Consider the following 57,671-nt stretch of genomic DNA (forward strand, 5'->3'; position numbering starts at 1 on the left):
TGGACCCGCTCCACCGCCGCCTCACCCGACGGCATCTCCGCAGCCCCCAGACGTTTACGAAGATCGGCCAATTTACCCGCAGTGGTATGGATATCGGGTGCATCTGCCGACCCGGGTGCAGTGGAATCCTGGACGCTGGTCATGGGGCAACACTTTAACTGCGAGTGTGATCTGCGCCCCGACCGAGGGTGGTTCACGAGCCGACGTCGGTTCGTGCCGAACCCATATGCTGGTGGTCATGTGGACCAATCTGGATCGCCCACCGCTCGACGTCCGCGCACTCCGTCGAGCCTTGGTGGACGGACCGCAGGCCTCGTGGTCTCGGGTGGACGTGGTGACCGAGACCGGTTCGACCAATGCCGACCTCGTCGCTGCAGCGGCAGATCGGGCGGACCGGACGGCCTTGATCGCCGAACATCAGGGGAGTGGGCGGGGCAGGCATTCGCGTCCGTTCTCCGGTGCTCCGCGATCGCAGATATTGCTGTCGATGCTGCTGAAGTTCCCGGGGATCGACCCGGCGGTGCTGGGTTGGCTGCCGCTGATGACCGGCGTGGCTCTGGTCGATGCGCTGCGTACCGTGGCCGAGGTCGATGCGCGGTTGAAGTGGCCGAACGATGTCCTGATCGGCGGTAGGAAGGTCTCGGGCATTCTGGCCGAAGTAGCCGCCCACGGACCGAGTCCGACGGTGGTCATCGGCCTGGGAGTGAACGTCTCGATGACCGAGGCCGAGCTCCCGGTGCCCACGGCGACGTCGCTCGCGCTCGAACAGGCCGCGGTGCTCGATCGAGACACCCTGGTGCGTGCGATTCTGCGCGGGGTGGCCGCCGAGGTGGATTCGTGGCGGGATGCGCACTGGGATACCGAGGCGCTGGCGCACCGATACAGAGATCGGTGCGGCACCATCGGACAGCGAGTGCGTGTCGACCTGCCCGGCGGCGAGCACGAAGTGGGAACCGCTGTCGATGTGGACGAACACGGCCGGATCGTGATCGAGGTCGAACGTGCAGGCTCCGCATCGCCCTCGGTGCTGGCGGTTGCGGCCGGCGACGTCACTCATCTCCGACCTGTCTCGTGAGACCATCTTCACCCGGGCAGATCCGGCGCGAATAGTCAGGAGTGCACGTGGGTTACCCGCAGGATGCGTTGGCCGACGAGGAAGAGCTACTGCTTCACCGTCACCCGCACTGGAAGATGTTGATTCTGCCGTCGATCACGTTCGTGCTCGCTACGGGTCTCGCCGGCGTCGCCCTCGGTGTCGCAGGTGCCCGACTCGAATCCACGGCCGCCGATGTGGCCACGATCGCCGCGCTGGTGGTGTGGGCAGCGATCGTCGGGTGGCGATGCCTGGTTCCGCTCGTGAGCTGGAAGTGCACTCACTTCATCGTCACCGATCGTCGGGTCCTCGTTCGGCAGGGTGTGCTCACGCATTCCGGAATCGACATCCCCATGAGCCGCATCAGCAACGTGCAATTTCGACACGGGCTGCTGGACAGGATGCTCGGTACCGGCACCCTGATCATCGCGTCGGCGTCGGACGACCCACTCGAGTTCGACGACATTCCGCAGGTGCAACGCGTCCATTCGTTGCTCTACCAGCAAGTATTCGACTCCATGGACTTTCGTCGCGAGTCCGTTCACGATCGGGACCGAGCATTCGAGCCGGTGGCCGACGATGCACCGGCCGAGTCCACGCCCGGTTGGCGCGCGGGGAAACGCAGGTAACACAGGCTGTTCTCACATTCGAACCGTAGGGTTGCCGACGTGACCGATGTTCTGCTTGCCGAAGACGACGAAGCTATCGCCGCACCCCTCTCCCGTGCCCTCGGGCGCGAGGGCTACACCGTGACCGTCGAACAGACCGGGCCGGCCACGCTACAGCGTGCTCTCGACGGCAAATTCGACTTGCTGATCCTGGACCTGGGGCTGCCCGGAATGGACGGCCTCGAAGTGTGCCGTCAGGTCCGCGCCAACCGGTCCGAGGTGGCCGTGTTGATGCTCACCGCGCGCACGGACGAGGTCGACTTCGTCGTCGGCCTCGACGCCGGTGCCGACGACTATGTGGGCAAGCCGTTCCGGCTCGCCGAGCTGATGGCTCGGGTTCGAGCGCTCCTGCGTCGACGCGGTGCCGGCGAGGACGTTCCGATCGAGGTCGGTGCCATTCGCCTCGAACCGGCCGCCCGACGGGTGCTCGTCGGAGGTACCGAGATCTCGCTGGCCAACAAGGAATACGAGTTGCTCAAGGTGCTGCTCGATCACGCCGGTCAGGTGGTCTCGCGGGAGGTGATCCTGCGCGAGGTGTGGGGCGACGCGGAGTTGCGCGGATCCAAGACACTCGACATGCACATGTCCTGGTTGCGCCGCAAGATCGGCGACGAAGGACCGGTGGCGGAGCGTCGCATCGCGACCGTTCGCGGTGTCGGATTCCGCATCAACAGCGACTAGTCGTCGATGCGGCGTCGAATCCTGGTCTCCATCCTCGCTGTCGTCATCATGACGGCCCTGCTGCTCGGGCTGCCACTGATGTACACGGCCTGGCTGTGGGTCGAGGACTTCACTCGAAACGATCTGCAGGCACGCCTCGACCGAATGGCCGCGGAGATCATCTCGCAGGAGGGGTCGGCCGGACTGATCGAGGGTCAACTCGACATCGGTTCGCTGCGTCTGGCGATTCCGCAGGGTGGCCGCCTCGTCGTCATCTATCCGACGCCGGAGGACGCCGCGTCCCGCGCCGACATCGGGCAGGCATCCGTCCCCCGGCCACTCGTCGAATCGTTGTCGATGGGGACCTCGGGATCACTGCGGCTCGAAGTACCGTCCGACGACATGCGTTCACTGCAGCGGCAGGCGCTCGGAGCGGTGACTCTGGTGGTCCTGGCGTCCGCGCTGGCAGGAACCGTGGTGGCCGTGCTGACGGCCAAGCGACTGGCCGATCCGTTGCAGGACGTCGCGCGGCGGGCCGCCCGACTGGCCGAGGGCGACTTTCGGCCGGATCCGCGTCGGCACGGCATTGCCGAGCTGGACCGGGTGTCGGAGGTTCTCGACTCGGCCACCGTCGAGATCGCGGGCAGGCTGCAGCGCGAACACACGTTGGTTGCCGACGTCTCGCATCAACTTCGTAGCCGCCTGACCGCCGTTAGGCTGCGATTGGACGAGATCTCCACCCATCCGGACCCCGCGGTGGTCGACGAGGCGAACGAGGCGATGGATCAGGTCGATCGATTGACCCTGGCCATCGACGAACTCGTCCGCTCCTCCCGCAGCGACGGCGCCGCCGATGCGCACGAGGTATCGGTCATCGAGGAACTGACCGGCACGGTGGTCGAATGGCAGCGAAATTTCGACGATGCAGGTCGGAGTCTGGTGCTCAAGGGCGACGCCGACCTCCAGGCGTCGGTGACCGGCTCGCGTCTGCGCGAGGCCGTGTCGGTATTGGTCGACAACTCTCTGGTGCACGGCGACGGTGCCTGCACGGTTGCAGTGCGCGCCGTGTCCGCCGCCGAGGGGACCGACCGGCGGCGAGAGAAACTGGTCTGTGTCGAGGTGTCCGACGAGGGTCCAGGGGTGAGCAACGAACTGGCGCCCCACATCTTCGACCGCGGATTCTCCGGAGCCGGTTCGACCGGAGTCGGTCTCGCGCTGGCCCGGGCCCTGATCGAGGCCGACGGCGGACGGTTGGAACTACAGCGCAGACGGCCGGCACTGTTCTCGGTGTTCCTGCCCGCTCGGCGCGAATCGTCGCCCGCGCTCTCGCGGCGCGAACCACGCTGACCGAATTGGGGGTCAGTCGAGCGCGTTCGATGCGTCGGTCGGATCCCCGTTGCGCTCGGCGTCCACTTCCAGGATGGTGCGCGCGTTGTCCTCGGGAAAAGCGAAGCGACGCAGCGCCCAGAAGCGGAACGCCATCTGGAGCAGGTTGCCGATGATGTAGTTCAGCACGAAGTCGATGACGACCACCATCGTCAGCGACTCGTTGGTGTCGCGGATGTCGAAGATGTTGTTCGCGATCCACAGCGGACCGGCGGCGATGAGCACTCCGATGCCGCTGATGGCGAAGAAGAGAAGCGCTTCGTGGTGGCGTTCGCGCCCGCCGCGGTGCTTGAAGGCCCACTCACGGTTGAGGAAATAGCTGAGCAGGGTGGCGAGCACGCCCGAGATGATCTTCGCGATCACCGGCTTCTGCTCGAGCACCGTCAGGCTCAGCGAGTAGAAGATGACGAGGTCGAACACCATCGTCGTACCGCCCACGATGGCGAACTTGATCAACTCGCTGTGCCGGATCGCAAGGTCCCTGATGGGCTTGGGTAAGCGCTGAAGCACGCTGTCGATCGTCGGCACAACGGTGAAGTCTACGAAACGAACGCCCGATCCGGCGAACCGACGCTCTGTTCATCAGCGTTTCCACAGTCTTGACGACAGTGTTTCCACGGTCTTCGCGACAACGACGACCGCCGTGCGACTGCCGGTTCGGCCCGAACCGGCAGGACATGACACCATGGTGAGCCGTGACAGGTACCGAACCGCGCCCCACCGCTGCGCGCCCGTCGTCGACCGGAATGCCCGTCGTGACGATGATCGGCGGAGGTCAGCTGGCCCGCATGACCCATCAGTCGGCCATCGAACTCGGCCAAACGCTGCGCGTGCTCGCCGCGGGCGCAGACGAGCCGGCTGCTCAGGTGAGCCCCGACGTCGTGTTCGGGCTGCACGACGACCTCGATGCGCTGCGCACGGCCGCGACCGGATCCAACGCCCTGACCTTCGACCACGAGCACGTGCCGACCGAGCACCTCGAGACCCTGGTCGCCGAGGGCGTCAACGTCCAGCCGCCACCGAGCGCGCTGATCTTCGCGCAGGACAAACTGCGCATGCGTCGCAAGCTCGAAGAGCTGGGCGCACCCGGACCGGCGTACGCGGAGGTGTCGTGGGCGCAGGACGCCATTGCGTTCGGTGACGAACACGGGTGGCCGGTTGTCCTCAAGGCGGTCCGCGGCGGCTACGACGGCCGCGGTGTCTGGATGCCCGCCGACGCCGAGGAAGCCGAAGAGATCGTCACTGCCCAGCTCGACCTCGGTGTGCCGCTCATGGTCGAGGAGAAGGTCGCCATGCGCCGCGAGTTGTCGGCGATGGTCGCGCGATCGCCGTTCGGTCAGGGTGCTGCGTGGCCCGTCGTACAGACCGTGCAACGACACGGACAATGCGCGGTGGTTCTGGCCCCGGCTCCCGACCTCGACGAGGACGTCGCCACTTACGCCGGTCGGCTGGCGCTCGATATCGCGGGCGCCCTCGGCGTGGTCGGAGACCTCGCGGTCGAGCTGTTCGAGACCACCTCGGGCAAGCTTCTGGTGAACGAGCTGGCCATGCGGCCGCACAACTCCGGTCACTGGACCATGGACGGCTGCCGCACCTCGCAGTTCGAGCAGCATCTGCGTGCAGTGCTGGACTACCCGCTGGGTGACACCGATCCACTGGCACCGTTGACGGTGATGGCGAACATCCTGGGTGCACCCGAAGCGCCGGAGATGACGATGGACGAACGCCTGCATCACCTGTTCGCCCGCATGCCCGACGCCAAGGTGCACCTGTACGGCAAGACCGAGCGGAAAGACCGAAAGATCGGCCACGTGAACATTCTGGGCGCGAGGTCCGGATCGCTCGGCGACCCGGCCTACGTGGCGGCCGTACGTGAACGAGCCGAACGCGCAGCGCACTGGATGTCGCACGCCGAATGGACCGACGGATGGGACCCGCACCATGACTGACGAATCCGGTACCGCCGTCGTAGGCCTGATCATGGGCAGCGATTCCGACTGGCCGATCATGGAGGCCGCAGCAGAAGCGCTGGCGGAGTTCGGTATTCGTTTCGAGGTCGGCGTCGTCTCCGCGCATCGCACCCCTCAGCGGATGCTCGACTACGCCCGCGAGGCCGCCGGTCGCGGAATCAAAGTGATCATCGCCGGTGCCGGGGGAGCGGCGCACCTGCCCGGCATGGTGGCGTCGGCGACGCCATTGCCGGTCATCGGGGTGCCGGTACCGCTGAAGTACCTCGACGGTATGGATTCGCTGCTCTCGATAGTGCAGATGCCCGCCGGCGTTCCCGTGGCCACGGTGTCCATCGGCGGTGCCCGCAACGCGGGGCTGCTCGCTGTACGGATTCTGGGTGCGTCCGATCCTGTTCTGCAGCAGCGGATGTCGGCCTTCCAGGCCTCTCTCGAGGCCATGGTGCTGGACAAGGACGCGGCACTGCGAACCACGCTGCTGGGATGAGTGCCGCGGCGTCGCGGCGCGAGCAGATTCGACGAGCCGGCCGCAGCAAGTGGCAGTCGGTGTCGGTGACCCGGCTGGCACTGCGCTACGCGCAGCTGTGGGGCGGAACGGCGCGTTTCGACGACGAGTTCTCGATCTTCGTGTGTTCCGGCCTGCGCGGCGGATTCGGCCGCGGCGGAACCACATTCGGTGGGGCCTACCTGACGGCGAACAACACCGCCCGTCGGGTGCTGCGGCACGAGGCGATTCACGCCGACCAGTGGGCGAGGTTCGGGCTGACCTTTCCGTTCCGCTACCTCGTCGAGGAAGCGCGTCACCGCGGCAGCGCCAATCGGTTCGAGATCGAAGCGGGACTCGCGGACGGCGGCTACCGCCCGACCGGATGAGGCGACAAGTCAGTCGAGGGTCGTCGTGACCTTTTCGGTGTCGATGCGTCGTTCCTTCTTGCTCTCGTCGGAGTTGGCCACCTGTACCAACGATGCTCCGGCCGCGAGCACCGAGAGCAGTCCGTCGATCAACTCGTCGGCGGTGGTCCAGGATGCACTGGACAACACTCGATCCGCGGCCGAGAGAGAACGGGCCTCGGCGCGTTCTCTCGCTGCGGCGAGGACGTCGTCCACCGAGCGGCCGTCCAATGCCGCGGCCCCGGATCCGGTTGCCCTGAATTGGTCACCGTGTACGCGAACCGAGGTGGCGTAGTCGGTCATCCCGAGGGGCAGATCGGGGACTGCCTTGCCGAAGGCATCGAGCGAGAGCGCCAGAACTTCGTCGACGTCGGGCGCGTCCTCGAGGCGGTCGCCGTGCACCAGCGCGAGATCCGCGGAGTCGTCTGCACCGAGCACCACCTCGCCGCCGGTCCACCAGATTCCCAGAAGTACGGCAGCGGTCTGCCAGTGCGCCGGCAACAGCACGCACACGCGCGCGCCCTGATCGAGTGCGAACTCGTCACGGAGCAGGTTGGCAGTCTTGGCCGCCCAATTCGCCAGTGTCACGGCGGACACCTCGACCCGCTCGCCGGTGGCATCGTCGTAGTACGTGATGCGGGGACCGGCCGGGTCTGCCGCCAGGATCGGCTCGAGCAGGGTTTGAGTCAGGTTCGAAGCCACACCACGACCCTAGTCGACGCCGACCCGCCCCGATTTACGCGCTGCGTTCGTACTGTCAGTTCACGCACATGGGGCCGGTGGAACCCGCGTCGATCGGTGCCGCAGGTTCCTCGGGGACTGCTGTACCTGCTTCGGGCGCCACGGTTTCGGCCGTCGCGGCCTGACCCGAGCCGGGGCCGGCGTAGTCGTCGGCGAGCACGACCCGGACGGCATCGGCCGGCATGGTGTCGTCGGCGGTGATCTGCAGGCCACCGAGTGCTGCCGACACGGCGCGAGCGGCGTCGCTGTCCACGTCGGCGGTCTGGATGCGGCTCGTGGAGATGGACGAGCCCTCGTAGTTGCCGATGGTGCCACCGACGTAACCGAGCGCCGTCAACGATCCGGCCACACCGTTGGCCAAGCCTTCGATACCGCTGTCGTTCGCGACGTCCACCGTCACCGTCGACGGATCGACGGTCGGGGCATCCGAATTCTCGGCGTTGGTCTCGGCGGAGTTCCCGTCCTCGAGTAGTCCGACGACGTATTTCTTCACTGCTGCCGGGTCGACCTGCACGATGGATTCGCCGTAGTCGGTCGTCGCATTGATGTCGACCGCGGGAATGGTCTCGAACTTGACCTTGCCACCGGCGAGATCCTGCAGGCGAGTGGCGAACTGCAGGATGTCCCAGTCCGAATCGAGGGTGACCGACCGCTGCACCGCAGTACTGAGCTGACCGAGCTTGCTCGGATTGCTCAACGTCTTGGCGCTGAGCACACTGCGTACGAGGGAGGCCATGAAGACTTGCTGGCGCACGATCCGGTCCAGGTCACCGCGGGGCAGATCGTGTCGTTGCCGGACGAAACTCAGCGCCTGCGAACCGGACAGGTTCTGCTCACCGGCGGCGAAGTTCGCACCCGACAGCGGCTCCTGCACCGGATTGTTCAGGCATACCGCTACTCCGCCGACGGCGTCGGTCAGCAGAACGAAACCGAGCAGGCCGACCTCTGCGTAGTGATCGACCGTGATGCCGGTCAGGTTGGCGACGGAATCGATCAGCGCTTCGCGTCCGGCCTCGGTGGCCTGCGGTTCGGCGTCGGCATCGGAGACTCCCTGCTCGACCAGTTCGAGCCGTTTGTTCTCCTTGGTCGCTCCGTACGCGGCGTTGATCTTGGACATTCCGATCCCGGGCACCTCGACGTACGAGTCGCGCGGGATGGAGATGGCAGTGGCCGACGAGCCGTCGTTCGGGACGCGGATCAACACGATCGTGTCCGTGTTCGACGCAACTTCCTCGCCTGCGTTGAGCGAGGCCAGTTCGTCCGGTGACAGCGCGTTGCCGTGGGCGTCGGTGCGGCTGTCGGTGCCGACCATCAGGATGTCGACGGCACCGTCCGCTGCGCCGCCCAGACCGAGGCCGCCCGCAGTGGCGATGTTCGACCGCAGACTGTCCACGCTGCGCCATGCGAAGCCGGTCACCAGCAGGACGAGTACCGACAACACGGCCACCGCAACGTGGGTTGCCGGCCAGCGACCGCCTGCGCCCGGTCGGCGGGGTGCCTCGCCTGCGTCCGGGCGTCGTTCGTCGCCTCGGGGCCCGCGCTGCGGTCGTCGTGTGCGGCCGGCCGTGGTTCGTCGTTCGTCGCCGGCCGCGCCGCCTCGGCGATGCACGCCCGGTTCGCCGTCTGCGGAGGGACGTACAGGGCGATCCTGGGAGTCGCGCCCACGAGATGCACGAGGGTCGGTGTCACGGTCGCGTCGCTCGCCGCGCAGGCCGTCGCCGTCGGCTCGCCGCGAGGTGCGCCGGTGTGGTGGGGGTGTGCGCTCACCTCCGTGCGTGCCTGAATCTCGTGGCACCTTCGACCCTTTCCTCGTTTCCGGCAGGCATGGACACCCACCGACAGACGTTCACTCCCCCCGACTCGAAGGTTACTGGCGATCGGCCGCGCTCTCGCCGAACCGACCGCGGCGTGCCACACTTGGCAACCGTGAATGCGATCGTGGTGACCGGTGCACACGGCCAGTTGGGCCGACGGGTGGTCTCGCTCGCCGCCGAGCGTGATTCCGACGTCGAGGTGCACGGCTATTCGTCCGCCGACCTGGACATCACCGACCCCGATGCCGTCGACGCCGTGGTGACTGCGGGTGCGACCGTCGTCAACTGCGCCGCGTACACCGCCGTCGATGCCGCCGAAACCGACGAGTCCAGGGCTATGGCCGTCAATGCCGACGGTCCTCGAAATCTCGCGCGGGCGTGCGGGCGTGTCGGTGCCCGACTGATTCACATTTCCACCGACTATGTGTTCGACGGCACAGCGACCGAGCCGTACGACGTCGACGCGGCGACCGCGCCGATGTCCGTGTACGGACGCACCAAGTTGGCCGGGGAAACGGCGGTGCGTGAGGAACTCCCCGATACCGTCATCGTGCGCACCGCATGGGTCTACGACAACACCGGCAAGAACTTCGTCACCACGATGCGAAGACTCGAAGGCGAGCGGGAGACCGTCTCGGTGGTCGACGACCAGATCGGATCGCCCACCTTCGCCCTCGACCTGGCCGCCGGTCTGCTCGAGATCGAAGCCGACGCGACGGTGACCGGCCGGACCCTTCACTTCACCAATGCCGGGCAGGCGAGCTGGTACGACCTCGCCCGGGCAGTGTTCTCGGGAATCGGTGCCGACCCCGACCGGGTGCGACCGTGTTCGAGCGCAGAGTACGTCGTCCCGGCACCTCGGCCCGCATACTCGGTGCTGTCACCGAATGCGTGGTCCGCAGCCGGGCTCGGTGCGCCCCGCCCCTGGTCCGAGGCTCTGACGGCGGCTCTTGCTCGGTCGTGATGCGGGATCGATGCTCGCCTCGGGCTAGTCTTGCCCGCGTGAGTTCCGACCTGGCCGTGGTGACGGTGACCTATTCCCCCGGCGAATACCTCGAGCAATTCCTGACGTCTCTACGCGAGGCCACGACTCGGCCCGTGCGAGTCATCATGGCCGACAACGGGTCGGTCGACGGCACTCCGGAAGCTGCCGAGGCGGCGTTCGCGGAAGCAGAATTGCTGCGTACCGGCGCCAACATCGGCTACGGCGCTGCCGTCAATCGGGCGATCGCCGCGGTCGACCCCGAGGTCGAATTCGTCGTGGTCGCCAATCCGGATGTCAGGTGGCACCCCGGGTCCCTGGACGGATTGCTCGACGCCGCGGCGCGATGGCCGCGCGCAGGTTCGCTGGGCCCACTCATTCGTGAGCCGGACGGGTCGCGATACCCGTCCGCGCGATCGGTGCCCGATCTGACGTCCGGGGCCGGCCACGCAATTCTGGGCAAGCTCTGGCCGACCAATCCGTGGACTCGGCGATACCGCCAGGAGAACGAGACGGTGTCCGAGCGGCCGGTGGGATGGCTGTCGGGATCATGCCTGTTGCTTCGCCGCGCGGCGTTCGACTCCATCGACGGGTTCGATTCGCGCTACTTCATGTACATGGAGGACGTGGACCTCGGCGACCGGCTCGGTAGGGCGGGTTGGCAGAACGTCTACGTACCCGAGGTCGAGGTCACGCACTCGAAAGGCCATGCGGCAGGACGGCATCCGGAAGTGATGCTGCCCGCACACCACACCAGCGCCTACCGATTCCAGGCCGACAGACACGACCGGGTGTGGCAGGCTCCACTACGATGGGCGCTGCGCGCGGGTCTCGGTCTTCGCTCGAAGGTCGTTGTGACTTCGGCGCTTCGGGCCCGAGCTCGTGAAGAACGACCGTCGGACGAGAGAACAGAGGCTGGACATGTCGGATAGTTCCCCATCGGTCGCCGCACGGACGGATGCAGTGATCTTGGTCGGCGGCAAGGGAACTCGACTGCGCCCGTTGACTCTGTCGGCACCGAAGCCGATGCTCCCGACTGCAGGACTCCCGTTTCTCACCCACCTGCTGGCCAGGATCAAGGCTGCGGGCATCGAACACGTGGTTCTCGGAACGTCGTTCAAAGCCGAAGTGTTCGAGCAACATTTCGGCGACGGGTCGGCGTTGGGCATCGAACTCGAGTACGTGTTCGAGACCGAGCCCATGGGCACCGGCGGCGGAATCAGAAACGTGTTGCCGCGACTGCGGGCGGACAACGTCATGGTGTTCAACGGTGACGTGTTGGGTGGTACCGATCTGACAGCAGTGCTCGATACGCACCGCACGACCGACGCGGACGTGACGTTGCATCTCGTTCGGGTCGGCGATCCCCGAGCGTTCGGTTGTGTCCCGACCGACGAGAACGGCCGAGTCACCGCGTTTCTGGAGAAGACCCAGGATCCGCCCACTGACCAGATCAACGCCGGTTGCTACGTGTTCAAGCGTGAGATCATCGAGTCCATCGCAGCCGACCGGCCGGTGTCGGTGGAGCGAGAGGTGTTCCCCGCCTTGCTCGCCGAGAACAAGAAGGTCTACGGGCACGTCGACAGTGCGTACTGGCGCGACATGGGTACGCCGGAGGATTTCGTCAAGGGATCGGCCGACCTCGTTCGTGGGATTGCGCCGTCGCCCGCACTGCACGGAGATCGCGGTGAGTCCCTGGTTCACCCCGGAGCGGGTGTCGCGCCGGGTGCACTTCTTATCGGTGGAACCGTCGTCGGGCGTGGTGCCGAGATCGGCGCAGGCGCTCGTCTCGACGGCGCGGTGGTGTTCGACGGTGCGATCGTCGAAGCAGGGGCCGTGGTCGAACGGTCCATCCTGGGATTCGGAGCCCGCATCGGACCCCGCGCACTCGTGCGTGACGCCGTCATCGGTGACGGTGCCGATATCGGAGCTCGGTGTGAGTTGCTGCGTGGGGCACGGGTATGGCCCGGAGTGAAGCTGCCCGACGGGGGAGTGCGCTTCTCCACCGACGTCTGATCGTCGTCCCGAGGGGCTGAGCGGGGCCGAGCCGGGCCGATCAGCGATGCGCGGCGAGCGCGACGAGATGGTCGATGGTCTCGCGCTCGGCCGAGTCGGGTAGTTCGTCCACCGGCCACCAGCGCAGGTCCGTCGATTCCTCGCTGCGCACGGCGCGCGCGCCGTCCGGGGCGCGCACCAGGAACCGCAGGTCCAGGTGCCGGGTCGGCTTACCCAGCGAGCACGTGATCGGGTGAGTGTGCGCCGAGAGCAACTCGGGATCGATCGACAGATCGGCAATTCCGGATTCTTCGGTCGCCTCGCGCAGCGCCGCGGCGACGACCGTCTCGTCCTCGGGTTCGCAGTGACCGCCCAGTTGAATCCACCGGCCCACCCGGGGATGCAGGGTCAACAGAACGTGCCGTCCCGACGCGTCGAGTACCAGCGACGACGCCGTGATGTGGCCGGCCTCGTTGGCACGAAGACACGCGTCGGGATTGCTGTGCAGAAAGGCGATCACGGTGTGCCGAAGGGATTCGTCCCTGGAGTCGGTCGGTGCCCAACGATCGAGTGTCTCGGCCGCGGACTGCCACAGTGAGGAAGCGGACATCGTCGGTCAGAGCTCCACCAGCGAAGACCCGGGCGCGGCCGGATCTCGTACCGTCAGCGGTTCACTAGGATGTCCGATTGCGATGGCCCCCAATGCTTTCCAGTCCGCACGCAAGCCGAGCTCGGCGCGGACGGTATCGGCGGCGAAGATCGTCGAACCGATCCAGCAGCTACCGAGATCGCGAACGGCCAGGGCGACGAGCAAACCCTGAACGGCGGCACCGACCGCCACGGTGAACATGGTGTCCTCCGCTGCGCGACGCCTCTCGTCGGGATAGGTGTGCGCCCCGTCCGGCACGCAGAACGGAATCACGATTTCCGGCGCATCGAACAGGATGTCTCCACGGCTCAGCCTCGCGGCGATGCGGTCCTCGGTCAGCCCGTCGCCGGCCAGATCGGCTCGCCACTGCTCGCGCATGGTCTCGAGCAGTCGTCGACGCACCGCGGGCGTTCTGATCCAGACGAATCTGACGGGGTGGGTGTGATGCGGGGCGGGGGCGGTGAGGGCGTCCGCGACGGCGTCACGAATCGAGTCCGGGTCGACTGCGTCGGGGGAGAACGATCGAACCGACCGCCGGCGGAGCAGGGCCTCGCGTCGACCACGTTCGAGCGCCTCGGCGGTTCCCAGCCAGAACAGATCGTCTTCGCCGCCGCGCAGCAGGGTGGCGGCGTTGGAGCCGTCGTCGACCGGTGACAGGCCGCGGACGACGGCTATCGGAACGCCACCCAGCTTGCCCTTCACGAGATCGCCTGCCGCAGCGAGCTCGTCGGCGATCGCGACTTCGGTGACGATCAGTTCGTTGCCCTGGCCGTCTTCTGCGCCGGCGTATCGGTGGACGACCGCCAGGCCGGCAGACCCGATCGCGGCATCGGTCTGACCGATCCGCCAGGCCCGGCCCATCGTGTCGGTGATCACGACAGCCACGGTGACTCCGGCCGACTCGTGCAGTGCTCGCCGAAGAGCCGCCGCGCTGGCGTCGGGATTCTCCGGGAGCAGCGCCAGTTCGCTGCCGTCGACGTTGGACCCGTCGATTCCCGACGCGGCTTGCACGATGCCGAGGCGGTTCTCGGTGATGAGTGTCCGGCCTTTTCGGGCGACGACGCGAACGGCCTCCTGATCGACGAGGACCCGGCGGGCTGCGTCCCGCTCCTCGGGGTCCTGCGGTGCGGGCACCAGACGTCCCTCGACCTTGGAGACGATCTTGCTGGTGACCACGAGGACGTCTCCGTCGCGCAGCCAGGGCGCTCGGTCGACGATCGCTGCGGCGAGATCGTCGCCCGGACGAAACTCGGGAAGTCCCGTGACCGGCAGGATTTCGATCGATCCGCCCGGTGCGTGGTCACCGGGAGCCTCCGGCATAGATGCCACCTCGCGTGGGGCGGTCACAGTTCGAGTCCGGCTGCGCGCAGGGCGGTGCGTGCCATCACCGCTGTGGTCTCCGGGTCGGTCATCAGCAACGGAATCGACTGCACGTCGACTCCGTCGACCACCGCCGAGTCGGTGCTGTGCACCAGCCAGGCGTCGAGAATGCCGGTGCCGCTTCGGCTTCCGTAAAGGCGGCCGACGGCCTCGGCCGTCGTCTCGACGCCGATGACCGACAGGCACTCGTCTGCCATGCCGCGCAACGGTTTACCGTCCACCACCGGGGACAGGCCGACGACCTTGGCGGCGGTGGTGCGCAGTGCGCCGCGGATGCCGGGTACGGCAAGAATTGCGCCGACACTGACCACCGGGTTGGACGGGGCCAGGATCACCGCGTCGGCCTCGGCGATCGCTTCGGCGACTCCCGGTGCGGCAGTGGCCTGTTCGGCACCGATATGAGCGAAACTGTGCGTGGGAATCTGCGCGCGGTAGCGAACCCACCACTCCTGGAAGTGGATTGCACGTTGCTGCTCGCCGCTGGGGTCGTCGGGGTCGGTGACCACGACGTGTGTTTCCGAGCGGTCGTCGGTGACCGGCAGCAATCGGACCCCGGGCTGCCATCGGTTGCACAGTGCCTCGGTGACGGCCGACAGCGGAAATCCGGTGCGCAGCATGCGACTGCGGATCAAGTGCGTGGCGATGTCCCTGTCGCCGAGGCCGAACCAGTCGGGATCTGCTCCGTAGGCGGCCAACTCGTCGCGGGCGTTCCATGTCTCCGCGACCCGGCCCCAGCCTCGCTCGGTGTCGATTCCGTTTCCGAGGGTGTACATGCACGTGTCGAGATCCGGGCAGATGCGAAGGCCGTGCATCCAGACGTCGTCGCCGACGTTGACCACCGCCGTGATCTCGTTCTCGGGTTCGTCGCCGAGAAGGGAGTCGCCGAACAGGGATTTGAGCCCCTGGAGGAACCGTGCGCCACCGACGCCACCGACCAGAACAGTAACTTTCACAACATGCGAGCCTAGTGCGGTTGCCGCCCGCCCGGGTGAGCGCCCACCCGGACCGTCCGCGGGGCCGGGATCCGAGCCCGAGAACCGCCGCGACACGCACGGGACGCGCTCCGATTCGGGGAGACAGCCGATTTCGGGCATGGGATGGTATTGGATTTGTGCGATCGGCTTGACCGCGACACACCTGTACGTGTCTAATCACAGGTATGTCATTCAGCGTTCGCGGCACGAGTTCGACTGCAGCGAACCTGGTTTCGAACACTCGTTCCCTTCCTGTTCGTCCCTGAGTGGACGTGGAGTAGAGGTCGAGAGTTGGACGGGTGGAGAGCCGGCTCGGACGTACCAGCTCGATCGAATACCGGCGCGGGGCAAGGTATTCGAGATTACGAGGACCGAAAGTATCTGCGCTACCACAGGTGAGGAGGCGGAAGCGATGTATGACCAGCACGTGACACGTGATCAGCGGGGCGGACCCACTGCACACCTCAGCGCTGTCGACGACGCGCCGCAAACCGAGTCCGATTCCGGCGTGGATTCGAGCGTCTCCGTCGACGCCGGTTCTGCGTACGTGACCCCGTCGAACGATGCAGTCGACGGCGAACTCTCGAGTGACGCCGTGCAAATCGATCAGGACATCGACAGCCCCGATGTCGACAGCCCGGATGTCGACGACGTCGATAACGACGACTCGGACAACGACGCCGATTCGATGCCGTTCGTGGCCGAATCGGTTCCACCCGCCAAGCCGTTCCTCAGTCTCGTGGCGGGTTTCGACGAGATGTTCGAGGAGATCGAGGATCAGTGGCAGGAGCGCGCCCTGTGCGCTCAGACCGATCCCGAAGCCTTCTTTCCCGAAAAGGGCGGCTCCACCCGCGAAGCGAAGCGAATCTGCCTCGGCTGCGAGGTCAAGGACGAATGCCTCGAATACGCTCTCGCCAACGACGAGCGATTCGGAATCTGGGGCGGACTGTCCGAGCGTGAGCGTCGTCGGCTCAAGCGCGGGATCGGCTGAGCCGAGCGCTCTCAGGAGGATCCACCCACGAGCCGACGCTGCATCACGGCTCGGCGCTGGCGGGGTCCACCTCGTCGGGATCGATGCCCAAATACGTCGCTACCTGCTCGACCAGGACCTCGAACAGTAGGTCCTCCAAATCTTCCGGGTGCTTGGCGCGCCGCTCGAGCGGACGCCGGAACAGCACCACACGGGCGCGTGTCGTCTCTCCGCGCTTGTCGATCCCTGCGGGGACCAGTCGCGACAGGGGTACCGGTCCTTCTGCGACCACCTCGGGCGGCCAGGTGACCGATTCCGGGTCCAACGCCCTGATCTTGGGCACGTCGTCGACGGCGATGTCGAGCTTCGAGAGCTTGTCGTGCCACCGGTGGTCGATGCGCGCGAACGCGTCGAGTACCAGCCGGTCGAACTTCTCTGCACGTGATCGCCGGGCAGGTAGGTCCTCGGGCAGCACCGGTCCGCGGATGCCGCGGCCGTGCCGCGCAACGGACCGCGACGTGATCCTGCGCGCGGAAGAGAACTGAGGCATGGGGGCAGGTTATCGCGGCTGTCCGGTGTGTCGGTCGTTCGGTCGGTTGCACGTACCGGATACTCTGCACTCGTGAGATCACTGCGTGGCTGCTGCAGGCCTGGTTGCAACCGTTCTGCCGTTGCGACGCTCACATATGTCTACTCCGACTCCACTGCCGTCGTCGGTCCGCTGGCCACCGTGGACGAGCCGCACTCCTGGGACCTGTGCGAGGTCCATGCCTCGACGACCACGGCACCCAAGGGCTGGGAGCTCGTGCGGTACGAGGGTGGTTACTCGACATCGACCCCCGACGAGGACGATCTGACCGCGCTGGCCGAGGCCGTACGCGAAGCCGGTCGGGGAGACCGGACGCGCTCCGAGGAGCGAGACAGCGGTGACCGGTCGCCCGCCCGCCACCAGGACACCGAGCGACGGGCCACGCCTGCCGTCCGAACCGGCCGACGCGGACACCTCAGAGTTCTACCCGATCCCACGTCCTAGACCCCCTGCGCAGAACGCCGCGGCGGGGCGAGGCGCTGCGTCCGCCCGAACGAACGACGGGTCGACTGGCCCGCCCACCGGGCGTCTGGCAAGGTTTGCACCAGTACCGAAACGGACAAGCCGGTCTGCCGAGCTTCGGTGTTGATCGCCCCGTACCCAACGCTGGATGTCCGACGCCGGACGACCGACAATCAGGAGAATCTTCGTGGCCCGAACCGCAGAGTCCGTCAACGCCGTCATCAAGGCCTACGACGTCCGTGGCGTCGTAGGTGAGCAGATCGACGAGGCGTTCGTCCGAGACGTCGGTGCATCGTTCGCCCGGTTGGTACGCGACGAGGAGGGCGCGGCGCGGACTGTCGTCGTCGGACACGACATGCGCGACTCCTCGCCGGGCCTGTCCCGCGCTTTCGCGGACGGCGTCACCGCGCAGGGGCTCGACGTCGTGCACATCGGTCTCGCCTCGACCGATCAGCTCTACTTCGCGTCGGGCCTGCTCGAATGCCCCGGTGCCATGTTCACCGCAAGCCACAATCCGGCGAAGTACAACGGAATCAAGCTCTGCCGCGCCGGTGCCAAGCCGGTGGGACAGGACACCGGGTTGGCCACGATCAAGTCGGAACTGATCGACGGGGTGCCGGACTTCGACGGCCCGGCCGGTACGGCAACGTCGCGAGACGTGTTGACCGACTACGCCGGGTTCGTCCGCGATCTGGTCGATCTTTCCGGCATCGGATCCATGAAGATCGCCGTCGACGCGGGTAACGGTATGGGCGGGCACACGGTCCCCGCGGTGTTCGCTCCGCTCCCGGTGACGATCGAACCGTTGTTCTTCGAACTCGACGGCAGCTTCCCCAATCACGAGGCCAACCCACTGGATCCGGCGAACCTGGTGGATCTGCAGCGCTTCGTCGTCGAGACCGGTGCCGACATCGGGCTCGCGTTCGACGGAGACGCCGACCGGTGCTTCGTCGTCGACGAGAAGGGCGATCCGGTCTCGCCGTCGGCCGTGACCTGCTTGGTGGCAGAACGCGAGCTGGCCAAGGAGCCCGGTGCGTCGATCATTCACAATCTCATCACCTCGCGTGCGGTGCCGGAGCTGGTCACCGAGCTCGGCGGCAAGCCTGTCCGCACCCGAGTGGGGCACTCGTTCATCAAGCAGCAGATGGCCGATACCGGTGCGATCTTCGGCGGAGAACATTCCGCGCACTACTACTTCCGCGATTTCTGGGGTGCCGATTCCGGCATGCTCGCCGCGCTGCACGTTCTCGCTGCCCTCGGCGCCCAGGATCGACCGCTCTCGGAGATGATGGCCTCGTACGAGACGTACAGCGCGTCGGGTGAGATCAACTCGACGGTAGACGACGCAGCCGAACGCACCCAAGCCGTGCTCGACGCGTTCGCCGATCGGACCACCGGAATCGACCGTCTCGACGGCGTGACCGTCGACCTCGAGGGTGGTGCATGGTTCAACTTGCGCGCGTCCAACACCGAGCCCCTGTTGAGACTCAATGTCGAGGCGCGCACCCGCACCGAGGTCGACGCGTTGTCGACCGAGATATTGAGCATCGTTCGCTCCGGACTGGAATAGTGGTTACCTAGAGTTCACAAGTGGGTATGCAGGCATTTCGAGTCGGTGACGTAAGGGAAGGTGCCGAGGTCATGAGGGCAGTGACGTCTCTGGTCGATCTCGACGACGCCGGCGCGATCGTGGCCGCCGATCGGGAGGGCGCGCTCCGCAGCGCCGCGCTCGCGGGTGCTCAAGTACGCGCCGTCGCCACTGCGGTCGAAGAGTCGGTGCTGGCGCGCCTGGCCGACCTGCGACCTCGCAGCGTGGTGATCGTGACCGGCGACGGCCGCAGCAGTCGTGCGGCGTCTCTGCTTGTCGCTGCTCTCGGAAACCATTTGGGCGTTCCCCTGGTTCGTAGTACCGGAACTCCGCCGTGGATCGGGCCACTGGATGTCGTCGTGGTGGCCGGCGACGATGCAGGCGATCCTCGTCTGGCCGGATCGGTCGACGCGGCAGCACGGCGCGGCGCGGAGGTCGTCGTCGTGGCACCGGAAGAGGGTCCCTTGCGTGCCGTGCGCGGTGCCAGGGTCATGTGGTTGCCGCCGCGCATAGCGGTGCGTGACCACAATGCGCTGATGCGCTACCTTGCGGCGTTCGTGGCCGTCCTCGGCGCGGTTGCCGGTGGTTCGTGGAAGGCGCTGCTGCCCAACCTTTCTCGGCTCGCAGATCTGCTCGATGCCGAGGCTGTGCGCAACAGCCCGTCCAACGAGGTGTTCCACAACCCTGCCAAAGCGCTTGCCAGTGGGTTCAGCGGCAAACGTGTGGTGCTGAGCGGTGCCGGGCCGGCTGCCGTCGAGGTGGCGCGGCACGGTAGCGAGGTGTTGCTGCGGGTGGCCGGTCTGATCGTGGCTGCGGGTGAGCTCGGCGATGTCATTGCTGCGTCCATCCGTGCGTCCATGGTCGAGTCATCGGGGCCGGTCGGCACCTTCGACTCGATCTTCCACGACGAGGAGCTCGACGGACCGGCTCCCGAACAGCCGATGCGGGTATTCGTCCTGGCGTCCGAATCCGATCGCGCGCTGACCGAACGACGCATTGCCGGTGTTCCGAATTCCGAACTGGTACTGACCGAGTCCGGTGAGGCGACGTCCGGCGGGGAGTTCGTGAGTTCGGGTTTCGAGACCCGCGCGGCGTCGCCCGATCCGGTTACACTCTCGATGCTCGACACGATGTCGGTGTTGGCAACGCGGTTGGACACCACTGCCGCGTACTTGTCGTTGATGGGCGGTAGCTAGTGCAACTCCTGCGAGGCGCAGTCCGGTCCTACGCTTGGGGTTCGCGCACTGCTCTGGCTCGTATCCAGGGTAGGCCGGTACCGTCCGATCATCCCGAGGCGGAGATCTGGCTGGGTGCACACCCGGCCGATTCTGCGCACGTGGTTCACGAGGGTGGCAGCACGCCGTTGCTCACCCTCATCGACGGGGATCCGGAAACACAGTTGGGCGGCTCTGCTCAGGACTTCTCGTCGCGGCTGCCGTACTTGCTGAAATTGCTTGCCGCAGAAGAACCTCTGTCGTTGCAGGCACATCCGAGCAGCGCGCAGGCGCGCGAGGGTTTCGCGCGGGAGAATGCCGCAGGTGTTGCGATCGATTCCCCGGTGCGCAATTACCGGGACGCCAATCACAAGCCCGAGCTGATCGTGGCACTCACCGAATTCGAAGCACTGGCAGGGTTTCGGCAACCGGCCGAGACGGTCGAGTTTCTCGATGCGTTGGCCGTGCCGTCCCTCGCGGGGTATCGCACGTTGCTCGCCGCTCAGCCCGACGCGTCGGGCCTCCGGACGGTGTTCACCTCGTGGATCACGTTGCCCGGGCAGTCCCTGGACGACCTGTTGCCTGCGGTCGCCCAGGGCTGCATCGATTATCTGTCGGGGCCTGCCCGCGCCGACGGCGGTCGATTCGCCGCCGAGGCACGGACGTTGCTCGAGCTGGGGGAGTCGTATCCCGGTGATGCCGGGGTATTGGCGGCCTTACTGCTCAATCGGGTCACCCTGACTCCCGGCCAGGGCCTGTACCTGGATGCGGGCAATCTCCATGCGTACCTGCGCGGAACCGGTGTGGAGATCATGGCCAACTCCGACAACGTTCTGCGTGGAGGGTTGACGCCCAAGCATGTCGACGTGCCGGAGTTGTTGCGCGTGCTGGACTTCGAGCCCGCCGACATCTCTCCGATCACGCCGAGTGAGAACGATCGGCCCACCTACCGATACCCGACGCCGGCCCCGGAATTCGTCCTCAGCCGGACGGCGGTCGGTCCGGGGGAGACCGTCGAGATCCCTGGAACCGGTCCGCGAATTCTGTTGTGCACCAGCGGTTCGGTGCTGGCAACGACCGGTGACACACACGCGGGGCTCACCGTGCCCCAGGGTAGTTCGGCGTGGATTCCGGCTGCCGACCGATCGGTCACCGTCACCGCCGACTCCGACGGTGCCGAAGTGTTCGTGGCGGCGGTCGGATCATTGCAGTCGTAAGGCGCGGCAAGTCGAGTGGCCGAAGTGTCCGACACGGGTGCCCGCTACCAATAGGGTGATGTCACAGTGAATTCTGGGACGGCTGGGTCCGATCGGATCGGCCGTCTGCAGAAGCGACGTGGCGATACGGAGGTCCGATGACCAAGGCAGACCGGCCCAGGAAGGCCCCGCGTACGACGGGGTGGTTCCGGACCAAGTCGATCGAACAATCGATCAAGGACACCGACGAACCGGACACCAAGTTGCGCAAGGAGCTCGGTTCGTGGGACCTGACCGTGTTCGGTGTCGCGGTGGCGGTCGGAGCCGGCATTTTCACGCTGACGGCGAGGACTGCCGGAAACGTTGCCGGACCGGCTGTTTCGGTGGCGTTCGTGTTGGCGGCCATCGCCTGCGGGCTCGCTGCCCTCTGTTACGCCGAGTTCGCCTCCACGGTTCCGGTCGCCGGTAGTGCCTACACGTTCTCCTACGCCGCATTCGGTGAGTTCATCGCCTGGATCATCGGCTGGGATCTGATCCTCGAATTCGGACTCGCCGCGGCGGTGGTGGCGAAGGCCTGGTCGCTCTATCTGGGAGACCTGCTCGGCACGTCGGCCCCGGTACTGCAGATCGGTTCGCTGAATTTCGACTGGGGCGCACTGCTCATCGTGGTGGTGTTGACGGTTCTCATCGCCTCGGGAACCAAGTTGTCCTCTCGCGTGTCGTTGGTGATCACAGCCATCAAGGTGATCGTGGTGCTGTTCGTCGTCGTGCTCGGTGCGTTCTACATCAAGGTCGCCAACTACGACCCGTACATTCCGCCGTCCGAGCCCGCGTCCACGGGTGAGGGGCTTCATCAGTCCCTGTTCTCCTTCGTCACGGGTGCGGGCGGTAGCACCTTCGGTTGGTACGGACTGCTGGCGGCGGCGTCGCTGGTGTTCTTCGCGTTCATCGGCTTCGACGTGGTCGCGACCACGGCCGAGGAGACGAAGCAGCCGCAGAAGGCATTGCCGCGCGGCATCCTCGGATCCTTGGCCATCGTGACCGTGCTCTACGTGGCGGTGACCCTGGTGCTGACCGGGATGGTCAAGTACACGGATCTGGCCGGCGACAGTGCCACGCTGGCAACGGCTTTCGAGCTGAACGGGCTGACGTGGGCCAAGAACATCATTTCGTTCGGCGCACTGGCCGGTCTGACGACGGTGGTCATGGTTCTCATGCTGGGGCAGACCCGCGTCCTGTTCGCCATGTCGCGAGACGGCCTGGTGCCGCGCGGTCTGGCCCACACCGGAAAGAAGGGCACGCCGGTTCGGACGACGATCCTGGTCGGTGTGGTGGTCGGACTGCTCGCCGCGTTCGTCCCTCTCGGCACGCTCGAGGAGATGGTCAACATCGGCACGCTGTTCGCCTTCGTTCTGGTGTCGGCCGGTGTGCTCGTCCTCCGCAAGACGCGTCCCGATCTCGAGCGCGGGTTCCGCGTGCCCTGGGTTCCGCTGGTTCCGATCCTGGCAGTGGCCGCATGCCTGTGGCTGATGCTCAACCTGTCGGTCGAGACGTGGTTGCGGTTCCTGGTGTGGATGGCAGCGGGTGTCGTCATCTACGTGCTGTACGGTCGCCGTCATTCGGTGATGGGTCTGCGCGAGGCGAAGAAAGTCGAGTCGCGACCCGAGTGAGACGCGGCCGAGTCGTCTTGCGAGGCCGGCCCCGACCGTCGATCGTGCGGGCGGGGCCGGTTTCTTGGATCCGACGTGTCCGGGGTATCCGTCACACCCCTCGGTCCGAACGCCCGGCATGTTATACCCTCGAAAACAAACTGATAGGACCGCAAACATTCGGTGAGAGGGTGTGGCAACTGTGCGCGTGGACGGCCGAATCACCCCATCGGACGATTCGGGTGTCGCTTTCGGGGAGCGGAATTCGGCCGGGGCTGCACCTGCGGTTCGGCGGTGGGACAACAAGCGCTACCTGTGGATGCTGGGTCTGCTGGCACCGGCATCGGCACTGTTGCCGTCCCAATTGGTGTACTGGACCGGCATGCCGGTGTTCTGGTGGAGCGGCGTCCTGGTGTTCTTCGTGATCATTCCGATCATCGATCTGCTCGCGGGCGAGGACGGTCACAACCCGGACGCGTCTGCGGCCGACAAGCTGCAGAACGACCGCTATTACCGCTGGTGCACCTATCTGTTCCTGCCCATCCAATTCATCGGTCTGATCGTCGCCTGCTGGATGTGGGCGTACGGGGGCCTGAGCGTGGTGGACAAGGTCGGGCTCGCGGTGACGGTGGGCCTGGTCGCGGGAACCGGAATCAACGCCGCCCACGAGCTGGGCCACCGCGTCGAGCAGCACGAACGCTGGTTGGCGAAGGTGGCCTTGTCGCAAACCCTGTACGGACACTTCTTCGTCGAGCACAACCGCGGCCATCACGTGCGGGTGGCCACTCCGGAGGATCCGGCCAGTGCCCGGTTGGGAGAGAGCGTGTGGACGTTCGTGCCGCGCAGCGCTGTTCTCGGGCTGGCCTCGGCCTGGAAGCTCGAGGCTCGGCGGCTGCGCCGCAAAGGCCACTCCGTGTTTCACCCGTCGAACGCCCTGTTGCACACGTGGCTGCTCAGCGCCGTTCTCTTCGTCACGCTGATGGTCGTCTTCGGCTGGGCGATCGCGCCGTATCTGCTGATACAAGCCGTCGTGGGATTCGTGCTCCTTGAGATGGTGAACTACGTGGAGCACTACGCACTGCTGCGCGAGACGAACGAGCGAGGCAGATACGTGCGATGCGCACCGCGGCACAGTTGGAACAGCGACCGGCTGTGCACCAACATCTTTCTCTACCACCTGCAGCGACACAGCGATCATCATGCCAATCCGGGGAAGCGATACCAGACTCTGCTCTCGTGCGACGAGGCCCCGCAATTGCCCGCCGGGTACGCGACGATGGTTCTACTGGCAGCGGTACCGCCGCTGTGGCGTCGGGTGATGGACCCGCGGGTGCTCGACCACTACGACGGTGATCTCGTCCGGGCCAACATTCTGCCCCGAAAGCGCGATCGGATTCTGGCGCGAGCCCAGCAACACGGGTGACCGCGGGACCACTCGACGAGCCGTCTGAAGGGCATCGGACCGATTCGCCGGGCAGACGGTCGCCGCGCGCCGCGACCCGATAGCCTGGACGAAGACATTCAAGTCAACAGGAGAGGCAAGATGACGACCTCAGCTACGTCAGGATCGGCACTCACCGTGGAACACCGCGGTGGAATCGACTTCAAGGTCGCAGACCTGTCACTCGCAGAATTCGGCCGCAAGGAAATACGGCTGGCAGAGCACGAGATGCCCGGCCTGATCGCGCTTCGTCGCGAGTACGCCGACGTTCAGCCGCTCAAGGGCGCACGAGTATCCGGATCGCTGCACATGACTGTGCAGACCGCCGTGTTGATCGAGACGCTGGTGGCACTCGGTGCCGAGGTGCGTTGGGCCTCGTGCAACATCTTCTCCACCCAGGATCACGCTGCCGCGGCCGTCGTCGTCGGCCCGTACGGCACCGTCGAAGAGCCCAAGGGCGTTCCGGTGTTCGCCTGGAAGGGTGAGACCCTCGAGGAGTACTGGTGGGCCGCCGAGCAGATGCTCACCTGGCCCGAGCAGCCTGCCAACATGATTCTCGACGACGGCGGTGACGCGACGATGCTGGTGCTGCGCGGCGCTCAGTTCGAGAAGGCAGGCGTCGTTCCGCCGACCGACGACGACCAGGATTCCGACGAGTACAAGGTGTTCCTCGGCCTGCTGCGTCGCTCCCTCGAGGCGTCGACGACCAAGTGGACCGAGATTGCCGCATCCGTGCAGGGTGTCACCGAGGAGACCACGACCGGTGTGCTGCGGTTGTACCAGTTCGCTGCTGCCGGCGAGCTGTCGTTCCCGGCCATCAACGTCAACGACTCGGTCACCAAGAGCAAGTTCGACAACAAGTACGGCACTCGCCATTCGCTGATCGACGGCATCAACCGTGGCACCGACGTTCTCATCGGCGGCAAGGCCGTGCTGGTCTGTGGCTACGGAGACGTGGGCAAGGGCTGCGCCGAGGCACTCAAGGGCCAGGGCGCTCGCGTGACGGTCACCGAAGCAGATCCCATCAACGCCCTGCAGGCACTGATGGACGGCTTCGACGTGCGCACGGTCGACGAGTTCATCGAGCAGGCCGACATCGTGATCACCTCGACGGGCAACCTCAAGATCATCACGTTCGAGCACATGCGCAAGATGAAGCACCAGGCGATCCTGGGCAACATCGGCCACTTCGACAACGAGATCGACATGGCCGGCCTGGAGAAGGCTGCCGACGTCACGCGGATCAACATCAAGCCGCAGGTCGACGAGTTCCAGTTCAAGGACGGGCACTCGATCATCGTGCTGTCCGAGGGCCGTTTGCTGAACCTCGGCAACGCCACCGGTCACCCGTCGTTCGTCATGAGCAACAGCTTCTCCAACCAGGTCATCGCGCAGATCGAACTGTGGACCAAGCCGAGTGAGTACGACAACGAGGTCTACCGGTTGCCCAAGCACCTCGACGAGAAGGTTGCTCGCATCCACGTCGAAGCGCTGGGCGGCTCGATCACCAAGCTCACCAAGGAGCAGGCCGAGTACATCGGCGTCGACGTCGAGGGCCCGTACAAGCCCGAGCACTACCGCTACTGACCGAGAGAGTTCGGTCGTTGGGAAAGCTCTTCGTCATCGAGGGAGTCGACGGAGCGGGCAAGAACACGCTCGCCCGTCGGCTCGTCTCGGCGTGGGAACACGACGGCCTGGCCGTCGTCCGGGTCGGGTTTCCCCGGTACGGCAGGTCGATTCATGCCGATCTGGCGGCCGAGGCGCTGCAGGGGGAACACGGAGACACCGCGGGCAGCGTGCACGCCATGGCGCTGCTGTTCGCACTCGACCGCAAGGATGCGGCCGACGAGATCCGAAACTTGTTGTCCCGCAACGATATCGTGTTGCTGGACCGGTACGTGGCGTCCAACGCCGCCTACACCGCGGCGCGGTTGGAGCAGTCCGTCGACGGAGCGGCCGTCGAGTGGATCCGGTCACTCGAATTCGAGCGGTTCGGTGTGCCCGTTCCGGACGTGCAGGTGTTGCTGGACGTACCGGTGGCTCTCGCTGCGGAGCGCGCCGCCGCGCGTGAGAGTGCGGACGCCGCGCGCACCCGGGATGCCTACGAACGCGACGGCTCGCTGCAGACCCGAACCTCGGCCGTCTACGGCCGTCTCGCAGAAACGAACTGGGCGTCGTCCTGGCGAGTCGTGCGCGCCGACGTCGACCCCGATCGACTCGCCGCCGACATGTTCAATCAGCCATCCGCCGAGCCGAAAGTGACACGATAGAGCCATGAAGCCTCGGATTCTGGTTGTGGACGACGATTCGGCTCTGGCGGAGATGCTCACCATCGTGTTGCGCGGTGAGGGATTCGAGCCGTTCGTCGTCGGAGACGGCACCCAAGCGCTGGCGGCCGTCCGCGAGAATCGACCCGATCTGGTGTTGCTCGACCTGATGCTTCCCGGAATGAACGGCATCGACGTCTGTCGCGTGCTGCGAGCCGACTCGGGCGTCCCGATCGTCATGCTGACGGCCAAGACCGACACCGTCGATGTGGTGCTCGGTCTCGAATCCGGGGCCGACGACTACATCATGAAGCCCTTCAAGCCGAAGGAGCTGGTGGCACGCGTCCGGGCACGACTGCGTCGAACCGAGGACGAGCCGGCCGAACTGTTGTCGATCGCCGACATCGTCATCGACGTCCCCGCCCACAAGGTCAGCCGCGGCGACGAGCTGGTCTCGCTCACTCCGCTCGAATTCGATCTGCTTGTCGCCTTGGCCCGCAAGCCCCGTCAGGTGTTCACCCGTGAGGTTCTGCTCGAACAGGTGTGGGGCTACCGGCACGCCGCCGACACCCGCCTGGTCAACGTCCACGTTCAGCGCCTGCGCGCCAAGGTCGAGAAGGATCCGGAGAACCCGGAGGTGGTGTTGACCGTGAGGGGGGTCGGGTACAAGGCCGGACCGCCGTGATCGGTTTTTCCCACTCTCGGCGACGAATCAACGGCAAGTTCTCCCCGCTCCTGCGTTGGTTCAGGTCGCTGAGCACATCGCTGGGCCATGCCTGGCGAAGGTCACTGCAACTGCGCGTGGTCGTCTCGACCCTGACGTTGTCGCTCGTGGTGATCCTGATTCTCGGCGTCGTTCTGACCAGCCAGATCACCGATCGGTTGCTCGAAGCGAAGCTGTCCGCAGCCACCGAGGAACTCGACCGCTCGCGCACCACGGTGGAGGGCAACCTCGCCGGTGCCGATGATTCGAGTGGCCTGTCCACCCGTCTCGAACGGGCCAGAGCAGCGTTGACCAATCAGGACCTCGACGCTGCGTCGACCACCGGGTCGGCGGGATCCTTCGATCCTGTTCTGATCGTCGAGGGCGACGCGACCCGCGCGGAAGCGTCGGTCGGTCCGGTCGACCAGATACCGGCCAGCTTGCGCGACTTCGTCAAGAAGGGCCTGATCAGCTCGCAGTACGCCACCGTGACCGACAGTGACGGCGGATATTCCGGATCGGCGCTCATCATGGGGTCGCCCACCGGTTCCGACATATCGGCGCTGCAGCTGTATCTCATCTTCCCGCTCGCCAGCGAAGACCGGACGCTCTCCCTGGTCCGCGGCACGCTGTTCATCGGGGCCGTGGTGCTGCTGGTACTCCTCGCGGCGATCGCGATGCTCGTCGCGCGGCAGGTGGTGCTACCCATTCGATCCGCGTCCCGCATCGCAGTACGTTTCGCCGACGGCAGGCTCAAGGAGCGAATGCCGGTTCGCGGTGAGGACGACATGGCGAGGCTGGCGATGTCGTTCAACGAGATGGCCGAAAGTCTGTCCAAACAGATCACCCAGCTCGAGGAATTCGGAAACCTGCAGCGCCGGTTCACCTCCGACGTCAGCCACGAACTACGGACGCCGCTCACCACCGTGCGGATGGCCGCGGATCTCATTCACGACGCCAGTGACGATCTCGAACCTGCCCTCAAGCGTTCCTCCGAGCTGTTGGTCAACGAGCTGGACCGGTTCGAGACGTTGCTCGGTGATCTGCTCGAGATCAGCCGCCACGACGCCGGTGTCGCCGAACTGGCCGCCGAGCAACTCGACCTGCGGATGTGTGCACGCGCTGCGGTCTCCACGGTGCGTCATCTCGCCCGCGAAACCGGCACCGAGGTGATCGTCGACATGCCCGAGACGGCGGTCATCGCCGAGGTGGACCCGCGGCGTGTCGAACGTATCCTGCGCAACCTTCTGGCCAACGCCCTCGATCACGGGGAAGGCAAGCCGGTGCTGCTGCGCCTGAGATCGGATGCCGACGCGGCAGCCTTCGTGGTGCGCGACCAAGGAATCGGTCTGCGCCCCGGCGAGGAGAAGCTGGTGTTCAATCGGTTCTGGCGCTCGGACCCCTCCCGCGTCCGGCGCTCCGGCGGTACCGGCCTCGGGTTGGCGATCAGTGTCGAGGACGCCCGGCTGCACGACGGTAAGCTCGAGGCGTGGGGTGCAGTCGGCGAAGGCGCATGTTTCCGGCTCACGGTGCCACTGGTCCGTGGTCACAAGGTGATCGGCTCACCTCTGCCGTTGAAGCCGAGCACCAAGAAATACGCTCAGGGACAACCGATCCCGGCTATCGGTGCGCAGCGGGCCGCGTCGGAGTCGTCGACGTGATGCGCTCGTCTCGTCGGCTGTCTCGCTCGGTTGCGGTCTGCGCCCTGATCGCCGCCCTCGTCTCCGGTTGTGCCAGCCTGCCCGAGTCCTCGAGCCCCCAGGCCATCGGCACGTTGACCGACGGTGCCGCGCCCACCAGCGCCCCGGCTCCCGAACCCGGACGTGAGCCCGACCGGCTGCTCGACGACTTCTTCGAGGCCAGCGCAGTGTCGGCCAACCGCCACCAGGCCGCCCGACAGTTCCTGACCGAGGACGCGTCGAACACGTGGGACGACGGCGCTCGTACCGTCGTCGCAGATCGGATCGACACCCTGTCGGGGCCCCGAACTGCAGACTCTGCGCAGTTCACGATTCGGTCGACGACAGCGGGAATCCTGGCTCCCGGCGGGGAATATCAGGCCGGATCGGACACCTTCGACATCGCGATCGACATGACGCGCGTCGACGGCCAATGGCGCATCTCGAAGCTGCCACCGGGTGTGGTCATCGATCGCTCGGCGTTCATGGACACCTATCAGCAGCGATCCATCTACTTCGTCGATCCGCTCGGTGGGGTGTTGGTGCCGGATGTTCGGTGGACGAGCGGATCGCAGGATCAGCTCGCAAACCAGCTCGTGCAGCTGTTGATCGATGGACCCAAGTCCGCGCTGTCCGCAGCGGTGAGCAACGAATTGTCCGACGACGTCAGTATCCGGGGGCCCATCACCAAGGCCGACGGACAGACCACACAGGTCGGAGTCGGTCTCGGCGGCATCAGAATCGACTTCGGTGGTTTGCAGAACAAGGGTGACCGCGACCGAGAATTGCTTGCCGCACAGGTGATCTGGACTCTGGCCTCGGCAGAGGTGGCCGGGCCCTACGTGCTGCTCGCCGACGGACAACCCATCGACACGACCAAGCCGGACGGGTGGACGACGGCCGGGGTCGACTCCTTCGATCCACAGAGCTCCACCAACGAATCGGTCGGTCTGCACGCACTGGCCTCCGGTCGACTGCTCCGCGTCGAGGAATCCGCGACCACACCCGCCCCCGGGTACTTCGGGCAGGCACGGAATCTACGCTCGGTGGCCTTGTCGAACGACGGAACACTCGTGGCCGGCGTCGCGGATACCGGTAGACCCGCTCCGGCACCGTCGAGCACATTGATGGTCGGTAGCTACGACGGTGGCGCGTTCCCGGTGGCCGAGGGGCAGTCGATCACGCGTCCGACATGGGGAGCCGATGACAACGCCGCCTGGGCGGTCATCGACGGCACCAACGTCATTCGCGCTGCCCGTGACCCCTCGACCGGTCAGGTATCGGTGATACCGGTCGATGCCCGCGCGGTCACCACCCTGGGAACTCGCATCACCGAACTCCGGCTGGCCCGCGACGGCGTTCGGGCCGCACTCATCGTCGACGGCGTGGTGTACGTGGCCACCGTGGTACGCGATCCGTCGGGCGTCTATTCGCTGACGGCCCCGCGCGCGGTTGCGATCGGACTCGGCAGTGACGCCACCAGCCTGGACTGGAGCACCGGGGAGGCCATCGTGATCGCGCGGGTTGCCACCGATACACCGGTGGTCCAGGTGACGGTCGACGGCTCGAGGATGGACGCCCTGCCGTCGCGCAATCTCACCAATCCCGTTCTGGCGGTCGATGCGTCGCCGGAAACCGAGTACGTTGCCGACGCTCGCGCTGTGTTCGCACTCAACAATGCCGATCCGGTCGGCGACAGGTACTGGCGCGAGGTCACCGGCCTGGCCGGGGTGAAGGCCGTGCCGATCCTGCCCGGCTGACGTCCGGCGGGTGTCGGTGGCTACCGGCACACTTCACGGTCATGAGAACGCTTCTCGACCTCGTCCTGCCCCTCGAATGTGCCGGGTGTGGGGTGCCGGGGGAGCAGTGGTGTCGCCGTTGTGAACAGGCGCTGTCGGTGCCGCCTGTCCGGGTGCGTCCGCGGGTGGATCCGGGGGTGCCCTGCTGGGCGCTGGGCACGTACACCGGCCCTCGGCGCAACGGGGTGATCGCACTGAAGGAACGGGGCCGACGGGCCGTGTCCGTGCCGTTCGGGCGGGCGCTGGCCGGTGCGGTGCACCAACTGCGTGCTGCAGGCGAGATCGATCCACCGGAGCTGAGTGCCCTCGTTCTGGTGTGCGCTCCATCCCGGGCGCGCGCAGCGCGAGCCCGAGGGGGCGGTCCGGTGCTGCGGTGTGCGAGGAACGCAGCGACCGAGTTGGCACCGGAGCGAGTATCGGTTCCCCAGCTGCTGAAGATGGCCGGGGGAGTGCGGGATTCGGTCGGGCTCTCGGCAGGTCAGCGTCAGCACAACGTGGCGGGCCGGATCGAGTTGGTCGGACAGTCGCGCCCGGCTATCGGCCGGCCGCGGCCGCGAACCGACGAACTGACCGTTCTTCTCGTCGACGACGTGGTGACCACCGGGGCGACCCTGGCCGAATGTGCAAGAGTGCTTACCGATTTCGGGATCTCGTTGGCCGGTGCGATCGTGGTGGCCAGCGCGTGAACGCGAGTCGACGAGACACGCCGACAACCAATTCGGGGTGAACGGTGGCACACGCGTCGATGACCGACTAACGTCGCGGACACGCTCCATCACGACGGAGCGGACCGGTAGAACGACCCGTAGAAACACGGACGTGAGGTGATGCCCCGGACTCGAGATGCCGGAAGGTTCCCCATTCGGCATGCACACCTGCCACGTCCAACAGTGGGCGTGGCCGATATCGGGAGGTACACGTGACGACCCCTTCACAAGCCTCGGTTTTCTTCGACGAGAAGCCTTCGGAAGAACCCGCCAAGAGCAATGCCGACGTTGTGGTCAAGGGCCGCAACGTCGAGATACCGGACCATTTTCGGATATACGTGTCCGAGAAACTGGCTCGCCTCGAGCGCTTCGACCCCTCCATCTACTTGTTCGATGTCGAACTGCAGCACGAACGAAATCGCCGTCAGGCCAAAGCATGTCAACGCGTGGAGATCACCGCGAAGGGCAAAGGCCCGGTCGTTCGTGCCGAAGCGTGCGCAGACAGTTTCTATGCCGCACTCGAAGCAGTGACCTCGAAACTCGAAAGCAGACTCAGGCGTACCAAGGATCGGCGCAAGGTCCACTACGGCGAGAAGAGACCCGTATCCGTCGCCGAGGCCACCGCTGAACTCGCCGAAGACGACACACTTGCGCTCGATCCCGAGACCAAGCTGGATTCGTTCGAGGACGATCAGACCGGCCCCGGGCACATCGTTCGCACGAAGGTTCACTCGGCGGCACCGATGAGCGTCGACGATGCGCTGTACGAGATGGAACTGGTCGGCCACGACTTCTTCCTGTTTCACGACAGCGCCACCGACCGGCCTTCCGTGGTGTACCGACGGCATGCCTTCGACTACGGCCTGATCAGGCTCACCTGACCGAGCGTGACGGCGAACGGGTCGTTCGCCGTCCGTGAAATATCCGACCACTGCAGGCTCGACGCCGGAAGACACGATCCCCACGTCGAGCCTGCAGTGCTGTGTCGGGGTTGTCCGAATGCCGGCGTCGTGTCGTTCGGGGACCGACAGTGGGACTGCCGTACCCACAGCGAGACCGCCTACCATGGACGCGTTCGGGTTACTGCCGCGCGGACGTCACGGTGACGAACCCGTGCGCTCGTGCAGGTAGCAGTAACGCGTCGAGTAACAGATTTGTTCGTGTCAGTACCCGTGAACCGAGGATCGAGGACGAGAAAACCCGTGCCGTCGCTGTCGTTTTCCAAGCTGCTCCGTGTTGGTGAAGGTCGCATGGTCAAGCGGCTCAAGAACATCGCTGACCACGTCTCGACCCTGTCTTCGGACGTCGAGAGTCTCTCCGACGACGAACTGCGGGGTAAGACCGCCGAGTTCAAGGAGAGGTACTCGTCCGGGGAGACCTTGGATCAGTTGCTGCCCGAGGCATTCGCGGTCGCCCGTGAGGCATCGTGGCGGGTGCTGTCCCAGCGGCACTTCGACGTGCAGGTGATGGGCGGAGCTGCCCTGCACTTCGGCAACATCGCCGAGATGAAGACCGGCGAGGGCAAGACCCTGACGTGTGTTCTGCCTGCTTATCTCAACGCCATCTCCGGCGACGGTGTGCACGTGGTGACGGTCAACGATTACCTCGCCAAGCGTGACTCGGAGTGGATGGGCCGTGTGCACCGCTTCCTGGGTCTGTCGGTGGACGTGATCCTGTCCGGGATGACGCCGGTCGAACGCCGTGCAGCGTATGCCGCCGACATCACCTACGGCACCAACAACGAGTTCGGGTTCGACTACCTACGCGACAACATGACGCACTCGCTCGACGATCTGGTGCAGCGCGGACACAACTTCGCCGTGGTCGACGAGGTCGACTCGATCCTCATCGACGAGGCGCGAACCCCACTGATCATCTCGGGCCCCGCCGACGCGTCGAGCAAGTGGTACGGCGAGTTCGCCCGGATCGCCCCCATGCTGAAGGTCGACACCCACTACGAGGTCGACATCCGCAAGCGCACCATCGGTGTGCACGAGGCCGGCGTCGAGCTGGTCGAGGATCAGCTCGGTATCGACAACCTGTACGAGGCGGCCAACTCGCCTCTGGTGAACTACCTGAACAACGCCATCAAGGCCAAAGAGCTCTACACCAAGGACAAGGACTACATCGTCCGCGACGGCGAGGTCATCATCGTCGACGAGTTCACCGGTCGCATCCTGGTGGGACGCCGCTACAACGAGGGCATGCACCAGGCGATCGAGGCCAAGGAGAAGGTGGAGATCAAGGCCGAGAACCAGACCCTCGCCACGATCACGCTGCAGAACTACTTCCGCCTGTACGACAAGCTCTCCGGCATGACCGGCACGGCCGAGACCGAGGCCGCCGAGCTGCATCAGATCTACGGATTGGGCGTCATTCCGATCCCGACGAACCGCCCGATGGTCCGAGTAGACAACGGCGACCTGATCTACAAGACGGAAGAAGCCAAGTTCGACGCGGTGGTCGACGATGTCGTCGAGCGGCACGAGAAGGGCCAGCCGGTTCTCATCGGCACCACGAGCGTGGAACGGTCGGAGTATCTGTCCAAGCAGTTCACCAAGCGCGGCGTCGCGCACAACGTGCTCAATGCGAAGTTCCACGAGCAGGAAGCGACGATCATCGCCGAGGCCGGGCGACAGGGCGCGGTGACCGTCGCGACCAACATGGCCGGCCGTGGCACCGACGTCGTGCTCGGCGGCAACCCGGACATCCTCGCCGACCTGAAGCTGCGTAAGCAGGGCTTGGACCCGGTGGAGACTCCCGAGGAGTACGAGGCCGCCTGGGAGCCTGCTCTGGAAGAGGTCAAGGCACAGGTCAAGGCCGACGCGGACACCGTGCGCGAAGCCGGTGGCCTGTACGTTCTCGGAACCGAGCGCCACGACTCACGCCGTATCGACAACCAGCTCAGAGGGCGCTCCGGTCGTCAGGGTGATCCGGGCGAATCGCGGTTCTACCTCTCGCTCGGCGACGAGTTGATGCGTCGATTCAACGGCGGCGCACTCGAATCGATCATGACTCGGCTCAACTTGCCCGACGACGTCCCGATCGAGGCCAAGATGGTGTCCAAGGCCATCAAGAGTGCCCAGACCCAGGTCGAGCAGCAGAACTTCGAGATCCGCAAGAACGTCCTCAAGTACGACGAGGTGATGAACCAGCAGCGCACCGTCATCTACGAGGAGCGCAGGCGCATCCTCGAAGGTGCCGACATGGAGGGCCAGGTCGAGGGCATGATCACCGACGTGATCACCGCCTACGTCGATGGTGCGACGAGCGAGGGCTACGTCGAGGACTGGGATCTGGAGCAGTTGTGGACGGCGCTGAAGACTCTGTATCCGGTCGGTATCGACCACAAGGTTCTCTCGGGTGAGAACGAGGACGGCGAAAAGGGTGACCTGAGCCGCGATGAGCTGCGCGAGGCGCTGCTCGAGGACGCCCGCTCGGCCTACGCCGCTCGCGAGGCCGAGATCGACGGCATCGCAGGCGAGAACGGAATGCGGGAGCTCGAACGTCGGGTTCTGCTGTCCGTCCTCGATCGCAAGTGGCGCGAGCATCTCTACGAGATGGACTACCTCAAGGAGGGCATCGGACTGCGTGCGATGGCCCAGCGAGATCCACTGGTCGAGTACCAGCGGGAGGGCTACGACATGTTCCAGGGCATGCTCGACGGCCTCAAAGAGGAGTCGGTGGGCTTCCTGTTCAACCTCCAGGTCGAGGCGACCCCTGCCCCGGCAGGTCCGGCCGCGTCCGCAGGTCTCGCGGTTGCCCCCGGGTTGGCCTCACCCGTCGGATCCGGTCGCCCGGCACCTGCGGCAACGTCGGCACCTGCGGCCACGGGCGATCGGCCTGCGGCCAAGGCGGCCCCGGCCCCGGCCGCTCCAGCTCAGGCAGCTCCCACAGCTCTGCGTGCCAAAGGACTCGACGAGCGGGACGAACAGAGATTGACGTTCTCCGGCCCGGCCGAGGGGGGCGGTACGGCTGTGCAGCGATCGGATGCTGCAGCGAGCGCGGAGTCGGCGGCCGAGGGAACCCGACGCGAGCGTCGCGAAGCAGCGCGAGCGCAGAACAAAGCACCGAAGAAGTCGGCGCGCTCCAAGCGCAAGAAGTAGTCGGCCGCGTCGATCCGGCGTGACCTCGCCGGGCGACCCGTGTTCTCAACCCACTCGCAACGAGGTGACCGTCCATCCTGGCCGCCGCGGGTCGACCGCCTGCTCGATTCGGCCCGCGAAGGCGAAGGTGCGTGGGCCGCGGGTGTACGAGCCGAATATCTCGGCCGACGTGTCCGATCTATAAGCGACGTGCACGCGACGCACCGCGGCGAATCCGAGTCGCCGTCCCGGTGGGGGCGTGCGGACGATGGTGCGAATCAGGTCGATCACGGGCGCAGTGAACAACGAGGACAGTTGCTCGGCACTGCGCCTGCGGTCGATCACCTCGATGAGCAACCGCATGGCGCGTTCGGCGCTCGCCCGCGCATCGGCGGGCACGACTTGCACGATCGGTCGATGGGGTGCCTCGGTCCGGCGGCGGGGGCTGCGTACCGAAGCCGGATGGCGTTCCGGTGGCCTGTGCGAGCTCTCACCCCGGCCCCAGGTGTGCACCGCGCCTGCCGAGAGTGGCGGCTCGAACTGGGTCGGCCGCGACAGAAAGCAATGGTGCTCGGCGCGCAGCCGAGAGTCCGCCGGCGACGGTATCGGGCTGTCGTCCCCGGTGTCCGGCGGATCGTTGGATTCGATGACGCTCACACCGACATTGACGGTCGCGATCGAATTTCGGTTCCCGAGATCGACGACACGTCGGTGCCCACCCGGCACTGGGACTCACGTCGCGAACCCACGTACTCTGAGTTCGAGCACACCGCGCAACAGGCGGTATCGATCGGGGCGCACCACGTGCGAGGACGGGGACCGAGACACGCGATGGCGACCAGACTGACGGCGCAGGATGCGTCGTTCTACTTTCTCGAGGCCGGCAGCAGTCCCATGCACCTCGGCTCGCTCGCCGTCTTTCGGACCCCGCGGAGCGGTTTCAGTTACGACCGACTGCTGTCGTTGGTCGAACAGCGACTGATGCTGGTTCCGCGCTACCGGCAGAAGGTCCGCGAAGTCGCGTTCGGTTTGGCGCGGCCGGTCTGGGTGGACGACGCGGATTTCGACATCACCTATCACATCCGTCGTTCGGCACTACCCAAGCCGGGGACGGACGATCAGTTGCACGACCTGATCGCTCGACTGACCTCACGGCCGCTCGATCGCACCCGACCGTTGTGGGAGATGTACCTGGTCGAGGGACTCGCGAAGAATCGTTTCGCCATCTTCACCAAGTCTCATTCGGCCCTCGTCGACGGCGAGAATGCGCTCGACATCGGTCAGGTCATTCTGGATGCGAACAAGAACCCCGCGCCGATGGCCGAGGAGCTGTGGATGCCCGCTCGTGAGCCCAAGGACTCGGTGTTGGTGCTCGACGCGCTCACCGAACTGGTGGTGCGTCCGGGCGAGAGCATCGAGACGTTGCGCGGCGCGGTCAACGGGGTTGCCGGTCTCGCGGGCGACGCATTGCGCGCCGCGGGCAAGGTCGCGGCCGTGCTGCGTACCGCGACACAGAGCGCCCCGTCCAGCCCACTGAACGCGCCGATCTCGCGAAATCGTCGGTTCGCCGTGGCCAAGACCGAGCTGGCGGATTACCGCAGGATCCACGACAGATTCGACTGCTCGATCAACGACGTCGTGCTCGCAGTCGTCACCGGCGCGCTGCGAAATTGGCTGCTCTCGCGCGGCGAACCCGTCACGGCATCGTCCACGGTGCGGGCCATGGTGCCGATGTCGGTGTACGTCTCGTCCGATCGCGTCGGCTTCGGTGAGGGCAGCGACATGTCCGGTGAGCCGGCCGAGGACGATCGCAGCGAGGTGTCCTCGTTCCTCGTCGACCTTCCGGTGGGGGAGTCGAACGCCGTCGTTCGGCTGTCTCACATCGCGCACGCGACCGAGGCCCATTCTCATCAGAGCCGCGGTGTGACGGCTCAGACGCTGATGCGGATCAGTGGGTTCGCTCCGGCGAGCCTGCATGCCATGGGTGCGCGGGCGGGTAGCCGACTCTCGCAACGAGTGTTCAACCTGATCGTCACGAACGCGCCGGGCCCGCAGTTTCCGCTGTACGTCGGTGGTGCCCGGATGCTCGAGATGTACCCGGTGTCGCCGCTGTTCGAGAATCAGGCGTTGAGTATCGGGCTGACGTCGTACGACGGTTTCGTGTTCTTCGGGCTCAACGCCGACCGCGGAGCGATGCCCGATGTGGATGTGGTGACAGCGCTACTGCACGAGGCGCTGGAAGAGTTGGTCGACGCCAGCAACGAATCGAGAGTGTGAGGTCTTCTGCAATGCGTGTCTACGTTCCGGCGACGCTGGAATTCTTGAAAGTGCTCGCAGCCGAGGGCGAGTTCAGTCCGGTCTCGCGCACCGCATTCGCGGTGACGCCCACCTTGCGTGAGGCGTACTCGTCGGGCGACGACGAGGAGTTGTCCGAGGTCGCGATGGGGGAGGCCGCGCGTGCCTCGCTGCGCCTGATCGCCGCGGCCGTCGATGACGAGGCGGACACGGGGACGGTGGCCGACGGCGTGGTCTACCGACGGGCGGTGATTGCCGCAGACGTCGACGATCCCACCCTGCGTCCCGATCTCGACGACGCTGTCGTTCGGCTGAAGGAACCGCTGCGAATGGATCAGGTCGCGTCGGTGCACGTCGATCTGGAAGGGGCCGAGGAAGCAGTTGCCAAGGCTGTCTCCGCCGTGGACGCAGCGGACATGGGCGACGCCGATGCAGAATTCGTTCTCGGTGATGCCGAAGACCACACGCTGGCGTGGTACGCCCCCCAGGAACTACCGTTTCTGCTCGATCTGCTGTGATCCTGCTCTCGGCCACGACCTGGCGATATCCACGGTTGGGCTGCCTGCAGAGGTGACCAGGAGACTCAACCTACGGTAGCGTAACCTCGATGCCCGCACGCGGTTCGGTACGACGATCGAGGGGATGGGGAACACCCGATGGATCTGAAGAAGTGGTTGGAGGCCCCGGTGGCCGGTGTCTCGGCACCCAAGCGGCCGAGGCTGAACATGCTGCGTGGTGCTTTCACCCGCATCACCACTCCCTTACTGCCCGACGACTACTTGCACCTCGCCAACCCGTTGTGGTCGGCCCGTGAACTGCGCGGCCGCGTCGTACGCGTGGAGAAAGAAACCGCTACCGCGGTGACACTGGTGATCCAGCCCGGGTGGGGCTTCAATTTCGACTATCAGCCGGGTCAGTACATCGGAATCGGACTGCATCTCGGCGGTCGGTGGCACTGGCGCTCGTATTCACTGACCTCGCCGCCGAACTGGGAAGACAAGCTGATCTCCATCACCGTCAAGGCGATGCCCGAAGGGTTCCTCTCGTCACACCTGGTGGGCGGCGTGCCGCAGGGGACCATCGTGCGACTGGCGGCACCGAAGGGCAATTTCGCACTGCCCGTTCCGCCGCCCGCCAAGATTCTCTTCGTCACCGCAGGTAGCGGCATCACCCCGGTCATCTCGATGCTCAGAGCACTCGATCGCCACGGCGACATGCCCGATACCGTGCATATCCACTCGGCCCCCACCGAGGACGAGGTGATGTTCGCGGCCGAACTCGCAGCCCTCGAGAAGTCGCATCCCGAGTTCACCTCTCACGTGCAGTTGACGCGTTCCGATGGCAAGTTCGCTCTGTCCTCGCTCGACGAGCTGTACCCCGACTGGCGTACCCGCGACACCTGGGCCTGCGGTCCCGCGGCACTGCTCGAAGAAATCGAGAAGACGTGGAAGCGCGAGGGCATCGAGCACAAGCTGCACCTCGAGCGGTTCGAGATCTCACGCGCCGATACGTCCGGTTCGGGCGGAACCGTCACGTTCTCCAAGTCCGACAAGAAAGCGGCGGCGGACGGGGCGACCACACTGCTCGAAGCAGGCGAAAATGTGGGTGTTCGGATGCCGTTCGGCTGCCGTATGGGTATCTGCCAGACGTGTGTGGTGCCGTTGACGGCAGGACATGTGATCGACCTACGTTCCGGTAAGGAACACAGCGAGGGTGACCGCGTCCAGACATGCATTTCCGCAGCCGCGGGTGACTGCACATTGGAACTGTAGGTCTGTTTTTCGCACACTGCCTTCTCAGGCTGCTGGGTTACGCTCACGTAGGTTGCCCACGCTGAACCCCGGTATTTCGGGCGCCGCACACAACTGTTGGAGGACCCGGTGGCCATCACCGACATCAAAGAGTTCGCTCACCTGACCGAAGAAGACATGGAAGCGTTCGGGCGCGAACTGGACGCCATTCGCCGCGACGTCGAGGACAGTCGCGGTGAACGCGATGCCGCATACATTCGCCGAACCATCCGAGCTCAGCGCATGCTCGAGCTCGGCGGACGCGCCGTGCTGCTCGGCAGCAAGTACCGGCCGGCATGGCTCGTGGGGACCGCGATGCTCAGCGTCGCCAAGATCATCGAGAACATGGAACTCGGCCACAACGTGATGCACGGCCAGTGGGATTGGATGAACGATCCGGAAATTCACTCCACCTCGTGGGAGTGGGACCAGACCGGACCGTCGGAGCAGTGGAAGCGGGCGCACAACTACTCGCACCACACGTACACCAACATCGTCGGAATGGACGACGACATCGGTTTCGGCATCCTACGGATGACCCGCGACGAGCCGTGGAAGCCGATCAACCTCGTTCAGCCGCTCGCCAACATCGTCCTGGCGACGACGTTCGAGTGGGGCATCGCGCTGCACGACTACGACGCTCAGAAGCAGCTCGACGGGGAACACGAAAAGGGCCTCTTCAAGTCACCGGCGGCCCGCGCTTTCGCGCGCAAGATCGCCAAGCAGGTCGGCAAGGACTTCATCCTGTTCCCGGCCCTGTCCGGCCCGGCGTGGAAGTCCACGTTGACCGCCAACGCCACGGCCAACCTGGTTCGAAACCTCTGGGCCTACGCCGTGATCTTCTGCGGTCACTTTCCCGACGGTGCCGAGAAATTCACGATCGGTCAGTTCGAGAACGAGACCCGTCCCGAGTGGTACCTGCGGCAGATGCTCGGTAGTGCCAACTTCGAGGCCGGCCCCGTCATGGCGTTCATGAGCGGAAACCTCTGCTACCAGATCGAGCACCACATGTTCCCGGACCTGCCGAGCAATCGGTACTCGGAGATCGCAGAGAAGGTGCACGCGCTGTGCGACAAGTACGACCTGCCGTACACGACAGGGTCGCTCGGCAAGCAGTACCTGTTGGCACTGCGGACCATCCACAAGCTGTCGCTGCCCGACAAGTGGTTGCGCGCAACCTCGGACAACGCGCCCGAGACATCGTCGGAGCGGCGTTGGCGCGTCGGCGATTCTCCGACCGTGCACGCACTTCGGATCGACCCGCTCACCGGCCAGCGCCGTGGACTGCGCTCGGCGATGCAGGAGGCGCGAGGAGCTCTGCGCAATGCGAAGAAAGAAGCCAAACGACAGGCGAAGGCGCTCCGGCGATCGGACGTCACCGCCTGATTGTGAATCGTCACACAGATTCGCGCCCGTAACCTACGCGACCGTAAGTTACGATACGGTAGGTGACGGAAATGCACACGGCTCACTACCGCACGCTGTGTGTTCACAACTGCCAGGAGGCTGTTTCCCATGGCGATTTCGGACATCAAGGAATACGCGCATCTGACCGACGCCGACATCGAAGCATTGGGCCACGAGCTCGATGCGATTCGGCGAGACATCGAGGCGTCCCGTGGTGAACGCGACGCCCGGTACGTGAAGAACACGATTCGGCTGCAACGCTCGCTCGACATCGGCGGACGTGCAGTCCTGTTCGCCAGTCGCCGCCGCCCGGCATGGCTGGTCGGTACCGCCATGCTCGGGGTCGCGAAGATCATCGAGAACATGGAGCTCGGCCACAACGTCATGCACGGCCAGTGGGACTGGATGAACGATCCGGAGATCCACTCCACCTCGTGGGAGTGGGACAACACCGGGCCCTCGGCGCACTGGAAGCAGACGCACAACTACATTCACCACAAGTACACCAACGTGTTGGGCATGGACGACGACGTGGGCTACGGCCTGCTGCGCGTCACCCGCGACCAGCGTTGGAAGCCGTTCAACATCGGCAACCCGGTCTACAACCTGTTGCTGCAGCTGTTCTTCGAGTACGGCGTGGCGCTGCAGCATCTGGAACTGGGCAAGGTGGCCAAGGGCCGCGTCCCACGCGAGGAATTCGAGCAGAAGCGTCGCGAGGTCCTCGAGAAGGTCGGCAAGCAGATGGGCAAGGACTACGTCCTGCATCCACTGCTCACCGGACCTGCCTGGAAGAGCACGCTGACGGCGAACATCGTCGCCAACATGATGCGCAACGTGTGGACCAACACCGTCATCTTCTGCGGGCACTTCCCCGACGGTGCCGAGAAGTTCACCAAGTCGGACATGGAAGGCGAAACGCAGGGGCAGTGGTACCTGCGTCAGATGCTGGGCAGCGCGAACTTCAACGCCGGTCCGGTCATGGAGTTCATGAGCGGCAATCTCTGCTACCAGATCGAGCATCACCTGTTCCCCGATCTACCCAGCAATCGTCTGCGGGAGATCAAGGTTCGGGTTCTCGAGCTCGCGGAGAAGTACGACCTGCCGTACACGACCGGTTCGATCGTGCACCAGTACTTCCTGTCGTGGCGAACCATCGCCAAGCTGTCGCTTCCGAACAAGTACTTGAAGGCGACCAGCGACGACGCGCCGGAAACCGCGTCCGAGCGTAAATGGGAACAGGCACCTGCAGGTCTGTTCGCCGTCGACCCCGACACCGGAAAGCGGCGTGGCCTTCGGACCGCGATCGCAGAAACCAAGAAGCGCAAGGGGATTCGCAGACTGGTCGGCAAAGCAGCCTGACCGACTCCGATTTCGAGCAGCGAAGCCTGGTACAGACCCCGTGGGTCTCTACCAGGTTTCGTTCGTTCGAACCGCTTCCAGCAGGAGCCGTACGGCAGCCACCCGTCGTGCTGCATCCCCGGTGAGCGTGTCGAGAGCGCACTCGGGATCTGCCGGCGGACCCAGGTGAGTGCAGCCGCGGGGGCAGTCCTCGATGGTCTCGGCGAGGTCGGAGAATGCGGCCACGACGTTCTCCGGCGAGATGTGCGCCAGTCCGAACGACCGGATGCCGGGAGTGTCGACCACCCATCCGCCGCCCGGTAGCGGCAGCGCCACCGACTGCGTCGACGTATGGCGGCCCTTGCCGACGCCCGAGACCACCCCGGTCGCGCGATAGGCGTCGGGCACCAGTCTGTTGACGAGTGTCGACTTGCCGACACCGGAGTGTCCGATGAGCGCGGTGACCTTGTTCGTCAGCATGGCGGTCAGTTCGGTCAGGTCCTCGGACTGGCCCGCCAGTACCACCGGGACGTCCAGATCGGCGAACGACGCGGTGAACTCGTCGGGTGCAGCGAGATCGCTCTTGGTCAGGCACAGCACCGGTTCGAGTCCGCCGACATACGCCGCGACGAGAGCGCGCTCGACGAAGCCGGTGCGGGGAGGTGGATCGGCAAGCGCTGCGACGATCAGCAGTCGGTCGGCGTTGGCCACCACGACGCGTTCGAACGGGTCGGTGTCGTCCGCGGTGCGGCGCAGCACCGTTCGCCGCTCGGCCACGCGCACGATTCGGGCCAGAGTGTCGACCTTGCCCGACAGATCTCCGACGATGCCGACCTCGTCGCCCACCACGATCGGAGTTCGCCCCAGCTCGCGGGCCCGCATCGTCACGACCGGCCGAGACGGGTCACCGTCGAGTACGCAGCCCCAGCGGCCGCGGTCCACGGACACCACCATGCCGGCTTCGGCGTCGTTGTGTTCGGGTCGAGTCTTGGTGCGCGGACGCGAACTCTTGCCCGGCCGGATGCGGACGTCGGACTCGTCGTAGCGGCGCGCGGTCAGGATCCGACCCCGCTGGGTGTGGAAGCGGACAACATCGTGTCCCACAGGTTCTCGAAGCCGGGGAGAGTCTTGGCGGTGGTGCCGATGTCGTCGACCTCGACGCCCGGGACGCGGAGTCCGACGATCGCGCCGGCAGTGGCCATGCGGTGGTCGGCGTAGGAGTGCCAGGTGCCGCCGTGCAGCGGTGCGGGATCGATGCGAATGCCGTCGTCGGTTTCGACCGCTCGCCCGCCGAGGCGCACTATCTCGGTCGTCAGTGCGGCCAGTCGGTCGGTCTCGTGACCGCGTAGGTGGGCGATGCCGCGCAGGATGGACGGCCCCTCGGCCAGGGTGGCGAGTGCTGCGACGGTGGGGGTCAGCTCGCCGACGTCGTGCAGATCGAAGTCGATGCCGCGCAACGTGTTCGGACCTTCGACGGTCAGCACCCCTGCGCGTAGTTCGACCACCGCGCCCATCTGCGTGAGGATCTCGCGGAACACGTCACCGGGTTGAGTCGTCGACTCAGGCCAATTCGGTACTCGCACAACACCTTCGGTGACAGCGGCGGCAGCGAGGAACGGGGTGGCGTTCGAGAGATCCGGCTCGATGCTCCAATCGACGGGGGTCACCGAACCGGGATGCACGCGCCAGGTGTTCGCGTCTCCGCTCGATTCCGGGGTGTCGACTCGGACGCCCGCACGGCGCAGCATCTCCACGGTCATGTCGATGTGCGGCATGGACGGGACGGGCTTACCGATGTGATGGATCTCGATTCCCTCGTCGAACGCCGCGGCCGAGAGCATCAGACCCGAGACGAACTGCGACGACCCCGAGGCGTCGATCTCGACGGATCCACCACGCAGCGAACCGGTACCGCGCATCGTGAACGGCAGCGCGCTGCCGTCGACGTCGGCACCCACAGCGCGCAGTGCGTCGAGGATAGTGTCGAGCGGCCGGATGCGAGCCTGCTCGTCTCCGTCGAAGGACACCACGCCGTCGGCGAGCGCGGCCAGGGGCGGGACGAAACGCATGACCGTTCCGGCCAGGCCGCACTCGACGGATCCGCCGTGCAGCGTTCCCGGTGTCACACGGAGAGACGTCGGATCGTTGCGGTCGGCGGCCACCTGCACGCCCAGTGTCTCCAGAGCATGGATCATCAAGTCGGTGTCGCGGCTGCGAAGCGCGCCGGTGACGGTCGACGGGCCGGATGCGAGCGAGGCGATGATCAGCGCGCGATTGGTGATCGACTTCGATCCGGGCAGAGTGACTGTCGCGTCGATGGGTCCATCGGCGGCGGGGGCTGTCCAAGTGCTCACCGGTCCATCTTCGCTCATCGGCGGTCAGTGTGCGGCGATGGGCGCGGTGACGGCGCGCGTGAGGCGAATCAGATCGGCCGGAGCGAGTTCGATCTCCAGGCCGCGGCGACCCCCGCTGCACAGCACACGGTCGAACTCGAGTGCCGAGTCGTCGATGACGGTGGGCAGGGATCTACGTTGACCGAGCGGAGAAATTCCACCGAACACGTAGCCCGACGACCGTTCGGCGGCAGCTCTGTCGGCCATCGTTACCTTCCGCGTGTCCAGAGCGGCTGCTGCCGCTTTCAACGAGAGCAATCCGGTGACGGGGACCACCGCGACGGCCAGCGAACGATCTGCGCGTTCGACGACCAAGGTCTTGAACACCTGCTCCGGGTGCACGCCGAGGCGCTCGCCCAGAATCTCGGCGGCCTCGCTGCCGAACGACTGCGTGCGCGAATCGTGCTCGTAGGTGTGCACGGTATGCGCCACCTTTTGTGCGGTGAGCAGCGCAAGAGCGGGAGTCGACGCAGCCATTCGTCGGACTCTATCGACTGCGACGGGAACACCGCGGCGCGCGGCAGTGTTGTGACAGGGCAGATACGGATGCAGGCGGAAGGAATGACGAATGGCAGTGCTGACCGCGGGACGTCCCTTGGCGATCAAGGGGGTGATCTCGTCGCAGAAGCCGACTTCGGGCGCGGTAGCCTGGGCGGTGGAAGCTACCGAAGGGATCAGCGTGACAGAAGCCAGGACTCCCACCGAAGCGGACGAGAAGGCGATCGCCGAGCAGCGAGCAGCCGAAACCGAGGCCCAGCTGACCGAACGCTTCGAGCGTGACGCGCTGCCGATGCTCGACCAGCTGTACGGTGCCGCGCTGCGGATGACGCGCAACCCCGCAGATGCCGAGGACCTGGTGCAGGAGACGTTCGTGAAGGCCTACTCGGCGTTCCGGTCGTTCCGTGAGGGCACGAACCTCAAGGCGTGGCTCTACCGAATCCTGACCAACACCTACATCAACTCCTATCGCAAGAAGCAGCGTCAGCCGGCGCAGTACCCGACCGACGAGATCAGTGACTGGCAGCTCGCCGCGACCGCTGAACACACGTCCACCGGACTGCGCTCGGCCGAGGTCGAAGCGCTGGACGCACTGCCGGACGACGACATCAAGGCCGCTCTGCAGTCGTTGCCCGAGGAATTCCGCATGGCGGTGTATTACGCCGACGTCGAGGGTTTCCCGTACAAGGAAATCGCGGAGATCATGGGAACGCCCATCGGAACGGTGATGTCGCGCTTGCATCGTGGGCGTAAGCAACTTCGAGGTTTGCTGGCGGGTGTGGCCCGCGACCGTGGATTCAACCGGGACGGCGCAGTCGACCGGCACGAGCAGGAGGTAGTCCAGTGACGCGCACCGGTGATTCCGGCGATGACATCATCGGCGGCGGTTCTGTGGGCGACGGCGGAGCCGACGCCGAATTCGAGCGACTGGATTGCTCGGCCGTGATCGCGGACGTATGGATCATGTTGGACAACGAGTGCGACGAGGCCAGCAGGCAACGGTTGCAGAAGCACATCGACGAGTGCGGATCGTGCTTCGAGGCGTACGGCATCGAAGAGAAGGTCAAGCGGCTGATCTCCCGTAAATGTGGCGGAGATCAAGCGCCCGCCGGGCTTCGCGAGCGACTCAGCGTGGAAATCCGCCGCACGGTGCTGACCCGTAGCGTCGACTCCGAATAACCTGTTCGTACCGACGACGAAGGGCCGAGAAGCAGTGCTTCTCGGCCCTTCGTGGCTGGTGGCAGAACGTCAGCTGTTGGGACGTTTGCCGTGGTTGGCCTTGTTGCCCTTACGAGCACGCTTCTTACGTCCACGCTTTCCCATGATGGGCTCCTCTCGTTTGTTCACTACAGTCTCCCACGTGTGATTGGCTTACTGTGACGGGCATGGTCTCCGGTGTGTGCCCGCCGCGGTTCGAGGTGTCGTGAGAGAGGGGTTCGCCGGTGTCCGAGGATGTTCGTGCGGAGATGGTGTCGACGGTGTTTCAGGTGGTCGTGGCCCGCGGTGATGCCGTCGAGGTCGGTGACACGTTGGTCGTGCTGGAGTCGATGAAGATGGAGATTCCCGTGCTCGCCGAGACCGCAGGAACCGTCACATCCGTGGACGTCGCAGTGGGGGATGTCATTCAACAGGGCGATCTCATCGCTGTGGTGTCCTGACCGACGGCTGCGTGAGATCCCGTGTCGACCCTCAGTGACCTGCTGGCCGAACACACCGATCTGCCCGGTGCCGCGGTGGACCATCTGCAGCGCGTCGTAGGGGAGTGGCAGCTCCTGGCCGACCTGTCGTTCGCGGACGTATTGCTCTGGGTCGGTACCGACGATGTCTCGGACGGGTCGGCGGACGTGCTGTGTGTCGCCCAGTGCAGACCCACCACCGCGCCGACGGTGTTCACCCACGACATCGTGGGGACGACCATCTCCGAGTCCGAGCACCCCGAAGTGCTCGTCGCGTTGCAACAGCGAAAGATCGTGCAGGGTGGTGTTCTGACCCGCAGCGAGAGCATTCCCGTGCGGTGTGGAGAGCACGTCATCGCCGTGCTGACCCGCGACACCAATCCGGCCCAGCTTCGTCCGCCGAGTGCGCTCGAGGTCGCGTATCGGGAATGTGCGGACGATCTGTGCCTGATGATCAGCGAGGGAACGTTTCCGACGCCGGAAGAGCGAACCGACGTCAACTCGTCGCCGCGGGCCGGCGACGGCTTCATCCGCATCGATACCGAGGGACGGGTGGATTACGCGAGCCCCAATGCGCTGTCGGCGTACCACCGGATGGGTTTGACGACGGAACTGTCGGGCCGTGACCTCGCGTCGGTGACGCGGTCTCTGGTGACCGACCCGTTCGATTCGCAAGAAGTGGCCGACCATATCCGGTCGTCACTGTCCGGCAACGTCGGGCACCGAATGGAAGTGGACGCCCGCGGCGCGACGGTTCTGGTGCGCACGTTGGCACTGCAGCCGCACGGTCGATCCGCGGGCGCAGCCGTACTCGTCCGAGACGTCACCGAGGTGAAGCGCCGCGACCGTGCGCTGCTCAGCAAGGACGCGACGATTCGCGAAATCCACCATCGGGTGAAGAACAATCTGCAGACCGTGGCGGCTCTGCTGAGGCTGCAGTCGCGGCGGCTCGAGAACGAGGAAGCTCGTACCGCGTTGTCCGAATCCGTTCGCCGCGTGACGTCGATCGCGCTGGTGCACGAGATGCTGTCGATGTCGGTCGACGAAGAAGTGGATCTCGACGAGATAGTCGACCGGTTGGTGCCGATCATGCTCGACATCGCCACCGTCAACCCTCGGGTGCGGGTGGTCCGGGACGGCCAACTCGGTGTCTTCTCCGCCGAGCGGGCGACGCCGCTGGTGATGGTGTTGGCCGAGCTGGTGCAGAACGCGATGGAGCACGGGTTCGACGCCGGGTCGGTCGGCGTGGTGCGTATCGGTGCCGATCGTTCGTCGAAATGGCTCGACGTCGCCATCCACGACGACGGCCGCGGGTTGCCCGCAGGGTTCTCGTTGGAGCGTTCGGACGGACTGGGGCTCCAGATCGTGCGCACTCTGGTGTCGGTCGAACTGAACGGTTCTCTGGGCCTGCATCCGGCTCCTGGAGGTGGCACCGACGCGATGCTGCGAGTGCCACTGGGCCGTCGGGTGCCGCGAGCCTGACGGGCCGCTCGTGAACAGTGCGTTACGAACCGGCCGCACTGTGACGTAAGAACGCCCGATCCGTGGAAGCGCCGCTATGCAGTTCGACATGCAGAAGGCCCGGTATCCGCTGAGCGGATACCGGGCCTACCGAGTGTTGTGTGTCTGCGTCCTAGACGGAGCTACGTGCGCGCGTACGTGCGTTGCGTCGCTTGAGTGCACGGCGCTCGTCTTCGCTCATTGCGCCCCATACTCCTGCGTCCTGGCCGGATTCGAGTGCCCAGGACAGGCATTCTGCGGTGACGGGGCACCGAGTACAGACGACTTTGGCATCGGCGATCTGCGCGAGCGCCGGACCACTGTTTCCCACCGGGAAAAATAGTTCCGGATCTTCATCGCGACAAATTGCCTTGTGGCGCCAGTCCATCCTCTGCTCCTTACCGGGCGCCGAAGCGCCGTTTCGTTTCTCTTCTGTTTCACGAGTGGGTAACCAATGTTTCCGCACTGTTGCTTGTGAATGCTTTCACGAACTCAGGTGAAGTCAAGGGATACGCGCGTGACCGTGGTCAAGCTCACTCTGTTAGGCTCGCTTTAGCCTTCTGCGCTCCTTTGTACCCCGACTCGGCAGATATTGCTCGTGATTTCGCAGGAAATTGCCCATCGAGCATCTTCGCGCGCAGGTCACAGTGGGTCTCACGTGACGGGCGCGACAACATCCAATGCGTCGGGAGTCGAGAAGAACTCCGCCTCGGTGCGTTCACCCAGATAGTCTCCGTCCATCTGCAGCCCCATCGGTTCTGCAGACGTGATTCGAACACTCGGGACGTCGTCGACTCGAATCAACTTGCGAGACTTCGGTTCTGCACCTTTGGCCAACAGCTGACGCGACACCCGCAGCGTGGGGAACAGTGCCGTCGAGCGCATCGCGAACACGCCGAGACCCGAATCGAAAGCGGTCCCGGGATTGGTATGGACCGGACGATCGTTCAAGAAGGTCCACGGACTCGAGTTCGACACGAACGCATAGTGCACGTTCTCGAACGGATCCCGCCCGGGAACCTCCACCGTCAACTGCGCCGGACGACGCTTGTGCTTGAAGAACTCCTGCACCGAGAACCGGAGATAACGCGTCGCCGACACCGGCGTACCGTCCTTCCGGCTCGCATCGATGGCCCGACACACTTCCGCGTCCAAACCCATCCCGGCATTGAACGTGAACCACCGGTTGTCGCAATGCCCCAGACCGACCGTCCGCCGCGCCCGCGCATCCAGCAGACCGATCAACTGATTCGTGGCCGCTACCGGATCCGCCTCGATTCCGAGAGAGCGCGCGAACACATTCGCACTACCACCGGGAACGACCGCAATAGGCGGAATCGCGCCGATCGTCACCGCCTGCATCGACGTCGGCAACGGAACCCCGAGCAGACCGTTGATGACCTCGTTCACCGTGCCGTCACCCCCGTGAACGATCACCAGGCCCACCCCGTCCTCACGGGCACCCCGAGCCAACTCCGACGCATGATCACGATGCGTCGTCTGCGCCACCGTCACCCGCAACCGACTCGACAATGCATGAGCCAACAGATCCCGAGCTGCAGCCGTCGTAGAAGTCGCATTGGGATTGACGATCAGCAGCGCACGCACAGGAACAAACACTAACCGGGTGGCTCGGCGGACTCCACCGGCACCACCCGGGCCGTTCCGCAGGCTCCACTCGCGCCCCTGGGTCGTTCCGCAGGTGCCACCGGCACCACCTGGGTCGTTCCGCAGGCTCCACTCCCGGTTGCCTAGGCTGGTCCCGTGTCCACCCAACCCGAGAACCTCACCCCACCGGCCACTTTTCGATCCGCCGGGGTCCTCGTCGCAGCACAAGGTGCCGTCTCGCTGGTCGCGGCCTTCGTTCTCGTCGTGCGCGCGGTCTCCGGAGAGGGCGACAACGCTGTCGCCAACGGGTACGGCACGGCCGGGTGGTTCGGCGTGCTGGGCCTCGGCGTCGGGGCTGCAGGCGTCGCCCTGATTCTCGGCAAACGGTGGGGGAGAGCACTGGCAACCGTCGTCCAGCTATTGCTGCTTCCCGTCGTGTGGTCGCTGCTCACCGGTTCACATCAGACCGTCTACGGCATCGTTCTGGGAATCGTTGTGGTTGCGGTATTGGTGCTGCTGTTCAGTCCACCCTCGTCGCAGTGGATGGCGGCCGAGTACAGCGACGTCGACGACGAACCGCGTCTCTAGGACGCTGTCGCTGCCAGGTCCCTCAGGGCACCGTCGGTCAATCGGAATGTGGTCCACTCGTCCTGAGCCTGCGCGCCCAACGCTCGGTAGAACCCGATCGACGGGGTGTTCCAGTCCAACACCGACCAGGTCAGTCGCGTGTAGCCGTTGGTTTCGCACTCGGCCGCCAACGCTGCCAGCAGTGCGGTTCCGAACCCATGGCCGCGTGCGTCCGGCTGCACGTAGAGGTCCTCCAGATAGATTCCGTTGACCCCGTCCCAGGTGGAGAAGTTCAAGAACCACAGAGCGCACCCCACCACCACGCCGTCGTGCTCGGCGACGTGCGCGAACACCGACGGATTCTCACCGAACAGAGCCGACCGAAGTTGGTCGTCTCGGACCGTGCACAACGAGGACGCCTTCTCGTACTCCGCCAGTTCGTGGACCAACCCGCAGATGGCGGATACATCGTCTTCGGTGGCGCGTCGGATCATCGTGGTCCTCCGGTCGGTTCGGTGCCGATCGAGCGATCGGTGGCTGCAGAGAGAATCGAGGGGTGAACATTGTGGGCGATGAGCTGTCGAAAGGAGTGCTCGAAACCGAGCAGTGAATAGGCGGCCGGGGACAATGCGAAGCGCTTTCCTTCGGTGATGGACGCTTCCGTCCAGCCGGCGATCAGTGCTCTCGAGAAATGGCCGTGTCCCACCAGCACCACGTCCCGGCCTTCGAGCAGTGGAAGAACAACGGACAACACCAGTTCGACGCGAACAGCGATGTCACCGATCGACTCTCCGCCCGGGCACGGGTGCGTCCAGACGGTCCAGTGCGGCACTGTCTCGTGGATCTCCGACGACGTGATGCCCTCGTAGTCGCCGTAGTCCCACTCCGACAGTGCATCCCATGTTCGATCGACCTCGAGCCCCGCGAGATCGGCTGTTCGACGGGCCCGTTCGCGCGGGCTGCTGATGACCACCGGGTCGCGCAGATTCAGCAGAGTCAGTAGTGAGCCGGCCTCGACTGCCTGCTGCTCACCGTGCGCGGTGAGTGGAACATCGGTGTTTCCGGTGTGCTTACCTGCGAGGGCCCATTCGGTTTCCCCGTGACGGAGTAGAACGACTCGGCCGGCCTCGACGGCTCCGTGGTTGGTCATGCACACGATCATGCCTGCCGGTCGGGTGTGGGCTTCGTCATACCGAACCGGTGGATGTGTCCGAAAACGCGATTGAGTCCAGACCTACCGGACGGTTATTCTCTTCTGGATCTTCACCGTCGCAGGCAACGCAGTCCTGCCCGTCAGTGTGCTCACTGCATTGACCTCGTAGCTCTTCTCATCGATCTGGAGAACAATGACCGACTTGCAGAAGCCCGCGCCCTCCGGTGCCCCGGAGAAGCTCGACGGAGCGTTGCTGAAGATCGCCGGTGTCGTCGTTCTCGGCGCGATCATGTCGATTCTCGACGTCACCGTCGTCAGCGTGGCCTTGAGGACGTTCACCGACGTGTTCGAGACCACGTATGCCAACGCGGCCTGGACGATGACCGGTTACACCCTCGCCTTGGCCACCGTCATCCCGTTGACGGGCTGGGCTGCGGACCGTTTCGGCACCAAGCGTCTCTACATCACGGCACTGGTGCTGTTCGTACTCGGTTCGGTGCTGTGCAGTTTCGCCTGGGACATCACGTCGTTGATCGTGTTTCGCGTACTGCAGGGCCTCGGCGGAGGCATGTTGATGCCCCTGGGCATGACGATCATGACGCGTGCCGCCGGCCCCGAACGGATCGGCCGGGTGATGGCCGTGCTCGGTGTGCCGATGCTGATCGGGCCCATCGCGGGCCCCATCCTCGGCGGTTGGCTGATCGAGGCCGCGAGCTGGCACTGGATCTTCCTCATCAACTTGCCGATCGGCATTCTCGCGCTGATCGCCGCAATCGTGATCTTTCCGCGAGACAATCCGACCCCGTCGGAATCGTTCGACTTCCGCGGCATGCTGATGCTCTCGCCCGGTCTGGCCCTGTTTCTCTACGGTGCGTCGTCGGTCGTCGAAACCGAGACCGTACTGGCCGTCAAGGTGCTGGTTCCGGTCATCGTGGGCCTGGTGCTGATCGTGTTGTTCGTCTTCCACGCTCTGCGCGTCGAGCATCCGTTGATCGACCTGAGGCTCTTCCGGAACCGTTCACTCACCGTCGCAGTCATCACGACCACCTTCTTCATGGTCGCGTTCATGGGCGCAGGGTTGCTGTTTCCCAGCTACTTTCTGCTCCGCGGCGAGTCCACACTGTCGGCCGGGCTGCTTCTTGCACCGCAGGGTATCGGCGCGATGATAGCCATGCCGATCGCCGGAGTGATCGCGGACAAGACCGGTCCAGGACGAATCGTGCTGATGGGCATGGTCCTGATCACCGCAGGCATGGCGGTGTTCACCCAGGTCGGCACCAGCACGTCGTACACGTTGTTGATCGGAGCCTTGTTCGTCATGGGGCTGGGGCTCGGCTCGACGATGATGCCCATCATGACTGCTGCGCTGCAGACGTTGACGAACGAAACAGTCGCTCGCGGTTCGACATTGATGAACATCGTCCAGCAGGCCGCCGGATCGATCGGAACCGCGTTGATGTCGGTGGTGTTGACCGCGCAGCAGAAGCCGGCGCTGACGGCCTCGAGCCAGCTCGAAGCATTCGACATCTCGGCGCGCGCGTTCGGGACCACCTTCATGGTCGCGTTGGTGCTCATCGTCATCACGTTCGTGCCCGCGTTCTTCCTGCCCCGAACCAAGCACGTTTCTCAGGAATCCGCGCCGCCGATCGTGATGCACTGACGCGCCCGGAACCGACAAACCTCGCTCGAGCGGCGAATCTAGGCAAGGATCAGGGCGTGACGACAATTCTTGCGGTAGCGAATCAGAAGGGCGGCGTGGCCAAGACCACTACGGTCGCCTCGCTGGCAGCCGCGCTGCACGCACTCGACCGACGCGTTCTGGTGGTCGATCTCGACCCGCAGGGATGCCTGACGTTCTCGCTCGGTCACAACCCGGACAAGCTCGACTCGTCGGTGCACGAGGTATTGACCGGGGACGCACAGGTCGAGGACGTGCTGATCGAGACGGCGGAGGGGATCGTGCTGTTGCCCGCCACGATCGACCTCGCGGGTGCGGAGGCGCTGTTGCTCATGCGCGCCGGTCGCGAGTTCGCACTCAGGCGTGCTCTGGCACCGATTCTGCAGGATTTCGACGTGGTCGTCATCGATTGCCCACCCTCGCTCGGTGTTCTCACGCTGAACGGTCTCACTGCAGCGCAATCGGTTCTGGTCCCGCTCCAGTGTGAGACGCTCGCTCACCGCGGCGTCGGACAACTACTGCGGACGGTGTCCGAGGTGCAGCAGATCACCAACCCCGACCTCGCACTGCTGGGTGCACTGCCCACCCTGTTCGATGCCCGTACCACCCACAGCCGTGACGTGCTCGGCGATGTTTCCGACCGGTACTCGCTGCCGGTCCTCGCTCCGCCGATTCCCAGGACGGTGCGTTTCGCGGAGGCGAGTGCATCCGGCGCAACAGTGCTGTCGGGGCGAAAAAACAAGGGCGCGCAGGCGTATCGCGAGCTGGCCGAGAACTTGTTGGCCCACTGGGAGGGCACAGCGGAACTGAAGACGTACGACCCCGCGGAGTAGCTCCTCCGATCGGCCGGCCTCGATCAGCCGTCCTCGATCAACCCAGCGCGACCAGGTCGGAACCGCGCTGCTCGACGACGACATCGCCGATCACGGAGGTCTGCACCGGTCCGTCGTAGTCGCCGCGATCGATCGGAATCTCGGCAATCACCGTGCCGGTGGCGAGCTCGACCACCGCGATCGCGTCGGGCACGGGAACCAGTAGCCTGCCGGCCATGACGGCACCGCTGCCGAGGGCCCCGGGCATGGACCACGCCGGAGTCAGGTCGGTGGAGTTCAGTGCCTGCACTCCGGAGCCGGTGAACCAGGTGAACACCGAACCCTGTTTCGCTGCCGGCGAGGCGGGCGGTGCGGATGTTGGGCCGAGGCCCGCGGGGAGAACGAACTCGGAGACGGCCGTGGCGGTGTCGTCGTAGAGCGCGATGCGCGCAGGGGCACCGTTTGCGGACGGAACATACAGCGCGACAAGGCTTCCCGTCAGAGCCAGGACGCGTCCGGATGTCGGCTCCTGCGCCGAGGTGACGAGATCCGGGACCACCGAGGATCCGTACTCCTCGGGTTCGCTCGCATCCTTGGGGGCAGGGTTGAGCAGAGACAGTCGTGCGGCCGGCTCACCCGGGCACTGTTCGAGCACTGCCGTCCGCGAATTGGACGACGTGGTGGACAGGAACGTGCATCCGGTTCTCGGCTGAGTACCCGGGTTGACCGGAGCATCGACGCGCCCGTATTCGAGTGTGCGCACCATGTCCGAGCGCCACAGTTCCATCCGAGTGTCGCCTCGCGAGGTCACGTAGGTGCCGTCGGACGAGAGGTACACCGAGTCGTCTGCGTCGGACGTGCGCTGTGCTGTGCGGACGCCGGTCGATCCGTCGAGCGTGGTCACCTGCGAGCAACCGCGGTCGTCGCGGTAGACCGAGACGGCAGTGTTCCAGGAGGCGATCACCGAGCACAGGGGTAGGTCTCGCGAGTACGACCACGCCGGGTCGCCGGAACGGGGGTCGTGGCCGACCACCGAACCGCCATCGCCGGTCACGACTGTCGAACCGGTCACGACCGGAACCGGCGTATGCGTCGAATCCGTCGCCGAACTCGGTGCCCGCCACAACTCGGACAGGGCGGCGGGCACGGAGGCGGCCGCCTCGGACGGCGCAAGAGGATTGTCGGCCGTGACAGAGGTGGTGCCCCGAGCGTCACCCGTGAGCCAGGCGACGCTCGCGGCCACGACCACCGTCACCGCGATGACTACCGCGACGACGAGATCGGTTCTCGACCTACGTTCTGGAGCCAGCACGGCTGGAGACTACTCCGACGCGCTCGCCGTCGACGGCCCGGTCTCGGCGGACGATCCGCTCGTGCGGCGACGGCGTCGGCGACGAGGAGCGGTCTTGGTCGACGCTTCCGCTGTCGACGAATCGGTCGAATCCGACTGTGCTGCAACAGGGTTCGCGGTCGATGCGGAGGCGTTGGCCGAGTCGGTCGAGGTCGAGGCCTGGTCCCCGTCCTGTCCCGCGCGGGTGCGACGGCGGCTGCGTGAGCGGCGCGGCTTGCTCGGTGCGGATGCCTCTGCCGACGGTGCTGCGGACTCGGATTCGGGGGCCTTGTCAGCGGCCTGCTCCGCGGCTCGCGCGGGTGCCGCCTTGCGTACGGTGCCGGTCGCATCGGTGGGGATATCGAGCTCGGCGAACAGATGCGGCGAGCTCGAGTAGGTCTCGACCGGATCCGGCATACCCAGATTCAGGGCCTTGTCGATCAGCTGCCAGCGCGGGATATCGTCCCAGTCGACGAGGGTGACGGCGATACCGGTGCGCCCTGCACGGCCGGTACGGCCGATGCGGTGGACGTAGGTCTTCTCGTCCTCGGGGCACTGGTAGTTGATGACGTGGGTGACGTCGTCGATGTCGATACCCCGGGCCGCGACGTCGGTGGCGATCAGCACGTCGATCTTGCCGGTGCGGAACGCCTTGAGAGCCTTCTCGCGTTGGACCTGCCCGAGATCTCCGTGGACCGCGCCGACCGAGTAGCCACGCTCGGCGAGCTCGTCGGAGACCTTCTGCGCGGTGCGCTTGGTGCGGGTGAACACCATCGTCGCGCCGCGGCCTTCCGCCTTGAGCACCTTGGCGACCATCTCGACCTTGTCGAGTGCGTGCGCCCGGTAGACGTGCTGGGCGGTGCGATCGTGCACGGCGGAGGACTCCGCCTCTTCGGCCCGGATGTGCGTCGGCTGCGTCAGGAACGTGCGCGCCAGCGTGATGATCGGGCCGGGCATCGTCGCGGAGAACAGCATCGTCTGACGCTTGTCGGGGACCATGCCCAGGATGCGTTCGATGTCGGGAAGGAACCCGAGGTCGAGCATCTCGTCGGCCTCGTCGAGAACCAGGACGCCGACCTTGCCGAGGATCAGGTGGTTCTGCTTGGCGAGGTCGAGTAGACGGCCGGGAGTGCCGACGACGACGTCGACGCCGTTCTGGAGCGCGCTGATCTGAGCTTCGTACGGGCGGCCGCCGTAGATGGAAAGAACCTTCACCGGGCCGTTCGCGCCGCTGAGGTACTTCGATGCATTCTCGAGGTCGGAGCTGACCTGAACACACAGCTCACGGGTCGGCACGATGATCAGCGCGCGTGGCGTGCCGTCGAGCGGGGTCGTTCCGGAATTCTCCGTGGCGAGACGATGCAGCAGAGGCACACCGAAACCGAAGGTCTTGCCCATTCCGGTCCTGGCCTGCCCGATGAGGTCGTCTCCCGCGATCGCCAGCGGAAGAGTGAGCTCCTGAATGGCGAAGGTGCGCTCGATACCCATGTCGGCAAGTGCACGAACGATGTCGGCGTCGACGTTCAACTCGGCGAACGTCGGCGGCACATGCGTGTCGTCCAGTTGGGCCGACAGGGTCGTGTCGCCGGTCTCGGATTCTTGGTCTACGACTATCTTGCTCAGGGGACTGGCCTTCCTCGTGGTCGAACGTACGCACAAGGAAGGGCACAGGCCTATTGCCGGCCGAAGTCGATGCCCTCAATCCGATGTGATGTCGCCGTCAGCCTCAGCGCGGCCGCGAACTGTGACGTTCGCTGCGGCGAAGCTCTCGAGGCGACCCGGATCAGGTGCGCACACATTATCGATGATCGCCGCATCGGCTTTCGGTCCGTGTGACAGGTCCGCGAGCAACGATCGACACCATGGTAGCTTGCCCGGCCCGATTCTCCACGGTCGACGGGTCGCGGCAGGTGTGACGCGCCCCGCGACGGGGCGTCGGACACGGGTCTACGATTCGTGGAATGGGAGCCCATTCGTCGGAGTCGTCGTCGCCCGCAGTTGCATCCACCGCCCTCGTCGGGTCGAGCGATCCGGACAGAGGGGAGCCCGCGATCGCACACGATCACCCGGGCGTTCC

Annotated in this window: 56 protein-coding genes (1 of these 56 running past the window's edge); 38 read left to right on the forward strand and 18 right to left on the reverse strand. The window is 65.5% G+C overall.

Going from position 1 to position 57,671, the window contains the following annotated elements; translation table 11 throughout:
• The first annotated feature begins 238 nt into the window (after nt 1–238).
• From CH266_RS10210 to CH266_RS10225, 4 genes are read left to right on the forward strand one after another with little or no spacing between them, the layout of a single operon-like run.
• A complete protein-coding gene (locus CH266_RS10210; RefSeq protein WP_032372888.1) occupies nt 239–1,075 on the forward strand; it encodes a biotin--[acetyl-CoA-carboxylase] ligase in 837 nt (278 codons plus the stop codon).
• 47 nt (nt 1,076–1,122) lie between these two features.
• Entirely contained in the window at nt 1,123–1,722 is a 600-nt protein-coding gene (locus CH266_RS10215; protein WP_094715487.1) for a PH domain-containing protein, read from the forward strand.
• A 39-nt stretch (nt 1,723–1,761) separates the two neighbouring features.
• Nucleotides 1,762–2,442: a response regulator transcription factor gene (locus CH266_RS10220; protein ID WP_027496484.1), complete on the forward strand. Its 681-nt coding sequence runs from the start codon at nt 1,762–1,764 to the stop codon at nt 2,440–2,442.
• A 6-nt stretch (nt 2,443–2,448) separates the two neighbouring features.
• On the forward strand, nt 2,449–3,768 hold the full coding sequence (locus CH266_RS10225; RefSeq protein ID WP_027496485.1) for a sensor histidine kinase: 1,320 nt from the start codon (nt 2,449–2,451) through the stop codon (nt 3,766–3,768).
• A 12-nt stretch (nt 3,769–3,780) separates the two neighbouring features.
• Here CH266_RS10225 and CH266_RS10230 read toward each other — a convergent pair whose 3' ends face one another.
• Nucleotides 3,781–4,335, reverse strand: a complete 555-nt coding sequence (locus CH266_RS10230; protein WP_032366285.1) for a GtrA family protein — start codon at nt 4,333–4,335, stop codon at nt 3,781–3,783.
• A gap of 167 nt (nt 4,336–4,502) precedes the next feature.
• Between CH266_RS10230 and CH266_RS10235 the strand changes: the two genes are divergently transcribed.
• The 3 genes from CH266_RS10235 to CH266_RS10245 are packed head-to-tail and all read left to right on the forward strand — an operon-like array spanning nt 4,503 to nt 6,647.
• On the forward strand, nt 4,503–5,756 hold the full coding sequence (locus CH266_RS10235) for a 5-(carboxyamino)imidazole ribonucleotide synthase (protein WP_027496486.1): 1,254 nt from the start codon (nt 4,503–4,505) through the stop codon (nt 5,754–5,756).
• Entirely contained in the window at nt 5,749–6,261 is a 513-nt protein-coding gene (purE, locus tag CH266_RS10240; RefSeq protein WP_032391583.1) for a 5-(carboxyamino)imidazole ribonucleotide mutase, read from the forward strand. Before CH266_RS10235 ends, purE begins: the two co-directional genes overlap by 8 nt.
• Nucleotides 6,258–6,647 (forward strand): hypothetical protein, encoded by a 390-nt coding sequence (locus CH266_RS10245; RefSeq protein ID WP_032366286.1) that lies wholly within the window; start codon nt 6,258–6,260, stop codon nt 6,645–6,647. The genes purE and CH266_RS10245 overlap by 4 nt, the downstream gene beginning before the upstream one ends.
• Nucleotides 6,648–6,656: 9 nt before the next feature.
• On the opposite strand, the gene CH266_RS10250 is transcribed toward CH266_RS10245, so the two are convergent.
• Entirely contained in the window at nt 6,657–7,367 is a 711-nt protein-coding gene (locus tag CH266_RS10250; protein WP_094622375.1) for a TIGR03089 family protein, read from the reverse strand.
• A 55-nt stretch (nt 7,368–7,422) separates the two neighbouring features.
• Nucleotides 7,423–8,853: an LCP family protein gene (locus CH266_RS10255; RefSeq protein WP_094715488.1), complete on the reverse strand. Its 1,431-nt coding sequence runs from the start codon at nt 8,851–8,853 to the stop codon at nt 7,423–7,425.
• A 479-nt stretch (nt 8,854–9,332) separates the two neighbouring features.
• Here CH266_RS10255 and rfbD point away from each other — a divergent pair, with 479 nt between their 5' ends.
• The 3 genes from rfbD to CH266_RS10275 are packed head-to-tail and all read left to right on the forward strand — an operon-like array spanning nt 9,333 to nt 12,218.
• Nucleotides 9,333–10,184: a dTDP-4-dehydrorhamnose reductase gene (gene rfbD / locus CH266_RS10265; protein WP_094715489.1), complete on the forward strand. Its 852-nt coding sequence runs from the start codon at nt 9,333–9,335 to the stop codon at nt 10,182–10,184.
• A 38-nt stretch (nt 10,185–10,222) separates the two neighbouring features.
• Nucleotides 10,223–11,134 (forward strand): glycosyltransferase family 2 protein, encoded by a 912-nt coding sequence (locus CH266_RS10270; protein WP_027496493.1) that lies wholly within the window; start codon nt 10,223–10,225, stop codon nt 11,132–11,134.
• Entirely contained in the window at nt 11,124–12,218 is a 1,095-nt protein-coding gene (locus tag CH266_RS10275; RefSeq protein WP_027496494.1) for a sugar phosphate nucleotidyltransferase, read from the forward strand. The genes CH266_RS10270 and CH266_RS10275 overlap by 11 nt, the downstream gene beginning before the upstream one ends.
• 40 nt (nt 12,219–12,258) lie before the next feature.
• Here the strand turns inward: CH266_RS10275 and CH266_RS10280 are convergent, their stop codons facing one another.
• From CH266_RS10280 to cofD, 3 genes are read right to left on the reverse strand one after another with little or no spacing between them, the layout of a single operon-like run.
• Nucleotides 12,259–12,807 carry an NUDIX hydrolase gene (locus CH266_RS10280; protein ID WP_027496495.1) on the reverse strand — a complete coding sequence of 183 codons (549 nt, stop codon included), beginning with the start codon at nt 12,805–12,807 and terminating at the stop codon, nt 12,259–12,261.
• 6 nt (nt 12,808–12,813) lie between these two features.
• Entirely contained in the window at nt 12,814–14,166 is a 1,353-nt protein-coding gene (locus CH266_RS10285) for a coenzyme F420-0:L-glutamate ligase (protein WP_032366544.1), read from the reverse strand.
• A 23-nt stretch (nt 14,167–14,189) separates the two neighbouring features.
• On the reverse strand, nt 14,190–15,179 hold the full coding sequence (gene cofD, locus CH266_RS10290) for a 2-phospho-L-lactate transferase (RefSeq protein ID WP_032366289.1): 990 nt from the start codon (nt 15,177–15,179) through the stop codon (nt 14,190–14,192).
• Between the two features lie 778 nt (nt 15,180–15,957).
• On the opposite strand from cofD, the gene CH266_RS10295 reads away from it, so the two are divergent.
• Entirely contained in the window at nt 15,958–16,191 is a 234-nt protein-coding gene (locus CH266_RS10295) for a WhiB family transcriptional regulator (RefSeq protein ID WP_027496498.1), read from the forward strand.
• 43 nt (nt 16,192–16,234) lie between these two features.
• On the opposite strand, the gene CH266_RS10300 is transcribed toward CH266_RS10295, so the two are convergent.
• Nucleotides 16,235–16,720 carry a metallopeptidase family protein gene (locus CH266_RS10300; RefSeq protein ID WP_027496499.1) on the reverse strand — a complete coding sequence of 162 codons (486 nt, stop codon included), beginning with the start codon at nt 16,718–16,720 and terminating at the stop codon, nt 16,235–16,237.
• A gap of 72 nt (nt 16,721–16,792) precedes the next feature.
• Here CH266_RS10300 and CH266_RS10305 point away from each other — a divergent pair, with 72 nt between their 5' ends.
• The 14 genes from CH266_RS10305 to secA all read left to right on the forward strand — a co-directional run bounded on the left by CH266_RS10305 (nt 16,793) and on the right by secA (nt 35,570).
• Nucleotides 16,793–17,203 (forward strand): DUF3499 domain-containing protein, encoded by a 411-nt coding sequence (locus CH266_RS10305; RefSeq protein ID WP_027496500.1) that lies wholly within the window; start codon nt 16,793–16,795, stop codon nt 17,201–17,203.
• A gap of 205 nt (nt 17,204–17,408) precedes the next feature.
• Nucleotides 17,409–18,791: a phosphomannomutase/phosphoglucomutase gene (locus CH266_RS10310; RefSeq protein WP_052053378.1), complete on the forward strand. Its 1,383-nt coding sequence runs from the start codon at nt 17,409–17,411 to the stop codon at nt 18,789–18,791.
• 71 nt (nt 18,792–18,862) lie between these two features.
• Nucleotides 18,863–20,005: a tobH protein gene (locus tag CH266_RS10315; RefSeq protein ID WP_094715254.1), complete on the forward strand. Its 1,143-nt coding sequence runs from the start codon at nt 18,863–18,865 to the stop codon at nt 20,003–20,005.
• Nucleotides 20,005–21,240: a mannose-6-phosphate isomerase, class I gene (gene manA / locus CH266_RS10320; RefSeq protein WP_080730103.1), complete on the forward strand. Its 1,236-nt coding sequence runs from the start codon at nt 20,005–20,007 to the stop codon at nt 21,238–21,240. The genes CH266_RS10315 and manA overlap by 1 nt, the downstream gene beginning before the upstream one ends.
• A 137-nt stretch (nt 21,241–21,377) precedes the next feature.
• Nucleotides 21,378–22,889 carry an amino acid permease gene (locus tag CH266_RS10325; RefSeq protein WP_094715255.1) on the forward strand — a complete coding sequence of 504 codons (1,512 nt, stop codon included), beginning with the start codon at nt 21,378–21,380 and terminating at the stop codon, nt 22,887–22,889.
• A 298-nt stretch (nt 22,890–23,187) separates the two neighbouring features.
• Nucleotides 23,188–24,291, forward strand: a complete 1,104-nt coding sequence (locus CH266_RS10330) for an alkane 1-monooxygenase (RefSeq protein WP_094715490.1) — start codon at nt 23,188–23,190, stop codon at nt 24,289–24,291.
• Between the two features lie 120 nt (nt 24,292–24,411).
• The gene (ahcY, locus tag CH266_RS10335; protein WP_094715256.1) at nt 24,412–25,896 is read left to right on the forward strand and encodes an adenosylhomocysteinase; all 1,485 of its coding nucleotides are present in this window, start codon (nt 24,412–24,414) and stop codon (nt 25,894–25,896) included.
• Nucleotides 25,897–25,913: 17 nt separating this feature from the next.
• The gene (locus tag CH266_RS10340; protein WP_094715257.1) at nt 25,914–26,579 is read left to right on the forward strand and encodes a dTMP kinase; all 666 of its coding nucleotides are present in this window, start codon (nt 25,914–25,916) and stop codon (nt 26,577–26,579) included.
• Between the two features lie 4 nt (nt 26,580–26,583).
• Nucleotides 26,584–27,261 carry an MtrAB system response regulator MtrA gene (gene mtrA / locus CH266_RS10345; protein WP_027496508.1) on the forward strand — a complete coding sequence of 226 codons (678 nt, stop codon included), beginning with the start codon at nt 26,584–26,586 and terminating at the stop codon, nt 27,259–27,261.
• Entirely contained in the window at nt 27,258–28,940 is a 1,683-nt protein-coding gene (gene mtrB, locus CH266_RS10350; protein WP_032366296.1) for an MtrAB system histidine kinase MtrB, read from the forward strand. Before mtrA ends, mtrB begins: the two co-directional genes overlap by 4 nt.
• Nucleotides 28,940–30,718: an MtrAB system accessory lipoprotein LpqB gene (gene lpqB / locus CH266_RS10355; RefSeq protein WP_032387452.1), complete on the forward strand. Its 1,779-nt coding sequence runs from the start codon at nt 28,940–28,942 to the stop codon at nt 30,716–30,718. The genes mtrB and lpqB overlap by 1 nt, the downstream gene beginning before the upstream one ends.
• Before the next feature lie 41 nt (nt 30,719–30,759).
• The gene (locus CH266_RS10360) at nt 30,760–31,443 is read left to right on the forward strand and encodes a ComF family protein (RefSeq protein WP_094715258.1); all 684 of its coding nucleotides are present in this window, start codon (nt 30,760–30,762) and stop codon (nt 31,441–31,443) included.
• 233 nt (nt 31,444–31,676) lie between these two features.
• A complete protein-coding gene (hpf, locus tag CH266_RS10365) occupies nt 31,677–32,345 on the forward strand; it encodes a ribosome hibernation-promoting factor, HPF/YfiA family (RefSeq protein WP_027496511.1) in 669 nt (222 codons plus the stop codon).
• 321 nt (nt 32,346–32,666) lie between these two features.
• A complete protein-coding gene (gene secA, locus CH266_RS10370) occupies nt 32,667–35,570 on the forward strand; it encodes a preprotein translocase subunit SecA (protein ID WP_032383483.1) in 2,904 nt (967 codons plus the stop codon).
• Between the two features lie 45 nt (nt 35,571–35,615).
• On the opposite strand, the gene CH266_RS10375 is transcribed toward secA, so the two are convergent.
• The gene (locus CH266_RS10375; protein ID WP_141214518.1) at nt 35,616–36,206 is read right to left on the reverse strand and encodes an Rv3235 family protein; all 591 of its coding nucleotides are present in this window, start codon (nt 36,204–36,206) and stop codon (nt 35,616–35,618) included.
• A gap of 174 nt (nt 36,207–36,380) precedes the next feature.
• Here CH266_RS10375 and CH266_RS10380 point away from each other — a divergent pair, with 174 nt between their 5' ends.
• The 5 genes from CH266_RS10380 (at nt 36,381) to CH266_RS10400 (ending at nt 42,400) form a co-directional block, all read left to right on the forward strand.
• Nucleotides 36,381–37,826 carry a WS/DGAT/MGAT family O-acyltransferase gene (locus tag CH266_RS10380; RefSeq protein WP_094715260.1) on the forward strand — a complete coding sequence of 482 codons (1,446 nt, stop codon included), beginning with the start codon at nt 36,381–36,383 and terminating at the stop codon, nt 37,824–37,826.
• 11 nt (nt 37,827–37,837) lie between these two features.
• A complete protein-coding gene (locus CH266_RS10385) occupies nt 37,838–38,362 on the forward strand; it encodes a DUF6912 family protein (protein ID WP_032366300.1) in 525 nt (174 codons plus the stop codon).
• 138 nt (nt 38,363–38,500) lie between these two features.
• Nucleotides 38,501–39,616 (forward strand): ferredoxin reductase, encoded by a 1,116-nt coding sequence (locus CH266_RS10390; protein WP_027496515.1) that lies wholly within the window; start codon nt 38,501–38,503, stop codon nt 39,614–39,616.
• A gap of 108 nt (nt 39,617–39,724) precedes the next feature.
• Nucleotides 39,725–41,020 (forward strand): fatty acid desaturase family protein, encoded by a 1,296-nt coding sequence (locus CH266_RS10395; protein ID WP_094715261.1) that lies wholly within the window; start codon nt 39,725–39,727, stop codon nt 41,018–41,020.
• Between the two features lie 129 nt (nt 41,021–41,149).
• Nucleotides 41,150–42,400 carry a fatty acid desaturase family protein gene (locus CH266_RS10400; RefSeq protein WP_032370715.1) on the forward strand — a complete coding sequence of 417 codons (1,251 nt, stop codon included), beginning with the start codon at nt 41,150–41,152 and terminating at the stop codon, nt 42,398–42,400.
• A gap of 48 nt (nt 42,401–42,448) precedes the next feature.
• On the opposite strand, the gene rsgA is transcribed toward CH266_RS10400, so the two are convergent.
• Genes rsgA through ybaK form a run of 3 tightly spaced genes read right to left on the reverse strand, consistent with a single transcriptional unit; the run spans nt 42,449 to nt 45,249 of the window.
• The gene (gene rsgA, locus CH266_RS10405; protein ID WP_176457065.1) at nt 42,449–43,483 is read right to left on the reverse strand and encodes a ribosome small subunit-dependent GTPase A; all 1,035 of its coding nucleotides are present in this window, start codon (nt 43,481–43,483) and stop codon (nt 42,449–42,451) included.
• Nucleotides 43,435–44,751 (reverse strand): 3-phosphoshikimate 1-carboxyvinyltransferase, encoded by a 1,317-nt coding sequence (gene aroA / locus CH266_RS10410; protein ID WP_032366303.1) that lies wholly within the window; start codon nt 44,749–44,751, stop codon nt 43,435–43,437. Before aroA ends, rsgA begins: the two co-directional genes overlap by 49 nt.
• A gap of 6 nt (nt 44,752–44,757) precedes the next feature.
• Nucleotides 44,758–45,249, reverse strand: coding sequence for a Cys-tRNA(Pro) deacylase (gene ybaK, locus CH266_RS10415; RefSeq protein ID WP_032387172.1), 492 nt, complete (start codon nt 45,247–45,249; stop codon nt 44,758–44,760).
• 91 nt (nt 45,250–45,340) lie between these two features.
• On the opposite strand from ybaK, the gene CH266_RS10420 reads away from it, so the two are divergent.
• The gene (locus tag CH266_RS10420; RefSeq protein ID WP_230591196.1) at nt 45,341–46,117 is read left to right on the forward strand and encodes a sigma-70 family RNA polymerase sigma factor; all 777 of its coding nucleotides are present in this window, start codon (nt 45,341–45,343) and stop codon (nt 46,115–46,117) included.
• A gap of 44 nt (nt 46,118–46,161) precedes the next feature.
• Nucleotides 46,162–46,449: a mycothiol system anti-sigma-R factor gene (rsrA, locus tag CH266_RS10425; protein WP_027496522.1), complete on the forward strand. Its 288-nt coding sequence runs from the start codon at nt 46,162–46,164 to the stop codon at nt 46,447–46,449.
• Nucleotides 46,450–46,518: 69 nt separating this feature from the next.
• On the opposite strand, the gene CH266_RS26110 is transcribed toward rsrA, so the two are convergent.
• Entirely contained in the window at nt 46,519–46,593 is a 75-nt protein-coding gene (locus tag CH266_RS26110) for a 50S ribosomal protein bL37 (protein ID WP_370878772.1), read from the reverse strand.
• Between the two features lie 119 nt (nt 46,594–46,712).
• On the opposite strand from CH266_RS26110, the gene CH266_RS10430 reads away from it, so the two are divergent.
• Nucleotides 46,713–46,928: a biotin/lipoyl-binding carrier protein gene (locus tag CH266_RS10430; protein WP_027496523.1), complete on the forward strand. Its 216-nt coding sequence runs from the start codon at nt 46,713–46,715 to the stop codon at nt 46,926–46,928.
• A gap of 21 nt (nt 46,929–46,949) precedes the next feature.
• Complete coding sequence (locus CH266_RS10435) at nt 46,950–48,428, forward strand: sensor histidine kinase (RefSeq protein ID WP_094715262.1); 1,479 nt, start codon at nt 46,950–46,952, stop codon at nt 48,426–48,428.
• A gap of 151 nt (nt 48,429–48,579) precedes the next feature.
• Here the strand turns inward: CH266_RS10435 and CH266_RS10440 are convergent, their stop codons facing one another.
• Together CH266_RS10440 and CH266_RS10445 are read right to left on the reverse strand one after the other, a co-directional pair.
• Entirely contained in the window at nt 48,580–48,834 is a 255-nt protein-coding gene (locus CH266_RS10440; protein ID WP_032366305.1) for a WhiB family transcriptional regulator, read from the reverse strand.
• Nucleotides 48,835–49,100: 266 nt separating this feature from the next.
• Entirely contained in the window at nt 49,101–50,054 is a 954-nt protein-coding gene (locus tag CH266_RS10445) for a diacylglycerol/lipid kinase family protein (RefSeq protein ID WP_027496525.1), read from the reverse strand.
• Between the two features lie 156 nt (nt 50,055–50,210).
• Between CH266_RS10445 and CH266_RS10450 the strand changes: the two genes are divergently transcribed.
• Complete coding sequence (locus CH266_RS10450; RefSeq protein ID WP_027496526.1) at nt 50,211–50,642, forward strand: hypothetical protein; 432 nt, start codon at nt 50,211–50,213, stop codon at nt 50,640–50,642.
• On the opposite strand, the gene CH266_RS10455 is transcribed toward CH266_RS10450, so the two are convergent.
• Both CH266_RS10455 and CH266_RS10460 read right to left on the reverse strand, forming a co-directional pair.
• Nucleotides 50,639–51,115 (reverse strand): GNAT family N-acetyltransferase, encoded by a 477-nt coding sequence (locus tag CH266_RS10455; protein ID WP_094715263.1) that lies wholly within the window; start codon nt 51,113–51,115, stop codon nt 50,639–50,641. The genes CH266_RS10450 and CH266_RS10455 overlap by 4 nt on opposite strands.
• Nucleotides 51,112–51,771 (reverse strand): acid phosphatase, encoded by a 660-nt coding sequence (locus tag CH266_RS10460; RefSeq protein ID WP_204879550.1) that lies wholly within the window; start codon nt 51,769–51,771, stop codon nt 51,112–51,114. Before CH266_RS10460 ends, CH266_RS10455 begins: the two co-directional genes overlap by 4 nt.
• Nucleotides 51,772–51,967: 196 nt before the next feature.
• Between CH266_RS10460 and CH266_RS10465 the strand changes: the two genes are divergently transcribed.
• Complete coding sequence (locus tag CH266_RS10465) at nt 51,968–53,434, forward strand: DHA2 family efflux MFS transporter permease subunit (RefSeq protein ID WP_032372689.1); 1,467 nt, start codon at nt 51,968–51,970, stop codon at nt 53,432–53,434.
• 56 nt (nt 53,435–53,490) lie between these two features.
• Nucleotides 53,491–54,285 carry a ParA family protein gene (locus CH266_RS10470; RefSeq protein ID WP_094715264.1) on the forward strand — a complete coding sequence of 265 codons (795 nt, stop codon included), beginning with the start codon at nt 53,491–53,493 and terminating at the stop codon, nt 54,283–54,285.
• Nucleotides 54,286–54,322: 37 nt separating this feature from the next.
• Here the strand turns inward: CH266_RS10470 and CH266_RS10475 are convergent, their stop codons facing one another.
• The gene (locus CH266_RS10475; RefSeq protein WP_094715265.1) at nt 54,323–55,576 is read right to left on the reverse strand and encodes an Rv3212 family protein; all 1,254 of its coding nucleotides are present in this window, start codon (nt 55,574–55,576) and stop codon (nt 54,323–54,325) included.
• A 9-nt stretch (nt 55,577–55,585) separates the two neighbouring features.
• Nucleotides 55,586–57,253, reverse strand: coding sequence for a DEAD/DEAH box helicase (locus tag CH266_RS10480; protein ID WP_094715266.1), 1,668 nt, complete (start codon nt 57,251–57,253; stop codon nt 55,586–55,588).
• Between the two features lie 302 nt (nt 57,254–57,555).
• Between CH266_RS10480 and CH266_RS10485 the strand changes: the two genes are divergently transcribed.
• On the forward strand, nt 57,556–57,671 hold the 5' portion of the coding sequence (locus CH266_RS10485; protein ID WP_255175883.1) for a ferritin-like fold-containing protein. The gene runs 619 nt beyond the window's last position; only the first 116 of its 735 coding nucleotides appear in the window; its start codon is at nt 57,556–57,558; its stop codon lies beyond the right edge, outside the window.

The sequence above is a fragment of the Rhodococcus sp. 06-1474-1B genome (assembly GCF_002258885.1).
Classification (GTDB): domain Bacteria; phylum Actinomycetota; class Actinomycetes; order Mycobacteriales; family Mycobacteriaceae; genus Rhodococcoides; species Rhodococcoides fascians.

Excerpts from the sequence above, each read along its gene's own strand:
- CH266_RS10210 (WP_032372888.1), top strand. The coding sequence starts at position 239 with ATGTGGACCAATCTGGATCGCCCACCGCTCGACGTCCGCGCACTCCGT.
- CH266_RS10225 (WP_027496485.1), top strand. The coding sequence starts at position 2,449 with ATGCGGCGTCGAATCCTGGTCTCCATCCTCGCTGTCGTCATCATGACG.
- purE (WP_032391583.1), top strand. The coding sequence starts at position 5,749 with ATGACTGACGAATCCGGTACCGCCGTCGTAGGCCTGATCATGGGCAGC.
- CH266_RS10245 (WP_032366286.1), top strand. The coding sequence starts at position 6,258 with ATGAGTGCCGCGGCGTCGCGGCGCGAGCAGATTCGACGAGCCGGCCGC.
- CH266_RS10275 (WP_027496494.1), top strand. The coding sequence starts at position 11,124 with ATGTCGGATAGTTCCCCATCGGTCGCCGCACGGACGGATGCAGTGATC.
- CH266_RS10280 (WP_027496495.1), bottom strand. The coding sequence starts at position 12,807 with ATGTCCGCTTCCTCACTGTGGCAGTCCGCGGCCGAGACACTCGATCGT.
- CH266_RS10285 (WP_032366544.1), bottom strand. The coding sequence starts at position 14,166 with ATGCCGGAGGCTCCCGGTGACCACGCACCGGGCGGATCGATCGAAATC.
- CH266_RS10295 (WP_027496498.1), top strand. The coding sequence starts at position 15,958 with ATGTTCGAGGAGATCGAGGATCAGTGGCAGGAGCGCGCCCTGTGCGCT.
- CH266_RS10300 (WP_027496499.1), bottom strand. The coding sequence starts at position 16,720 with ATGCCTCAGTTCTCTTCCGCGCGCAGGATCACGTCGCGGTCCGTTGCG.
- CH266_RS10315 (WP_094715254.1), top strand. The coding sequence starts at position 18,863 with ATGAGGGCAGTGACGTCTCTGGTCGATCTCGACGACGCCGGCGCGATC.
- CH266_RS10325 (WP_094715255.1), top strand. The coding sequence starts at position 21,378 with ATGACCAAGGCAGACCGGCCCAGGAAGGCCCCGCGTACGACGGGGTGG.
- CH266_RS10330 (WP_094715490.1), top strand. The coding sequence starts at position 23,188 with ATGCTGGGTCTGCTGGCACCGGCATCGGCACTGTTGCCGTCCCAATTG.
- ahcY (WP_094715256.1), top strand. The coding sequence starts at position 24,412 with ATGACGACCTCAGCTACGTCAGGATCGGCACTCACCGTGGAACACCGC.
- mtrA (WP_027496508.1), top strand. The coding sequence starts at position 26,584 with ATGAAGCCTCGGATTCTGGTTGTGGACGACGATTCGGCTCTGGCGGAG.
- lpqB (WP_032387452.1), top strand. The coding sequence starts at position 28,940 with ATGCGCTCGTCTCGTCGGCTGTCTCGCTCGGTTGCGGTCTGCGCCCTG.
- CH266_RS10360 (WP_094715258.1), top strand. The coding sequence starts at position 30,760 with ATGAGAACGCTTCTCGACCTCGTCCTGCCCCTCGAATGTGCCGGGTGT.
- CH266_RS10380 (WP_094715260.1), top strand. The coding sequence starts at position 36,381 with ATGGCGACCAGACTGACGGCGCAGGATGCGTCGTTCTACTTTCTCGAG.
- CH266_RS10385 (WP_032366300.1), top strand. The coding sequence starts at position 37,838 with ATGCGTGTCTACGTTCCGGCGACGCTGGAATTCTTGAAAGTGCTCGCA.
- CH266_RS10390 (WP_027496515.1), top strand. The coding sequence starts at position 38,501 with ATGGATCTGAAGAAGTGGTTGGAGGCCCCGGTGGCCGGTGTCTCGGCA.
- CH266_RS10400 (WP_032370715.1), top strand. The coding sequence starts at position 41,150 with ATGGCGATTTCGGACATCAAGGAATACGCGCATCTGACCGACGCCGAC.
- aroA (WP_032366303.1), bottom strand. The coding sequence starts at position 44,751 with ATGAGCGAAGATGGACCGGTGAGCACTTGGACAGCCCCCGCCGCCGAT.
- ybaK (WP_032387172.1), bottom strand. The coding sequence starts at position 45,249 with ATGGCTGCGTCGACTCCCGCTCTTGCGCTGCTCACCGCACAAAAGGTG.
- CH266_RS10420 (WP_230591196.1), top strand. The coding sequence starts at position 45,341 with ATGGCAGTGCTGACCGCGGGACGTCCCTTGGCGATCAAGGGGGTGATC.
- CH266_RS10440 (WP_032366305.1), bottom strand. The coding sequence starts at position 48,834 with ATGGACTGGCGCCACAAGGCAATTTGTCGCGATGAAGATCCGGAACTA.
- CH266_RS10455 (WP_094715263.1), bottom strand. The coding sequence starts at position 51,115 with ATGATCCGACGCGCCACCGAAGACGATGTATCCGCCATCTGCGGGTTG.
- CH266_RS10460 (WP_204879550.1), bottom strand. The coding sequence starts at position 51,771 with ATGACCAACCACGGAGCCGTCGAGGCCGGCCGAGTCGTTCTACTCCGT.
- CH266_RS10465 (WP_032372689.1), top strand. The coding sequence starts at position 51,968 with ATGACCGACTTGCAGAAGCCCGCGCCCTCCGGTGCCCCGGAGAAGCTC.